Source organism: Pseudomonas sp. BLCC-B112 (genome assembly GCF_028550695.1).
GTDB lineage: Bacteria > Pseudomonadota > Gammaproteobacteria > Pseudomonadales > Pseudomonadaceae > Aquipseudomonas > Aquipseudomonas danubii.
Genome location: NZ_JAQQGK010000005.1, coordinates 1 through 55,085, shown reverse-complemented (window position 1 = coordinate 55,085; position 55,085 = coordinate 1). Strand labels below are relative to the sequence as shown.

At 62.0% G+C, this 55,085-nt stretch carries 53 protein-coding genes and 3 pseudogenes (1 of these 56 running past the window's edge); 17 read left to right on the top strand and 39 right to left on the bottom strand.

The annotated features are described in order from the left end of the window. Positions 1-684, top strand: partial view of a response regulator transcription factor gene (locus PQT43_RS14150; RefSeq protein ID WP_110595489.1) — the 3' portion only. The gene continues 105 nt to the left of window position 1, outside the view; only the last 684 of its 789 coding nucleotides appear in the window; the start codon falls outside the window, past its left edge; it ends in the stop codon at positions 682-684. A gap of 56 nt (positions 685-740) precedes the next feature. On the opposite strand, the gene PQT43_RS14145 is transcribed toward PQT43_RS14150, so the two are convergent. Genes PQT43_RS14145 through cpaB form a run of 8 tightly spaced genes read right to left on the bottom strand, consistent with a single transcriptional unit; the run spans position 741 to position 8,207 of the window. Continuing rightward, complete coding sequence (locus PQT43_RS14145) at positions 741-1,007, bottom strand: DUF3613 domain-containing protein (protein WP_102881936.1); 267 nt, start codon at positions 1,005-1,007, stop codon at positions 741-743. A gap of 1 nt (position 1,008) precedes the next feature. Continuing rightward, positions 1,009-1,743, bottom strand: a complete 735-nt coding sequence (locus PQT43_RS14140; protein WP_267269320.1) for a tetratricopeptide repeat protein — start codon at positions 1,741-1,743, stop codon at positions 1,009-1,011. A gap of 10 nt (positions 1,744-1,753) precedes the next feature. Then, entirely contained in the window at positions 1,754-2,638 is an 885-nt protein-coding gene (locus PQT43_RS14135) for a type II secretion system F family protein (RefSeq protein WP_102863012.1), read from the bottom strand. A 1-nt stretch (position 2,639) separates the two neighbouring features. Next, positions 2,640-3,521, bottom strand: a complete 882-nt coding sequence (locus tag PQT43_RS14130) for a type II secretion system F family protein (RefSeq protein WP_272754173.1) — start codon at positions 3,519-3,521, stop codon at positions 2,640-2,642. A gap of 16 nt (positions 3,522-3,537) precedes the next feature. After that, on the bottom strand, positions 3,538-4,818 hold the full coding sequence (locus PQT43_RS14125; protein WP_272754172.1) for a CpaF family protein: 1,281 nt from the start codon (positions 4,816-4,818) through the stop codon (positions 3,538-3,540). Continuing rightward, positions 4,815-6,002, bottom strand: coding sequence for an AAA family ATPase (locus tag PQT43_RS14120; protein WP_102881934.1), 1,188 nt, complete (start codon positions 6,000-6,002; stop codon positions 4,815-4,817). Before PQT43_RS14120 ends, PQT43_RS14125 begins: the two co-directional genes overlap by 4 nt. After that, the gene (locus tag PQT43_RS14115) at positions 5,999-7,252 is read right to left on the bottom strand and encodes a type II and III secretion system protein family protein (RefSeq protein ID WP_272754171.1); all 1,254 of its coding nucleotides are present in this window, start codon (positions 7,250-7,252) and stop codon (positions 5,999-6,001) included. Before PQT43_RS14115 ends, PQT43_RS14120 begins: the two co-directional genes overlap by 4 nt. Positions 7,253-7,271: 19 nt before the next feature. After that, complete coding sequence (gene cpaB, locus PQT43_RS14110) at positions 7,272-8,207, bottom strand: Flp pilus assembly protein CpaB (protein WP_102881932.1); 936 nt, start codon at positions 8,205-8,207, stop codon at positions 7,272-7,274. Positions 8,208-8,536: 329 nt separating this feature from the next. Between cpaB and PQT43_RS14105 the strand changes: the two genes are divergently transcribed. Beyond that, positions 8,537-8,743: a Flp family type IVb pilin gene (locus PQT43_RS14105; protein ID WP_253084201.1), complete on the top strand. Its 207-nt coding sequence runs from the start codon at positions 8,537-8,539 to the stop codon at positions 8,741-8,743. A gap of 187 nt (positions 8,744-8,930) precedes the next feature. Further along, positions 8,931-9,344, top strand: coding sequence for a response regulator (locus tag PQT43_RS14100; RefSeq protein WP_272754170.1), 414 nt, complete (start codon positions 8,931-8,933; stop codon positions 9,342-9,344). 74 nt (positions 9,345-9,418) lie between these two features. On the opposite strand, the gene PQT43_RS14095 is transcribed toward PQT43_RS14100, so the two are convergent. Both PQT43_RS14095 and PQT43_RS14090 read right to left on the bottom strand, forming a co-directional pair. After that, the gene (locus PQT43_RS14095; RefSeq protein ID WP_272754169.1) at positions 9,419-11,095 is read right to left on the bottom strand and encodes a ShlB/FhaC/HecB family hemolysin secretion/activation protein; all 1,677 of its coding nucleotides are present in this window, start codon (positions 11,093-11,095) and stop codon (positions 9,419-9,421) included. Positions 11,096-11,287: 192 nt separating this feature from the next. Further along, complete coding sequence (locus tag PQT43_RS14090; RefSeq protein ID WP_272754168.1) at positions 11,288-12,787, bottom strand: collagen-like triple helix repeat-containing protein; 1,500 nt, start codon at positions 12,785-12,787, stop codon at positions 11,288-11,290. 420 nt (positions 12,788-13,207) lie between these two features. Between PQT43_RS14090 and PQT43_RS14085 the strand changes: the two genes are divergently transcribed. After that, on the top strand, positions 13,208-13,657 hold the full coding sequence (locus PQT43_RS14085; protein ID WP_102863022.1) for a DMT family transporter: 450 nt from the start codon (positions 13,208-13,210) through the stop codon (positions 13,655-13,657). Positions 13,658-13,664: 7 nt separating this feature from the next. Here PQT43_RS14085 and PQT43_RS14080 read toward each other — a convergent pair whose 3' ends face one another. After that, positions 13,665-14,519, bottom strand: coding sequence for a MaoC family dehydratase (locus tag PQT43_RS14080; RefSeq protein WP_272754167.1), 855 nt, complete (start codon positions 14,517-14,519; stop codon positions 13,665-13,667). Positions 14,520-14,521: 2 nt separating this feature from the next. Next, a complete protein-coding gene (locus PQT43_RS14075; RefSeq protein ID WP_267269325.1) occupies positions 14,522-15,874 on the bottom strand; it encodes a 3-oxoacyl-ACP reductase in 1,353 nt (450 codons plus the stop codon). 133 nt (positions 15,875-16,007) lie between these two features. On the opposite strand from PQT43_RS14075, the gene PQT43_RS14070 reads away from it, so the two are divergent. Then, positions 16,008-17,285, top strand: coding sequence for an acetyl-CoA C-acetyltransferase (locus tag PQT43_RS14070; RefSeq protein WP_267269326.1), 1,278 nt, complete (start codon positions 16,008-16,010; stop codon positions 17,283-17,285). Between the two features lie 84 nt (positions 17,286-17,369). On the opposite strand, the pseudogene PQT43_RS31430 reads toward PQT43_RS14070, so the two are convergent. Together PQT43_RS31430 and PQT43_RS31425 are read right to left on the bottom strand one after the other, a co-directional pair. Further along, positions 17,370-17,966 (bottom strand): annotated as a pseudogene (locus PQT43_RS31430) (methyl-accepting chemotaxis protein); the annotation flags it as partial. A 261-nt stretch (positions 17,967-18,227) separates the two neighbouring features. Then, a pseudogene (locus PQT43_RS31425) lies at positions 18,228-19,160 on the bottom strand (cache domain-containing protein); the annotation flags it as partial. A gap of 612 nt (positions 19,161-19,772) precedes the next feature. On the opposite strand from PQT43_RS31425, the gene PQT43_RS14060 reads away from it, so the two are divergent. Continuing rightward, on the top strand, positions 19,773-20,669 hold the full coding sequence (locus PQT43_RS14060) for a PA4780 family RIO1-like protein kinase (RefSeq protein ID WP_102863027.1): 897 nt from the start codon (positions 19,773-19,775) through the stop codon (positions 20,667-20,669). A gap of 279 nt (positions 20,670-20,948) precedes the next feature. Here PQT43_RS14060 and cueR read toward each other — a convergent pair whose 3' ends face one another. The 3 genes from cueR to PQT43_RS14045 form a co-directional block, all read right to left on the bottom strand. Next, positions 20,949-21,353 (bottom strand): Cu(I)-responsive transcriptional regulator, encoded by a 405-nt coding sequence (gene cueR, locus PQT43_RS14055; RefSeq protein ID WP_060837378.1) that lies wholly within the window; start codon positions 21,351-21,353, stop codon positions 20,949-20,951. Continuing rightward, positions 21,350-23,746, bottom strand: a complete 2,397-nt coding sequence (locus PQT43_RS14050) for a heavy metal translocating P-type ATPase (RefSeq protein ID WP_170001544.1) — start codon at positions 23,744-23,746, stop codon at positions 21,350-21,352. The genes cueR and PQT43_RS14050 overlap by 4 nt, the downstream gene beginning before the upstream one ends. Positions 23,747-23,897: 151 nt before the next feature. After that, positions 23,898-24,281 carry a hypothetical protein gene (locus PQT43_RS14045; RefSeq protein ID WP_102863029.1) on the bottom strand — a complete coding sequence of 128 codons (384 nt, stop codon included), beginning with the start codon at positions 24,279-24,281 and terminating at the stop codon, positions 23,898-23,900. Positions 24,282-24,426: 145 nt separating this feature from the next. On the opposite strand from PQT43_RS14045, the gene PQT43_RS14040 reads away from it, so the two are divergent. Both PQT43_RS14040 and PQT43_RS14035 read left to right on the top strand, forming a co-directional pair. Next, the gene (locus PQT43_RS14040; protein WP_102863030.1) at positions 24,427-24,624 is read left to right on the top strand and encodes a heavy-metal-associated domain-containing protein; all 198 of its coding nucleotides are present in this window, start codon (positions 24,427-24,429) and stop codon (positions 24,622-24,624) included. 92 nt (positions 24,625-24,716) lie between these two features. Then, on the top strand, positions 24,717-25,913 hold the full coding sequence (locus PQT43_RS14035) for a multidrug effflux MFS transporter (protein ID WP_102863031.1): 1,197 nt from the start codon (positions 24,717-24,719) through the stop codon (positions 25,911-25,913). 1 nt (position 25,914) lies between these two features. On the opposite strand, the gene PQT43_RS14030 is transcribed toward PQT43_RS14035, so the two are convergent. The 3 genes from PQT43_RS14030 to PQT43_RS14020 form a co-directional block, all read right to left on the bottom strand. After that, on the bottom strand, positions 25,915-26,091 hold the full coding sequence (locus PQT43_RS14030) for a hypothetical protein (protein ID WP_272754166.1): 177 nt from the start codon (positions 26,089-26,091) through the stop codon (positions 25,915-25,917). Positions 26,092-26,235: 144 nt separating this feature from the next. Then, complete coding sequence (locus tag PQT43_RS14025; protein ID WP_272754164.1) at positions 26,236-27,249, bottom strand: zinc-binding alcohol dehydrogenase family protein; 1,014 nt, start codon at positions 27,247-27,249, stop codon at positions 26,236-26,238. A 30-nt stretch (positions 27,250-27,279) separates the two neighbouring features. Continuing rightward, positions 27,280-27,573 (bottom strand): putative quinol monooxygenase, encoded by a 294-nt coding sequence (locus PQT43_RS14020; RefSeq protein WP_102881919.1) that lies wholly within the window; start codon positions 27,571-27,573, stop codon positions 27,280-27,282. 118 nt (positions 27,574-27,691) lie between these two features. On the opposite strand from PQT43_RS14020, the gene PQT43_RS14015 reads away from it, so the two are divergent. Beyond that, positions 27,692-28,600, top strand: a complete 909-nt coding sequence (locus PQT43_RS14015; protein WP_102863034.1) for a LysR family transcriptional regulator — start codon at positions 27,692-27,694, stop codon at positions 28,598-28,600. Positions 28,601-28,736: 136 nt separating this feature from the next. Then, positions 28,737-30,113, top strand: coding sequence for an MFS transporter (locus PQT43_RS14010; RefSeq protein ID WP_102881918.1), 1,377 nt, complete (start codon positions 28,737-28,739; stop codon positions 30,111-30,113). Positions 30,114-30,174: 61 nt separating this feature from the next. Here the strand turns inward: PQT43_RS14010 and PQT43_RS14005 are convergent, their stop codons facing one another. The 10 genes from PQT43_RS14005 to PQT43_RS13960 form a co-directional block, all read right to left on the bottom strand. Further along, a complete protein-coding gene (locus tag PQT43_RS14005; RefSeq protein ID WP_102881917.1) occupies positions 30,175-31,128 on the bottom strand; it encodes an adenosine deaminase in 954 nt (317 codons plus the stop codon). Positions 31,129-31,307: 179 nt separating this feature from the next. Beyond that, entirely contained in the window at positions 31,308-32,273 is a 966-nt protein-coding gene (locus PQT43_RS14000; protein WP_272754163.1) for a 2-oxoglutarate and iron-dependent oxygenase domain-containing protein, read from the bottom strand. Between the two features lie 65 nt (positions 32,274-32,338). Next, entirely contained in the window at positions 32,339-33,421 is a 1,083-nt protein-coding gene (locus PQT43_RS13995; RefSeq protein WP_272754162.1) for a BMP family ABC transporter substrate-binding protein, read from the bottom strand. Positions 33,422-33,740: 319 nt separating this feature from the next. Next, positions 33,741-34,814: an ArsO family NAD(P)H-dependent flavin-containing monooxygenase gene (locus PQT43_RS13990; RefSeq protein WP_272754161.1), complete on the bottom strand. Its 1,074-nt coding sequence runs from the start codon at positions 34,812-34,814 to the stop codon at positions 33,741-33,743. A 29-nt stretch (positions 34,815-34,843) separates the two neighbouring features. Further along, positions 34,844-35,266, bottom strand: a complete 423-nt coding sequence (arsC, locus tag PQT43_RS13985) for an arsenate reductase (glutaredoxin) (RefSeq protein ID WP_272754160.1) — start codon at positions 35,264-35,266, stop codon at positions 34,844-34,846. A 20-nt stretch (positions 35,267-35,286) separates the two neighbouring features. Further along, positions 35,287-36,000: an arsenical resistance protein ArsH gene (arsH, locus tag PQT43_RS13980; RefSeq protein ID WP_272754159.1), complete on the bottom strand. Its 714-nt coding sequence runs from the start codon at positions 35,998-36,000 to the stop codon at positions 35,287-35,289. A gap of 49 nt (positions 36,001-36,049) precedes the next feature. Next, the gene (locus PQT43_RS13975) at positions 36,050-36,520 is read right to left on the bottom strand and encodes an arsenate reductase ArsC (RefSeq protein ID WP_272754158.1); all 471 of its coding nucleotides are present in this window, start codon (positions 36,518-36,520) and stop codon (positions 36,050-36,052) included. Between the two features lie 16 nt (positions 36,521-36,536). Beyond that, entirely contained in the window at positions 36,537-37,820 is a 1,284-nt protein-coding gene (locus PQT43_RS13970) for an arsenic transporter (RefSeq protein ID WP_272754157.1), read from the bottom strand. Positions 37,821-37,844: 24 nt separating this feature from the next. Further along, positions 37,845-38,201 (bottom strand): metalloregulator ArsR/SmtB family transcription factor, encoded by a 357-nt coding sequence (locus PQT43_RS13965; RefSeq protein WP_272754156.1) that lies wholly within the window; start codon positions 38,199-38,201, stop codon positions 37,845-37,847. Further along, a complete protein-coding gene (locus tag PQT43_RS13960; protein WP_272754155.1) occupies positions 38,198-38,620 on the bottom strand; it encodes an arsenate reductase ArsC in 423 nt (140 codons plus the stop codon). The genes PQT43_RS13965 and PQT43_RS13960 overlap by 4 nt, the downstream gene beginning before the upstream one ends. Positions 38,621-38,749: 129 nt before the next feature. On the opposite strand from PQT43_RS13960, the gene arsN2 reads away from it, so the two are divergent. The 4 genes and pseudogenes from arsN2 to PQT43_RS13935 form a co-directional block, all read left to right on the top strand. Beyond that, entirely contained in the window at positions 38,750-39,211 is a 462-nt protein-coding gene (arsN2, locus tag PQT43_RS13955) for an arsenic resistance N-acetyltransferase ArsN2 (RefSeq protein WP_272754154.1), read from the top strand. A gap of 182 nt (positions 39,212-39,393) precedes the next feature. Continuing rightward, a complete protein-coding gene (locus PQT43_RS13950) occupies positions 39,394-39,741 on the top strand; it encodes an ArsR/SmtB family transcription factor (RefSeq protein ID WP_272754153.1) in 348 nt (115 codons plus the stop codon). Positions 39,742-39,777: 36 nt separating this feature from the next. Then, a complete protein-coding gene (locus tag PQT43_RS13945) occupies positions 39,778-40,860 on the top strand; it encodes a flavin-containing monooxygenase (RefSeq protein WP_272754152.1) in 1,083 nt (360 codons plus the stop codon). A gap of 193 nt (positions 40,861-41,053) precedes the next feature. Then, a pseudogene (locus PQT43_RS13935) lies at positions 41,054-41,200 on the top strand (calcium:proton antiporter); the annotation flags it as partial. Here PQT43_RS13935 and PQT43_RS13930 read toward each other — a convergent pair. From PQT43_RS13930 to PQT43_RS13920, 3 genes are all read right to left on the bottom strand, one after another. Beyond that, positions 41,197-42,204 (bottom strand): formylglycine-generating enzyme family protein, encoded by a 1,008-nt coding sequence (locus PQT43_RS13930; RefSeq protein ID WP_253084191.1) that lies wholly within the window; start codon positions 42,202-42,204, stop codon positions 41,197-41,199. The pseudogene PQT43_RS13935 and the gene PQT43_RS13930 overlap by 4 nt on opposite strands. Positions 42,205-42,315: 111 nt before the next feature. Then, complete coding sequence (locus PQT43_RS13925) at positions 42,316-43,674, bottom strand: 8-oxoguanine deaminase (RefSeq protein ID WP_253084190.1); 1,359 nt, start codon at positions 43,672-43,674, stop codon at positions 42,316-42,318. Between the two features lie 204 nt (positions 43,675-43,878). Then, entirely contained in the window at positions 43,879-44,562 is a 684-nt protein-coding gene (locus tag PQT43_RS13920; RefSeq protein WP_102863041.1) for an SDR family oxidoreductase, read from the bottom strand. A 185-nt stretch (positions 44,563-44,747) separates the two neighbouring features. On the opposite strand from PQT43_RS13920, the gene PQT43_RS13915 reads away from it, so the two are divergent. Beyond that, positions 44,748-45,185 (top strand): hypothetical protein, encoded by a 438-nt coding sequence (locus PQT43_RS13915; protein ID WP_110595509.1) that lies wholly within the window; start codon positions 44,748-44,750, stop codon positions 45,183-45,185. On the opposite strand, the gene PQT43_RS13910 is transcribed toward PQT43_RS13915, so the two are convergent. The 6 genes from PQT43_RS13910 to PQT43_RS13885 all read right to left on the bottom strand — a co-directional run bounded on the left by PQT43_RS13910 (position 45,182) and on the right by PQT43_RS13885 (position 51,876). Further along, a complete protein-coding gene (locus tag PQT43_RS13910) occupies positions 45,182-46,108 on the bottom strand; it encodes an ABC transporter permease (protein ID WP_267269333.1) in 927 nt (308 codons plus the stop codon). The genes PQT43_RS13915 and PQT43_RS13910 overlap by 4 nt on opposite strands. Next, positions 46,108-47,214, bottom strand: coding sequence for an ABC transporter permease (locus tag PQT43_RS13905; RefSeq protein WP_267269334.1), 1,107 nt, complete (start codon positions 47,212-47,214; stop codon positions 46,108-46,110). Before PQT43_RS13905 ends, PQT43_RS13910 begins: the two co-directional genes overlap by 1 nt. An 11-nt stretch (positions 47,215-47,225) precedes the next feature. Continuing rightward, the gene (locus tag PQT43_RS13900; RefSeq protein ID WP_272754151.1) at positions 47,226-48,791 is read right to left on the bottom strand and encodes an ABC transporter ATP-binding protein; all 1,566 of its coding nucleotides are present in this window, start codon (positions 48,789-48,791) and stop codon (positions 47,226-47,228) included. Between the two features lie 531 nt (positions 48,792-49,322). After that, positions 49,323-49,904 (bottom strand): IMPACT family protein, encoded by a 582-nt coding sequence (locus PQT43_RS13895; RefSeq protein ID WP_102881906.1) that lies wholly within the window; start codon positions 49,902-49,904, stop codon positions 49,323-49,325. Between the two features lie 5 nt (positions 49,905-49,909). Next, positions 49,910-50,578, bottom strand: coding sequence for a TetR/AcrR family transcriptional regulator (locus PQT43_RS13890; RefSeq protein ID WP_102863047.1), 669 nt, complete (start codon positions 50,576-50,578; stop codon positions 49,910-49,912). Positions 50,579-50,955: 377 nt separating this feature from the next. Then, on the bottom strand, positions 50,956-51,876 hold the full coding sequence (locus PQT43_RS13885) for a LysR family transcriptional regulator (RefSeq protein ID WP_102863048.1): 921 nt from the start codon (positions 51,874-51,876) through the stop codon (positions 50,956-50,958). 124 nt (positions 51,877-52,000) lie between these two features. Here PQT43_RS13885 and PQT43_RS13880 point away from each other — a divergent pair, with 124 nt between their 5' ends. Continuing rightward, the gene (locus tag PQT43_RS13880; RefSeq protein ID WP_102881904.1) at positions 52,001-53,350 is read left to right on the top strand and encodes an aspartate aminotransferase family protein; all 1,350 of its coding nucleotides are present in this window, start codon (positions 52,001-52,003) and stop codon (positions 53,348-53,350) included. Positions 53,351-53,424: 74 nt separating this feature from the next. Beyond that, the gene (locus PQT43_RS13875; protein ID WP_102863050.1) at positions 53,425-54,918 is read left to right on the top strand and encodes a CoA-acylating methylmalonate-semialdehyde dehydrogenase; all 1,494 of its coding nucleotides are present in this window, start codon (positions 53,425-53,427) and stop codon (positions 54,916-54,918) included. The last annotated feature ends 167 nt before the right edge of the window (positions 54,919-55,085 follow it).

Sequence of the window (55,085 nt, the reverse complement as noted above, 5' to 3'; positions counted from 1 at the left end):
CCTTGCGAGTCCAGCCTCCAGGCGATGGAGTGCTTCAACAAGGACCCGGAAATCTCCCTGGTGCTCTGCGATCTGCACATGCCCGATATGGACGGCATCCAGCTGGTGCAGGAACTGCAGCGCCTGGCCGGCAAGCATCGGGTGTTCGAAGCCATCATGCTCACCGGGCAGGCGGACAAACAGGACGTGATCAAGGCCCTGCGCGCCGGCATTGCCGATTACTACCAGAAACCCATCGACCTGGACGAACTTCTCGAAGGCCTGCAGCGTCAGGAAGTCGCCTTGCAGGAGCGGCAGAAGAACCTGCACCTGGGGCACCTGAACCAGAAGCTGCAGTTTCTTTCGGAGTCCATAGACGATCTCTACCAGGACCTGGACAAGGTCCGGCGTACACCCGCCGCTAGTCGCAGCGAGGAGTCTCAGGGCGACAGCGCAGACGCGGATGCCATCGAGATTCCGGCCATCTTCAACCAGCTGTCGCCACGACAACTGGACGTGGCGCGACTGGTGGGCAAGGGGCAGACCAACTACCAGATCGCCTGTGAACTGGGGATCACCGAAAACACCGTAAAACTCTACGTTTCCCAGGTCCTGCGGCTGACCCACATGCACAACCGCACGCAACTGGCCCTGGCCTTGTCACCGAGCAATTCGGGGCTGCGCCAGCGGGTCACCGCACACTGATAACGAGCAGTGCATGGCGGCGGTGATGAGCTCACCGCCGCTCGATTGCCTCCTGGCTACTTGGTTTCCACCTTGCCACCGGCATCCGGGTCGTACAGGTCCGGAATTTCGTAGTGGTATTTTTTCAACCAGCGTTGCAACGCCAGCTCACGTTCCGTGGGGGTCGCCGACTGTGGCTGCGGCGAGGCGGCCAGGTTGCGGCTTTGCAACAGCAGCCAGCCTTCGGTCTCCTGCTGCTGGGGCGAGGCGGGGCCTGCATCGATGGCTTGGGCAGCCAGAGGCATCGTCAGCAGGGCGGTGCAGCAGAGCATGGGCAGTTTCATTTCAGCGCTCCTTGGACGGCGTGGCCTCGGGCTGCAGGGTCGTGGAACCCTTCGCCACCTGGGGCACGGAGGCCGTGGTTGTCGCGGGTTTCCCCAGCGCCTCGGCGCGGGCCTGGGCCTGGGAAAATTGCTGGGGATTCAGGTTGGCCTGGCTGACCACTTCGGCGGCCTGCTTCCAGTTGTCCTGATAAAGCAACAGGGTCACCAGGTTGATGGCCGCCAGCGGCTCGGACTGCTTGAGCTCGATGGCGGTGAGGAATTCGAAGCGTGCATCTTCGATGCGCAACTGGTTGAGGTAGACGACCCCCAGGTCGTTGCGGATTTTTTCATTGGTCGGTGCCAGTCGCGCCGCCCTTTGCAGGTGAGCCTGAGCCTGGCCGTTGTCCCCCCGGGCCGCCGCCAATTGGCCCAGGCCATGCTCGCCCTCGGCGGCTAGGCAGGAGCCCAGCAGGCTGCGGTACAGCGGCTCGGCCTCATCACGGCCCAGCAGGCGGTAGACCCGGGCCTTGCGCACCCGCACTTCGGCGAGGTTGTCCGGCAGGTTCTGCAGGTTGGCCAGGCTGGCGTGCAGCTTGCCGTCGTTGGCCATCTCATCGGCGAGGTTCACCGCCAGCTCCTGCTCTGAGCTGAGCTTGGCGCAACTGGCGGATTGGGTCAGGGCTGCCCACGGCACCTGGCCGTTGCTGGCGCATCCGCCAAGCAGCAACAAACTGGTGGCGACAATCATGGCTTTCATCAAATTCCCTCTAGGCAGCAAAGGCCCGGGCGATGGCGGTGAAGCCCGGCCCGGCCAGCACGATCAACAAGGCGGGGAAGAGAAACAGCATCATCACCACCGACATTTTGGCCGACATTTTCGATATGTATTCCTGCAGGCGAGTCAGGCGCCGGTCGTCGAGCAACTGCTTGAGGGCCTGCAGGGATTTCATCGCCCCGCCGCCTTGCAGTACCAGTTGCTGGAGAATCACACAGGTGTCGGTGAATTCGTCCACCGCCAGCAGGGTCGCGGTCTGGCTGAGCTCCTGGCCCAGCTCCAGGCCCGAATCGACCCGTGCCAGGATCAGGCGCAACTCGTGGGTCAGTTCCGGCAGCAGCTTCCCGGCTTCGTTGCTCAGGACCCGCAGGGCCTGTTCCACGGCCATGCCCGACTCGAACAGAATGCGCAGCAAGGGAATGAAGGTCGAAATCTCCAGGGCGATCTGCTTCTGCCGGCGGTGAGCGGCGTAGGCCAGGGCGCGCTTGGGCAGCAGATAACCGGCCCCGGCCGCCAGCATCGGTACCAGCCATTTGCTTTGCGCGTTGGGGAATGCCACTTCCTGGACAAAGATCACCAGGCACACCGCCAGCACCGGGGTCGCGATCTGGCTGGCGGCGAACAGCGAGCGCTGGCTGGCGCGACGCCAGCCCAGACGGTTGAGCAGGGTCTGGGTCTCGCTGTCCATGCTGACGGCGCGCTGGCCGAAGCGGCTGTCGCCCAACTGTCGCAGCCAACTGCCCAGGCGGTTGTCACGAGTCAGGTTGCCTTGCAGGCGCTGGGCAACCTGGCGCTCGCGCCGGCGTTGCTCCAGCACGCCGTTGCCAAGCAGCAGCAAGGCACCTAAAAACAGCATCGCAGCGGCCAGCAGAAGCATTTCAGATACTCCTCAACATGCGCCACAGGGCCAGGCAGCCGAAGATCTGCAAGCACACGGCAGTGATCAGCATTTTCTGTCCGGAAGGGTCGTGCCACATGCCCAGCATGTAGCCCGGGTTGGTGAGCATGAAGTAGCCCACCAGCAGCAGCGGCAGGGTTCCCAGGACCCAGGCGGTCATGCGGGTTTCGCCGGTCATCGCGCTCAGTTGTCGGGCCCCTTGTTCCCGCTCGCGAATCAGCTTGATCAGGTTTTCCAGGAGCTCGCTGGCGTTGCCGCCATATCGGTGATTGACCTTAAGGCCCAGGGCGAACATGCGTAACTCGTCCTGTTCGTAGAACTCGGCGAAATCGTTGACCGCGTCCGGCAGATTGACCCCCAGTTGCACGTTGCGCTGGATACGCCCCATGGCTTGTTTCAGCGGATCGTTACTGGCCTCGATGGCTCCCAGCACGGCGTCTGCCAGGGTGCGTCCGGACTTCAGGCTGCGCACGCTGTGATCCAGCAAGGGCGGCAGTTGCTCGATCATGCGTTTGAGCCGGCGCTGGTACAGCCAGGCGATATACAGCCGCAACAGCAGCGGTGGGCCGAAGAGGCAGCCCAGCAGTCCGAGCCAGTCCCCCAGCAGGTAGCCCAACAACATCAGCACAGCCCACACCGCCAGCCACAGGCCCAGGCGCTCACTGCGCTGGCCCAGGCCGGCGCGGGCAAAGGCGCGCTCCAGGCCGATCCATGGACTGCGTTGCGGGCTCAGCTCGGGTTGCCCTTCGGCCAGCCGGTTGAGCACTCGCTCACGCTCGGTCTTGCGCACACCGTGGTAGAACAGCCAGCCGGAAAGCCCCAGCAGAATCAGGCAGATCAAGGTAAGCAGCAGGCCGATCATGGGCTACCTCGCCGGTTCAATTGACGCTCAGCCCGCTCTCGCGGCGCAGTTTGTCCCCCGCCGGGTGCAGCGCCTCGCGCAGGAAACCGAAGCCAAAGCCGCTGCGGCGATCCAGGCGGAACAGGGTGTTGGTGACATAGATGTCATCGCGAATGCCCACCACCTCCACCACTTCGCTGACGCAGCGCCGGCCATCGGGCAGGCGGGTCAACTGGATCACCACATCCAGGGCTGCGCAGATCATCTGCCGCAAGGTGCGCTCGGCGATCTGGCGACCGGTCAGGCCCACCAGGGTCTCCAGGCGCAACAGGGCATCCTGAGCGTTGTTGGCGTGTACCGTACTCATGGAACCATCGTGGCCGGTGTTCATCGCGGTCAGTACATCCAGTACTTCCACGCCGCGGATCTCACCGAGGATGATCCGATCCGGGCGCATCCGCAGGGCGTTGCGTATCAGGTCGCTGGCCTTGACCTCGCCATGGCCTTCGGCATTGGGCGGGCGGGTTTCCAGACGCACCACATGGGGGTGCCCCAGTTGCAGTTCGGCCACGTCTTCGATGGTCACCAGCCGTTCGTGGGGATTGATCAACTGGCTGAGGATGTTCAGCAGGGTGGTCTTGCCGGTACCGGTGCCGCCGCTGATCAGGATGTTGCAGCGTTTGCCCACGGCCTCCTGGAGGAACTCGAAGATCGCCAGGTCGATGGTCTGCATGGCGATCAGGTCGCTGCTCTTGAGCATGTCCTTGCGAAATTTACGAATCGACAGGCAGGGGCCGTCCAGGGCGATGGGAGGAATGATGGCGTTGACCCGGCTGCCGTCCGGCAGGCGCGCATCGACCATCGGCGAGGACTCGTCGAGGCGTCGGCCCAAGGGGGCAAGGATCCGTTGCATGACCCGCTCAACATGGTGGGCGTCGATGAAACGCAGGTCGCTCTGGTGCAGCACGCCGTCGCGCTCGACGAATACCCGGTGCGGGCCGTTGACCAGGATCTCGGTCACCGCCGGATCGCGCAGCAGCACTTCCAGGGGGCCGAAGCCGGTCAGCTCATCGACGATTTCCTCCGCCAGCCGTTCCATTTCATAGCGGGAAATCGCCAGGTGCATGCGCGCGATGTACTCCGCCACTTTGTCGGTGATGAACTGCGAGAGGTTCTGCCGGGAGCTTTCCAGCAGGTTTTTCCCCGAGTCTTCGATGGCATCGATGATGTAGCGATGCAGCACCAGCTTCAGGCCTTCGTGATCGCTATTGCCCGGTGCCGGACGAGCCGGGGCGCCAAAGAGTTTTTCGCCGCTCATCTGCCCCCCATGATTCTGTTGAGCCAGCCGGCCTTGGGCTTGGTCAGGCCTTCGGAGCGCTTGGCCAGGCGTTCGCCCAAGGTGCGAATGCTTTGGGTCAGGCTCTCCCGGGGGGCCATTTCAAACAGGGTGACTCCCTGGTTCTTGGCGTTCAGGCGCACCTCCGGGTTGTAGGCCAGCACCGCGATCACTTCCAGGCCGAAAGTCTTGCCCAGGGTTTCGGAATCCGGAGTGACGGCGCGCAGGTAGCGGTCCACCAGCAAGCGTGCGTGCTCCAGTTTCATGCCCTTTTCGCGCCAGTGATTGAGGACCGCCAGGTTGCGCCGGCAGTCGAGGACATTCTGGTCGGTGCACCAGATCAGCTTGTCGCAATGACTGACGAAGGTCCGCAGAGCCTCGCTGTCGGGCTGGCCAACGAGGTTCACCACGATGTGCTGGAAGTGCTGGCGCAAGGCGCTGAGCAACATGTACAGCTCGGCTGCGCTGGTGTGTTCCAGGGGCTCGTCGTGACTGGCGTAGGCGAGGATGCGCAAGCCGGCTTCAGTGCTGGTGAAGGCGCTGTCGATCAGGGTGGTATCCAGGCGCCGCAGGTGGCGCAGGGCATCGCCGAAGTGGAACGAACTTTCCAGCCCCAACAGTGCCAGGCTGTCGCCACGGGGCAGGCCGAGGTCCAGCAGCAGAGTCTGCTGGCCACTCTTTTGCACCACCAGGGCCAGGTGCCCGGACAGGAGTGCGCCGTCGCTATCGGCTTGCGCGCCGTAGAGCACGGTCAGGCCGCCCATCTGGGTGTTGGGCGTCACTGCCGGCAGGCGTTTGCTCAAACGTCGGACCAGACCGGCAACTTCGCTGGAACGCGAGCCGTAGGCGACGAAGTCCCGGGCGCCGGCACGCATGGCGTTGAGGACCAACTGGTTGTCCATGCCATCGCCGAGGGCGACGATCGCCAGCATCGGCTTGGCTTCCAGGGCCCCTTCGATCAGTGCGGCCTGGGCCACCACATGCTCGCGGTCGAGGCCGACGAACACCAGGTTGGCGAAAGTCACGTCCACCAGCGCCAGCAACTCGTCGAGGCTGCCATCGGCCCCTACCACCTGGCCCAGGGGCGCCAGGGCGCCTTGCAGCCATTCAAGATCGGTGCTGTTGCGGGTGATGGCCAGGAACGTCTGGCTCATGTTCTGGCTCATTGCGATAGCCCGCTGCGCTTGTCGAAGTTGCCGTTCTCGAGGAAGAACATGCGATAGAAGTTCGGGTCGTAGCTGCGCAGGCGTTCACCGGGCAAGGCCGGCAGCTTGGCATCGGCGGCCAGGGGCTGGACCAGATGCGGAGTGACCACCATCAGCAGCTCGCGCTCTTCGCGATTGATCGTCGAGTCGCGGAAAAAGGCCCCCAGTACCGGGATGTCCCCCAACCCGGGAAACTTGCTCACCAGGGAACTGTTGCGGGTGCTGATCAGGCCGCTGATGACGAAGCTCTCGCCATCGGCCAGGGAGATGCTGGTGTCCGTGCGTCGTACGATCAGCGCCGGTACCACGGTCCCGGCGATGGTCACGCCGTTGCTGTAGTCCAGCTCACTGACCTCCGGCGCCACTTTCAGCGAAATGCGACCGCTGTCGACAATGGTGGGGGTCAGGGTCAGGCGGATACCGAATTCCTTGTATTCGATGGTTACGCTGTTGCTACCGGTGCTGGGCACCGGAATAGGGATTTCGCCACCGGCCAGGAAGCTTGCGCTCTGGCCGCTGAGGGCCACCAGGGAGGGCCGGGCCAGGGTGTAGGCGAAGCCGCTGCCTTCCAGGGCGTTGATCAGGGTCAGCACCCGGCCGTTGCCGAAGCCGATGTTGAAGGTGCCGTTGTCCAGAGGGATGTTGGTCCGCCGGCCACCGAAGGTCGGGGTGACGCTGCCGGCGGTGCCGGTGGTGACGGGAGCGGTGCCAGGGGAGCCGAACAGGAAGTTGTTTCCGCGGCCGAAGATCGAGGCACTGGCCTCCTTGAGCTTGGTGCGGCTGACCTCGACGAAGCGGATGTCGGTCTGTACCTGGCTGGGCAGCAACGGATCGTCGCTGATTGGCAGGCGGCTGGCGGTCATGTCGGCAGTGGCCCGGCCGCGGACGAACACCATGCTCTGGCGTGGAGTGCTGGAGCAGGAGGTCCAGACCATCAGGCTGGTGGCGCCGGGAGCCATGCCGGTGAGCAGAAAGGCCTTGTTGCCGTTGGCGTGGACATCGGCAACTTTCGGATCGCCTACCGCCAAGCGAGTGATGACCACCGGGGACTGCAGCTCCTGTTGCAAACCTTCGCCGACTTCCAGCACGGCCGGCAACGGCGCCAGGCTCGAGCAGCCCGACATTGGCGCGGCCATGGCCGGGTTCCAGAGCCATTGGCCCAGACTCAGCGTCAGCAGTGTGGTGAACAGCGGCATGGAACGACTGCGCATGTCATGCATCCTTGCTCGATCAGGGGGTTTGTTGAGAGACCTGGTTGCCCCGGATGACCTCCACCGCCGAGCGTGGTCCGCCACCTTGGGCGAGCGGGCTACGGGGAGCTTTGCCGAGGGCCAGTTGAGTGAACTGGAACAGGTTGCTGTTGGCTGCATCGAGGTGGCCGATGGCGTCCTCGTTGCCGGCCCAGTAGTGGGCCAGGCGCTGCTCATCGCTGCTGCGCACGGCCAGTCGCAGCACGCCGACCTGGGTGGCGAGCATCAACCGGCTCAGGAGCTGCTCGGGTACGGCCAGAACCACCGTGCGGGCGGCGATCCGGCGCTGGTCCTGCTTGAGCTTCTCCTCGCGGGTCACCGCTGGGGCGGCGGGCTGTCCGTCATTGGTCAGCCCCAGTTGCTCGCCCACTGCCAATACCCGCATGGCGGGCACGGCGATCTGTGCCGATTGCTGTGGATTGGTCGTGTCCTGACGCAGGAACAACAGCACGTCGACATAGTCCCCGGGGCTCAGTTGCCCGGCGGCGCCGATGACTTCATCCACCGCTACCGCCAGGGCTCGCTCATCGCTGCGAATCATTCGTGCCAGGGTGCCACCGGTCTCGAAGCTCTGGGCGTTGAGCCAGGTGCCGGCACTCAGTTGTCGCCAGGGCGTACGGCCCACCGCCTGGTCAATGGCACTGAGGCTGCCGGCAGGCGCGGTGCGCAGTTTTTCCAGCGCCAGATCCGCGGCGGTGAGCGGAACGAAAGGTGGCACATCGCGCACCAGTACCACCACGGGTTGGCGGGTCTGGTCTTCGGCATTGCTGGTGACTTGTTCGACGACGCGGGGGGCCACCGGTTGAGCCGGTGGTGCCGGTTCGGGTTGACGGCTGAGGACCAGGCCCCAGTAACCGAAAAACACCGCACCCAGCAGCAGAAGTCCAGCCAGACCCATGGTGACGCGACTGTTCATGAAGGCTCTCCCTATCCTGCTGCACTACCAGCCCGTGACTCAAAACGAGTTAATTTCGCAATCAGGCAGCTATGAACATGCAACTATTTCGCTATGTGAAGGTAGTAGAGCTAGGACGAAATGCCATTAAGTCGTCGAAAAATAGCTAACAAAAGTATGAGTTGATTCAATGGGGCGAGTTTTTTGGCGCCAACCATCCGATTAATACTTTGTGATTAATCAGTTCTTACAGTTGCTGGGCCGGGCTTTGTTGACAATGCTCAGGTGGCACCGGGGAATTTTGCCCAGTGCTGTTCCAGTGGCGCCGTCTGGCGCAAAGGAGAGCTAGGATGATTCTTCAATATTTGTTGCTCAGGGCGCGCCTGTTTTTTGACCGCACCGAAGGCGCATCCGCGATCGAGTACGCGATTGTCGTAGCGATGGTTGCAGTGGTGGTCGTAGCGTTCGTTACCCCTCTGGGTGATCGTGTACTGGCCATCTTCAACAACATCCTGACCAGCCTTGGAGGCACCACCGTCACCCGGCCTACCCCTTGACCATCGAAATGGCCCAGATGAGCAGCCGCTGGGCAGCGCTTTCGACAGACCTTCAAGCTACCCCCGGTTCCGTGCAGGCCTTCGGTTTTCTAGAACCGAAGGCCTGCTAGCGGTTGCGTCACTGGTGGCCTGATGTTCGATGGCTGCGTTCAACCACGGGCGTGACGCTCACTCCAGGGTACTGTCCATGACCTCCCCTCAACCCACACGTCAGCAATTGTTGCTGGTGGACGACGAAGAAGATGCGCTGATGGAACTCGCCGAGCTGCTGGAGGGCGACGGCTTTTGCTGCTTTACCGCCACCTCGGTGAAATGTGCTCTGGAACACCTCACCCAGCATCCGGATATTGCTCTGGTGATCACGGACCTGCGCATGCCGGAAGAGGGTGGCCTGTCGCTGATCAAGCGTCTGCGCGAGCACACCTCGCGCCAGCACTTGCCGGTGATCGTCATGTCGGGGCATGCCGACATGGATGACGTCAGTGACCTGTTGCGTCTGCAGGTCCTGGATCTGTTCCGCAAGCCGATCTATTACGTGCGCCTGTTGGAAACCCTCAATAATCTGTTTCCCCAACCCCGGCTGCATATCGTCGGTCCCTGACCTTCAAGCGTGCTCGGTCTTTTTTACCGGCAAAAAAAGACCTGCTGGGGAGCAGGTCAAAATCACCCAACTGTTCAGAGTTGATAGCTGAAACTCAAGGTATAGCGCGGACGGCGGTTGTAGGTGTCCAGGGCTTCATCGGACATGGGTTTGGCGGCCTCCAGGGCGATGTTGTAGTGCTTGGTGTCGCCGAAGCGCAGACCCACAGCCGCCGATGACAGGTTGCTGCCCTTGACCGGCAACTGGTTGAACCAGGTCTTGGAGCGGTCCAGCACGACATAGGGTTGCAGTACCCGGACCCAAGGCCCCTCGCGACGGAAGCTGTAGTTCACCTCATAAGCCACACCCCAACCCTTGTCACCGGTGGCCTGGTCATCGGGATAACCCCGCGCGAAGTTCTGTCCGCCAAAACTGGCCCGTTCACTGTCTGGCAGATTGTCATCGCTCCAGTACAGGGCTGCGGAAAGCACCCCCTGCCAATTGTCGAAGAAACGGTCGCTCTGTACTCCCGCCACACGCAGGCGGAAGAAATCCAGATCGTAGAGTGCGTTGTTGGTCTTGGCTCCCATGCTGTCCAGGCCCTGGTAGAGACCGGCGCTGAGGATTCGCAGTTGGCGCGGATCGGATTTGCTCCAGTCGCTCTCCAGCGCCAGGGCGCGGATATCGGTTTTCTCTTCCAGGGGCAGGGGGGCGTTGTTCAGCCGATAGCGGGTCTTGTCGTTCACTGCATACAGGCGTGTACCGGCGGTGAGCATCTCATTGGGCGAGGCGATGAAGGGGTGGCTGACGCCGATGGAGAAACGGTCGTTTGCGCGATGGGACTCAAGCTCCAGGCCATTGCCCAATTGCACGTTGCTTCGCGGATCACTGCGGTAGCGCGCACCGTAGAGGTTCAACTGCGTGCCCTCGGAACCCAGCAACTGGCTGTAGTCCAGGCGGTAGTAGTGTTCCTTGTCCTTGCCCGGGGGAAACAGTCCGCTGAGGCTCAGCTGTTCGCCCCAGGCCGTTTGCGAGCTGCTGGTAATACCCACCAGGGCCTGCAGACCTTTGCGATTGTCGTCGGTGCTGTTGAGGGTGGTGCTGATGGATTTGCGGCTGGCCACGGCGACCAATTGGGTCGCACCGTCGGTGGTTCCCGGTGGTGGCACCACCGCTTGCAGGGTCACGCCCGGTACCCGGCTCATCAGAGTGGTATAGCGCTCGAAGGTCTTGCGGGTCAGCGGGCGTTCGGCCTTTAGCTTGCTCACCAGCTTGTCCAGATAGGCGGACACCGGGCCGATGTCGCCCTGTAGCTGGTAGTCCCTGATATAGCCCTCCACCAGCACCACCCGCAGGACACCCTGGTTGAAGTTCTGCTGCGGCATGAAGGCGTAGGACAGCAGGTAGCCGTCGTTCTGGTAGCGTCGGGTGATCTCTCGGGTGGCTTCGATCAATTGAGCGAAGCTGGTTTCATGGCCGATCAATGGCTGGTAGATCGCCGCCAACTGCTCAAGAGGGTAGACCGTGCCACCCTCGATCTGGACCTGACGCACCGTAACCTTGGTGCCCATCATCAGCGGCTGCTGCCCTTGGGGGGCGACGGGTTGCTCAGGCGTCTGCAACTGCGGTGTAGCCGGGCGGTAGGCGTCCACTGGCAGGTTGGGTTGGGGCAGGTTGGTAATGCTGTCGTTACTGTTGAGAAAACGGGGAAGGGAGTCGGCGTAAGCGGAGGTACAGCATCCAATCAACAACAAACTGGCCAACGTGCGCATAGGACACTCCATGGTCAAGCCGCAGCGATGCTAAAAGTCCTCATTCCATGCACCATTCAAGGTCTGAGCCCTGATCAGGTGCTGGAGGGTGATGCTCTGGATAAACAAAAAGGCGAGAGATTCATCTGAACCTCTCGCCCTCAACCAAGCGTAGGCGCTGTAGGTGAGGCCGTCGAATCGGCCAGGTGCAAATTATTTCTTGCCGCCCAGGGCGCCGGTCAAACCACCCAGCACACCACCCAGGCCACCGTTGAGACCTGCTCCTGCAGAAGCGCTGCCGTTGGCGCTGGCTCCGACGCCGATCCCGGCCCCACCGAGCAGACCGCCGCTGGGGGCAGTGCCACCGTTGACCAGACCGCCGACCGAGGCCACGGTGCTGCCCACTGCGCCGAGGGTGCCGCCCAGGGCGCCGCCGACCTGATTGCCGCCTATGCCACCGGCAACAGTGGTACCCACATTGCTCACAGCCCCGCCCGCTTGGCCCAGCAGACCGCTGACCGCGCCACCCAGGCCGCTGGCTGCGCCTACTTGCTGGGTCAGGCCAGTGACGGAGCTGGTGATCGGATTCAACGCCGAACCCAGGTTTACGCCGACACTGGCCAGGGGCGCGGTGACCACCAGGTTGGGAGTGCCAGGGCCGCCCAGGGCTCCGCCCACCGAGGCGATCAGGCCGCCCACTGCACCGCCGGCGGCACTCCCTGCGCTGACAGCGCCATTGGTGTTGCCGGTATTGATGCCGTTGCCGAGATTGGCCACTGCACCGCCTACGACTTCCAGCATGCCGGTGCCGCCCAGGCCAGTACCGCCACCGTTGCTGCCACCGCTTCCGGTGCCGCTCCCGGACTTGCCGACGTAGCCTCCTGCGCTGTTTACCGCGCCGCTGGCGTTGCTCAGGGCATTGCCCAACAGATCGGTCACAGGGTTGCCATCACCGCTATCGCTGACCTTCTCGCCGGTATCATCCACAGCATCGCTCACGCCTTTGATCAGTCCCTTGACTGGTGCGCCCAGGCCGGTGGTGCTGCCCACCTTGTCGGTCAGGCCTTCTGCCATGCTCACTACCGGTACCAGTACCCTGTCACCCACGCCATCGGTCAGGGTGCCGACCGGCCCGCTGCTGGTGACGGTACTCAAGGTGTTGCCCAGCATGGTTACCCGGGTGCCGACACCGCTGAGTACCGGGGCCACCCTGGTCACCACGCCACCGACGACCGGAACGCTTTGGGTGGTCGTCGCCAGTTGCCCGCTGAGATCCTTGACTCCGGTGCCCACATCGCCGACCACGTTGCCGACGGTGGCCGTGGTCTTGCTCAGGGCCTTGGGATCGCTGCCCAGTTTGCCAAGGCCATCGGTCAAGCCCTCACCAACGCTGTCCACCACATTGCCGGTAGTGCTGACGGCACTGCGGGCCAGGCCGCCGACCACTGGAACCGTTGCCAGAGAGTCGCCCAGGGCGCTGATGCCGTCGCCGACACCGCTCACGGTAGTACCCACGTCGGACGCCACGTCGGCGGTCACCAGGGTGCTGGGCGTGCCACCGGTTCCGCCATCGGTGCTGCCACCACCTGAGCTGGCAGGAGAACTGCTCGAACCACTCTTATGACCACCACCGCCGCCGCTGCAGCCCGCCAGGCTGAGGGTCAGGATCATCGCAAGTGCTGTACACGCTTTCCATCCGAATTGAGTTTTCATGAGAGGTATCCCTTGCACCTATTACAACGTTCGTTGTTTTCGATAGCTCTCCAGTTCTATTGCTGGAGATACCTTCGTCCGTTGTCTACATGAAAGGCGCGAGAGACTTTTTGAACAATTATGAACTTGGTATTAATGAGTTTTATTCTTGGTTTTCTACTGCTTTAAAAGTGACTAGTTTGAAAGTATTGTTTGTGAATTTTGTGTTTTATAAGTTGTTATTAATCAATATCTTGTATCTCTGTCTGGGGCGACTGCTCGTGAGCTCTAAACGAAAGTTATATATATACAATTAATGGGTTCTATTTTGTTTTCTGCTCAAGAGAACGGCAGTTTTCTAAGATTCTGTTAATGGGTGTCGAGGACTTTCAAATCTGCGCTGGCCTATACTGCGCGGCCGAATTGCTGTTGGAGCCTGTGATGCCTAGTCCAATCTGGTGGCTGTTGTGCCTGCCGTTTTTCGCAGGGGCCTTTCTGGCCCTGCAAGCCGGAATCAATGGTCAGTTGGCCAAGCAGGTCGGCGGTGTGCTGGCCGCAGCACTGATTTCCTTTTTTGTCGGTACTGCAGCCTTGTTGATCCTGGTGTTGATGCAGCGTGAGATGCCCTCGTTGAGTGCCCTCAAGGGCCTGACCTGGTGGCACTGGTGTGGCGGCCTGCTGGGGGTCTTTTTCATCACCACCGCAGCTTTTGCCGGGCCACGGATCGGCGCCTTGCTGTTCATGGCTCTGGTGCTGGCGGGTCAGTTGAGCATGGCCCTGGCCCTGGACCACTTTGGTTGGGTGGGCTTTCGCGAGGCGCCGGTGAGCCTTGGCAAGATTGCCGGATTGCTGCTGATCGTCGCCGGTGTAGTGCTTATTCGCCGGGGGTGATGACGTCTCAGGCGATGGGCTGCCAGCGACCCTGCATATGTTGCAGATCGCCATTGCCCAGTAGCTGGAGTTCGCCACTGGACCCTGCAGCGCTGGCCAGCAAGCGGACGGTTCCGGGCAGCAGCACGGGCTTGATGAAATGCACCGACACTTCGATATTCGCGGTCGGCAGGTGCTCGCTCAGTGCTGCCAGGGTCATGGCTTTGTTCCACAGACCGTGGGCTATGGCCTGGGGAAAGCCAAACAGGCGGGCACTCCAGGCACTGAGGTGGATAGGGTTGTAGTCACCAGAGACCCTGGCATAGCGCCGGCCGATATTGCTTTCGGCCTGCCAGCGGCTCACCTCGTTCAGGCCTTCGCCCAATGGTGGGAGCGGCGCGGCAGGTTCTCCGGGCAACTTGACTGTGCGACAGAGCATCTGGCTTTCGGCTTCCCAGAGCGGCCCCAGCAGATCGTCCACGGTGGTCACCAGATCGAACACCGCCCCTTTTGCGTGAGGTTGCAGGTTGTCTACCCGGACACCGATGCGCACGCTGCTGACGTTGCCCATGGGGCGCAACACTCGAATCCGGTTGGCCAGATGGACCAGCCCCAGCAACGGGAAGGGGAAGTTCTGGGCGGTCAGCAGCTGCATTTGCAGGGCGAAGGCCAGCACATGGGGATAGGTAGCGGGAAGCAGGCCGTTGTCGGCAAAACCGCAGACCTTGCGATAGGCCGCCAGCCGTTTGGGCTCCAGGCTGATCCAGCAGCGCAGGCCATCTTCGGGCAACTCGGTGCCATTGCTCCGCCGTCTCAGCGCCGCCTTGAGAAACAGCGGCGGCAAGAGCGCAGGCAGGTTCAGTTCATGCCAGTGCGTTGTCATCTTCAGGCTCCCAGGACACTTTGGCCACACACCCGCAAGGCTTGCCCGCTGACCGCGCCACTGCCCGGCTGGCCGAGCCAGGCCACGGCCTCGGCGACGTCCTGAGGCAGGCCGCCCTGGCCCAGGGAACTCATGCGGCGTCCGGCTTCGCGCAAGGCGAAGGGCACCTTGGCGGTCATCTGGGTCTCGATGAAGCCTGGCGCCACGGCGTTGATGCTGATGTCCCGGGCCTTGAGCAGCGGTGCCCAGGCCTGGGCCAGGCCGATCAGCCCGGCCTTGCTGGCGGCGTAGTTGGTCTGCCCGCGGTTGCCGGCAATGCCGCTGATGGAGGCCAACAGGATCACGCGTCCGTGATCGTGCAGCCGGCCGCTGTCGAGCAGGGCCTGGGTCAATACCTGCGGGGCGTTGAGGTTCACCGCCAGCACGGCGTCCCAGAACTCCGCGGTCATGTTGGCCAGGGTCTTGTCCCGGGTGATCCCGGCGTTGTGCACCAGAATGTCGATGCCCTCGGGCAGTTGTTCGAGCAACTGGGCCGGGGCGTCCTCGGCGCAGATATCCAGGCCGATGGCGCGTGCGCCGAGACGGGCCGCCAGAGCGTCCAGGTCGGCCTTGGCCTGGGGCACATCCAGCAACAGCACCTGGGCCCCGTCCCGGGCCAGGGTTTCGGCGATGGCCGCGCCAATGCCCCGGGCCGCGCCGGTGACCAGAGCCTTGCGCCCGGCCAGCGGCCGGCTCCAGTCCTGGACCTGACTGGCGCAGGGCTGCAAGTGGATCACCTGCCCGGAAACATAGGCGCTCTTGGGCGAGAGAAAAAAACGCAGGGCGCCTTCCAACTGCTCTTCGGCGCCCTCGGCCACGTACAGCAGTTGCAGGGTGGCGCCGTTGCGCAGCTCCTTGGCCAGGGAGCGACTGAAGCCTTCCAGGGCACGCTGGGCGCTGGCGGCAAAGGGCTCTGCCAGGGTGTGCGGAGCACGTCCGAGGATCAGCAGATGGGCGCTGGACTCAAGGCTGCGCAGCAGCGGCTGGAAGAACTCCCGCAGTTGCTTGAGTTGATCGGTATGCCGCAGTTCGCTGGCATCGAAGACCACGGCCTTGAGCTTGGGCCCATGGCCGGGAATCCAGGGCGTGGCCAGGGTCGGATCGGTGCCGTAGCTGTAGACCGAATCGGTCAGGCGCGGTGCCAGGGCGCTCACCTGTTGGGCCATGGCGCCGCCACCGATCAACAGAGCGCCTTCGATGGGCCGCAGGCGGCCGGCCTGCCAGCGCTCCAGACGTACCGGTGACGGCAGGCCAAGGGCCCCGACCAGGCGCTGGCCGATGGTCGAATTGGCGAAGTCGATATAACGGTCGGACATGGAACGCACTCCGCAGGCTGGGGTTCAAAGTGTGGACCACGAATGGCCCCGAGTCGTTCGATCTGCGAGAAGCCTCCTACGCTAGTGGGAGAGGTACTCACCGAAGTCGCACTCATAGAATAGGGAGCTTTCCATGACACAGCTGCGTCGCGTCGCGATTATCGGCGGTAACCGCATTCCCTTCGCCCGCTCCAATGGCCCGTATGCCACGGCCAGCAACCAGGCCATGCTCACGGCCGCCCTGGAGGGCCTGATCGAGCGTTACCAGCTCCACGGCCTGCGCCTTGGCGAAGTGGCGGCGGGGGCGGTGCTCAAGCATTCGCGGGATTTCAACCTGACCCGGGAGTGCGTACTGGGTTCGCGGCTATCGCCCACGACACCGGCTTACGACATCCAGCAAGCCTGTGGCACCGGCCTGGAAGCGGCCTTGCTGGTGGCCAACAAGATTGCCCTGGGGCAGATCGACTGCGGCATCGCCGGTGGCGTCGACACCACCTCGGATGCGCCGATCGGGGTCAACGAGGGGCTGCGGCAGATCCTGTTGCAGGCCAATCGGGCCAAGACTACCGGCGACAAGCTGAAGATCCTGCTGCAGTTGCGGCCCCATCACCTCAAGCCGGAACTGCCGCGCAACGGTGAGCCGCGCACCGGCCTGTCCATGGGCGAACACTGCGAACAGATGGCCAAGACCTGGGACATTCCCCGTGGCGAGCAGGACCAACTGGCCCTGGAGAGCCACCAGAAGATGGCCGCCGCCTATGCCGAAGGCTGGCATGACGACCTGCTCAGCCCCTTCCTCGGCCTGACCCGGGACAACAACCTGCGCCCGGACCTGACCCTGGAAAAACTCGCCAGCCTCAAGCCCGCCTTCGATCGCAGTGCCGCGGGCACCCTCACCGCCGGCAATTCCACGCCTCTGACCGATGGCGCCTCCCTTGTGTTGCTGGGCAGTGAGCAATGGGCCCAGGAGCGCGGCCTGCCGATCCTCGCCTACCTGCGCGACGGCGAGGCTGGCGCGGTGGATTTCGTCAAAGGAGCCGAAGGCCTGCTGATGGCCCCGGTGTATGCCGTGCCGCGCTTGCTGGCGCGCAACGGGCTGAGCCTGCAGGACTTTGATTATTACGAGATCCACGAAGCCTTTGCCGCCCAGGTGCTGTGCACCCTCAAGGCCTGGGAAGACGCGGATTACTGCAAGACCCGCCTGGGCCTCGACGCGCCTCTGGGCCGCATCGATCGCGCCCGGCTTAACGTCAAAGGCAGCTCCTTGGCGGCGGGGCACCCGTTTGCCGCCACCGGCGGGCGCATTGTCGCCAACCTGGCGAAGTTGCTGAGTGTGGCGGGGCAGGGGCGCGGGCTGATTTCGATCTGTGCCGCGGGTGGGCAGGGTGTGACGGCGATCATCGAACGCTGAGGTTCGTGGCATTCGCTGGCAAGCCGGTTCCTACAGAGAAGTGCCTCCAAATCCGTAGGAGCCGGCTTGCCGGCGAAAGGGGACTCAAGTCTTGAAGCGCCGCACCAGGCTGTCCAGCTCATTGGACAGCCCCGCCAAGTTCTGGGAGTCCAGGCGTGCCGCGTTGGCCAGTTCCGCCACCCGTTGCGCATCGCCATGGATCTGGCTGATGTGCCGGTTGATGTCTTCCGCCACTTGATGCTGCTCCTCGGCGGCGGTGGCGATCTGAGTGTTCATGTCGCGGATCACGTCCACCGACTCGCGGATCTGTCCGAAGCTGTTGCGCGCGAGGCCTATGCGGTTCACCGACTGTTGGGACACTTCCAGGCTGGCGTGCATCTGCTGGGTCACGGCGCTGGTGCGCTTGGCCAGGTTGCCCAGCAGCCCGTCGATCTCGGCGGTGGAATCGGCGGTGCGCTTGGCCAGGGCGCGGACTTCGTCGGCCACCACGGCAAAACCGCGCCCCTGCTCTCCGGCCCGGGCGGCCTCGATGGCGGCGTTGAGGGCCAGCAGGTTGGTCTGTTCGGCGATGGAGCGGATGGTGCCGAGGATCGACTGGATGTCGTTGCTGTCGCGTTCCAGTTGCTGCATCGATTGCGCCGACTGCTCGATCTCCTGGCTCAGGCGGTCGACGCTGTGCACCGCGTCGTCGATCTGCTGCTGGCCTTCCTGGGCCTGACGCTGGCCGCTGTCTGCCGATTCGGCGGCCTGGCTGCAGGAGCGAGCCACTTCGTTGGCCGTGGCTACCATTTCGTGGAAGGCCGTGGACACCATGTCCACCGCTTCGCGCTGGCGTCCGGCGGCTTCGGCCATGTCGTTGGAAACTTGGGTCGAGGAATGGGAGGTGGCGAGAATCTTCTGTGCCGCCTGGCCGATGTGCTGGATCAGGCTGCGGATCGCCGCGAGGAACTGGTTGAACCAGTTGGCCAGTTGCGCGGTTTCATCGCTGCCACGGATATTCAGGTTGCGGGTCAGGTCGCCTTCACCCTGGGCGATGCCTTCCAGGCCGCTGGCGACACTGCGGATCGGCCGCACGATGAGGCTGGCGAAGCTGGCTCCGAATACCGCGAACAACACGGCCAGGACCCCGGCGATCACGGCGATGATCCAGGTCAGCTGGGTGGCCGAGCCCATGACTTCGTTCTGCTTGATCAGGCCGATGAAGGTCCAGCCCAGTTGTTCGGAAGGCCAGACGTTGGCCATGTAGTGTTCGCCGCCCAGTTCCACTTGCACCAGGCCCTTGCCGGTCTTGGCCAGTTGCGCGTAACCCTCGCCGAGGCTGTCCAGGGCCTTGAAGTTATGCTCCGGCTGCTTGGGGTCCACCAGCACCGTGCCGTTGTTTTCCATCAGCATCAGGTAGCCAGACTCGCCCAGCTTGATCTGCTTGACGATTTCGGTGAGCTGCTTGAGCGACACGTCGACCGCGACCACGCCGCCTTGGGGGCCCAACTGGTTGGCCAGGGAGCGCACGGTGCTGACCAGCACCGCATCGTCCGGGGCCCAGTAGTACGCATCGGTGCGCAGGGTCTTGCCCGGGCTGGCCAGCGCGGCCTTGTACCAGGGGCGTACGCGAGGGTCGTAGTTGGCCAGCTTCAGGTCGGCGGGCCAGGAGACGTAACCGCCGTTGCTCACGCCATAGGACACATAGGCATAGGCGGGGTGGCTGGCGGCCATGGCGGCGAACAGTTCGAAGATGCGTTTGTCCTGCTCGCCTTCTGGAATCTTGGCGGCATCGGCGCTCATCCAGGTCTTGAGGTCGCCGCCGGCCTGGGTCAGCAAGGGTTGGGCTGCCAGGTAGTCGATGTTCTGGCTGATGCCTTCGAAGAACAGCTGCATGGCATTGGCCACTTGGCGGATCTCGCGGCCGCTGCCGTCGACAAAGGTGTTTTGCGCTTCGCTGCGCAGGTTGATCACCACCAGCGTGGCCACCAGCACCACGGGCAGGCAGGCAATGGCGGCGAAGGCCCAGGTGAGTTTCTGTTTGATGTTCATCCGCGCTCCAGATTTTCTTGTATGACCACGAAGTGCAGGCGACTCGCGGATTATTGGCAGCTTGAAAGATGGCGCTGATTGCAGTCCCTGAGGCAGAAGTCGAGCAGGCAGCGATCGAACCTTGGCCGGCGGCTGACGTCTTTATTGGATTGTCGGACAAAATCCCTTTGTCTCTGATGACTTCGGCTGGGATGGCGGAAAATTGAGTCGCGCAGAGAAAAAACCTCCTTGAAGACGCCAAGGGCGTGCGACGGATGGCGGCAATCTCTCAAGCCATGGCGGACGTTGTTCGCTGGCCACTCGGCTATGATCTTCGGCGGCAGCGCTTCAGGGATCTGGCACATTGAGTGCATTGCTGTCGTCCGGCGCTCGGCAGCCCTTTCCCGTGGTGGGAGGATTGCCGTATAACGAGTGACTTTCGCGTGTTTGGTAACAAGGGACCCCCAATAAAAGCTGATGAAGACTCCAAAACGCATTGAACCCCTGATCGAAGACGGTCTGGTAGACGAGGTGCTGCGCCCACTCATGAGTGGTAAAGAGGCAGCTGTGTATGTGGTGCGCTGCGGCAACGAGCTACGTTGCGCCAAGGTCTACAAGGAGGCGAATAAACGCAGTTTCCGTCAGGCGGCGGAATATCAGGAGGGGCGCAAGGTTCGCAACAGCCGACAGGCGCGGGCCATGGCCAAGGGCTCCAAGTTCGGTCGCAAGGAAACCGAGGACGCCTGGCAGAACGCCGAAGTGGCGGCCTTGTTCCGTCTGGCCAATGCCGGGGTGCGGGTGCCCAAGCCGTTCGACTTTCTCGAAGGCGTGTTGCTGATGGAGCTGGTGGCCGACGAGTACGGCGACGCGGCGCCGCGGCTCAACGATGTGGTGCTGGAACCGGACCAGGCTCGTGAATATCACGCCTTCCTGATTTCCCAGATCGTGCTGATGTTGTGTACCGGGCTGGTGCACGGTGACCTGTCCGAGTTCAACGTGCTGCTGACGCCGGATGGTCCGGTGATCATCGACCTGCCCCAGGCGGTGGACGCGGCAGGCAACAACCACGCGTTCAGCATGCTGGAGCGGGACGTGGGCAACATGGCGTCCTACTTCGGGCGTTTTGCCCCGGAGCTCAAGCACACCCGTTATGCCAAGGAAATGTGGGCTTTGTACGAGGCTGGCACCTTGCATCCGGGCAGTGTGCTGACCGGCGAGTTCGACGACCCCGAAGAACTGGCGGATGTTGGCAGCGTGATCCGCGAGATTGAAGCGGCACGTCTCGACGAGGAGCGCCGGCAGGCAGTGCGGGCGGCGGACGATGCGCCGCCAGGCAAATCCGAAGAACCACCGCCTCCGCCCTGGATGCAGTGATGGAATAAAAAAATCCGGCCTTGGCCGGATTTTTTATGCCTGCAAACTACCTGGCACCTTGGCACCTTGGCACCTTGGCACCTTGGCACCTTGGCACCTTGGCACCCTGGCACCCTGGCACCCTGTAGCCGCTGCCGCAGGCTGCGCACGGCCCGAAGGGACGCGAGGATCTTGAGGGCGCTGAAATTTTGCAAGGGGTCGCCAAGCAAGGCCCTGCGGGCCTTTTCGCAGCCTCGCCAGGGCTCGGCAGCGGCTACAGAGATCGCTTCTTGCAAATACTCAGGACCCGCAACAACTGCCCGAAGCCAGTTCCTTGAGGATCGGGCAGTCCGGGCGATGGTCGCCGTGGCAGTGCTCCACCAGGTCCTGCAGGGTGTCGCGCAGCCCGGCCAGTTCGCGGATCTTCTGGTTGAGCTCATCGATGTGCTGGCGCGCCAGGGCCTTTACATCGGCGCTGGCTCGCTGCCGGTCCTGCCACAGGGTCAGCAGCTTGCCCACTTCTTCCAGGGAAAAGCCCAGATCGCGAGAGCGCTTGATGAAGGCCAGGCTGTGCAGGTCTTCGTCGCCGTACAGGCGATAGCCGCTGTCGCTGCGATGGGCCGGCTTGAGCAGGCCGATGGACTCGTAGTAACGGATCATCTTGGCGCTCAGGCCGCTCTTGCGCGCCGCTTGGCCGATGTTCATTCGGCGTTCTCCAGGTCTTTGGGTTTCCAGGTTTTCAACAGTAGCGCATTGCTCACCACGCTGACGCTGGACAGGGCCATGGCCGCCCCGGCCAGCACCGGGTTGAGCAGGCCGAAGGCCGCCAGGGGAATGCCGATCAGGTTGTAGACGAAGGCCCAGAACAGGTTCTGGCGGATTTTCGCGTAGGTCTTGCGGCTGATCTCCAGGGCGGCGGGGATCAGTCGTGGATCGCCGCGCATCAGGGTGATGCCGGCCGCGTGCATGGCCACGTCGGTGCCGCCGCCCATGGCAATGCCGATGTCGGCCGCCGCCAGGGCCGGGGCGTCGTTGATGCCGTCGCCGACCATGGCCACCACGCCGGTCTTTTTCAGTGCCGTCACCGTGGCGGCCTTGTCCGCCGGCAGTACTTCGGCGTGCACATCGTCAATGCCCAGGGCGTCGGCCACGACCTTGGCGCTGCCACGGTTGTCGCCGGTCAGCAGGTGGCTGCTGATATGCCGCGCGCGCAGTTGCTGCACCGCCTGCAAGGCGCCGGGCTTGAGGGTGTCGCCAAAGGCGAACAGGCCCAGTACCCGGGATTGCGGGCTCTGCTCGATCAGCCAGGACAGGGTCCGGCCCTCGTGTTCCCAGTCTTTGGCTGCCTGGGCCAGGCTGCCCGGGGTCAGGCCGCTTTCTTCCAGCAGGCGGCGGTTGCCCAGGGCCAGTTGGCGGCCGTCCAGGGTGCCGGCGATGCCGCGTCCGGTCAGGGACTGGCTGGCGCTGACATCGGCCACCGGCAGTTGGCGTTCCTGGCACAGGTCCAGCACCGCCTTGGCCAGGGGATGCTCACTGCCGCGCTGCAGGGCACCGGCCAGTTGCAGCACGCTGTTGTCGTCGCCTTCCAGGGCCTGCATATGGGCGATGCGTGGCGTACCGGAAGTCAGGGTGCCGGTCTTGTCGAAAACCACCGAGCTGACTTCATGGGCTCGTTCCAGGGCTTCGGCATCCTTGATCAGGATGCCGTGGCGGGCGGCCACGCCGGTGCCGGCCATGATCGCGGTGGGGGTGGCCAGGCCCAGGGCGCAAGGACAGGCGATCACCAGCACGGCGACGGCGTTGATCACTGCGGTTTCCAGGGGCGCGCCATACAGCCACCAGCCCACCAGGGTGATCAGCGCCAGCACCAGCACGGTGGGCACGAACACCTGGCTGACCTTGTCCACCAGCTTCTGGATCGGTGCCTTGCCGGCCTGGGCGTCTTCCACCAGGCGAATGATCCGTGCCAGCACGGTTTCCGCGCCGAGGGCCAGGGTGCGTACCAGCAGGCGGCCTTCGCCGTTGATGGCGCCGCCGGTGACTTTATCCCCGGGCTGCTTGGGCACCGGCAGGCTTTCACCGCTGATCAGCGCTTCGTCGGCATGGCTCTGGCCTTCGATGACTTCGCCGTCCACCGGAAAGCGCTCGCCGGGTTTGACCAGCACCAGGTCGTTCAGGCGCAGGGCGCTGATGGCGACTTCCTGCTCGCGCCCATCGATGACCTGGATTGCCCGCTCGGGGCGCAGGGCTTCCAGGGCGCGGATGGCGCTGGCGGTCTGGCGCTTGGCGCGGCTTTCCAGGTACTTGCCCAGCAGCACCAGGGCGATCACCACCGCCGAGGCTTCGAAGTACAGGTGCGGCATGCTGCCGGCGGCGGCCGTGGCCCATTCATACAGGCTCAGGCCATAGCCGGCGCTGGTGCCCAGGGCCACCAGCAGGTCCATGTTGCCGCTGCCGGCGCGCACGGCTTTCCAGGCGGCGACATAAAAGCGTGCGCCGAAGATGAACTGGACCGGAGTGGCCAGGGCGAACTGGGCCCAGGCCGGGAGCATCCAGTGCAGGCCAAAGGGTTGCACCAGCATCGGCAGCACCAGGGGCAGGGCCAGGAGGATCGCCAGGACCAGGCTCCAGCGTTCGCGGCGCAGGTTCTGCTGCTGGTCGTTGCCGTGCTTGTGCTCGGCCTGCCACAGGCTGGCTGAGTAGCCGGCCTGGGTCACGGCGTTGATCAACTGCGTCGGATCGACCTGGCCCAGCAGTTCGACGTGGGCGCGCTCGGTGGCCAGGTTGACGCTGGCGCTGCGCACGCCTTGAACCTTGTTCAAGGCGCGTTCTACACGTCCGGCACAGGTGGCGCACGTCATGCCGCCGATGGTCAATTCAATGGACTGCACCGGCACGCTGTAACCGGCATTTTCCACCGCTTCCAGCAGGGCCGGCAGACTGTCCCCGGGGGCTTCGATCCGGGCCTGTTCCGTGGCGAGGTTGACGCTGACCGCGCGTATACCGGCGACCTTGGCCAAGGCACGCTCCACACGACCGGCGCAACTGGCGCAGGTCATGCCGGCAATCGGCAGGTCGAAGGTGGTTGATTCAGGCATGGCTGACACTCCCTGTAAATGTTGCCCACAGGATCAACCTTGCCATGCAGGCAAGGTCAAGCGGGCATTGCCAGGGTGCTTCATTTTGTCCCAGGGGGGAGCAGGAGCACGCCTTGCGCTGCAGGACGCAAGGCGTGTGGAGGGCGCAGCGTCAGTAGTCCAGGGCGGTGGGCTTGAGGTACATGCCCGAGGCGTTGCTGGCGATGCGGAACTTCAGCACGTCGCCGGCCCGCACGCTGATGTCCTGGGAACCCGGGGCGAGCAGGCCAGGGTTGCAGCCCGGCGCCTGGCCCGGCAGCAGTTTCAGGCGCAGGGACACTTTGCCCGGCGGCAGGTTGAAGGAGGCGCTCTGTTCCTGGAACAGCCGACCGGCGAGCTGGTCCTGGATGTACAGGCCGATCTCGCAGGAGGTGGCGACTTCCAGCCGCTCCCGGGAAATGATCAGTACGCCGTAGTCTTCTCCGGCGGCCAGTGCCGGTGGCGTTGCCGCCAACAGACCAAGGAGGCCGACGAGGCTGAAAGTTGACCAGCGCATGGCTGAATCTCCTGCTGTGATGTCATAAGACGTGCAGCTTGGCGGAGCGCGGCGCCGATTTCCAGCCCGGCAGTTCAATCCGGAACTTGACCTTGCCACGGTGGCAAGGACAAGACTGCGTGCATCCCAATACAGGAGAAGCGTGATGCAAGTATTCAATGTTCAAGGCATGTCCTGCGGCCACTGCGTGCGGGCCATCACTCAGGCGCTGCAGAGCAAGGACCCGGCGGCCACCGTGCGGGTGGATCTGGCGGCCAAGGAAGTGGGGGTCGAGAGTCGCCTGTCCAGCGAAGAGGTGATCAATCTGATCAGCGAGGAAGGCTACGCCGTCCAGGTTGCTTGAGTCTTTTTAATCGTTAGCGACCTATCGGAATGTTCAAGGCGTCCAAGCGCGGCTAGACTGTGCGACCGCTGACCAACGCTCGCTTGGATGCCATGAACCTGCGCACAATCCTGATTCTCGGCGCCTTGAGCGCTTTTGGCCCTCTGGCCATCGACTTTTATCTGCCGGCCTTTCCCTCGATGGCCCTGGCTTTCGGCACCGATGAAAAACACGTCCAGCTGACCCTGGCCGCCTATTTCCTTGGACTGTCCATTGGGCAACTGGCCTATGGTCCTGTGGCCGACCGTTTTGGTCGGCGCCTGCCGTTGCTGGTGGGAGTGGGACTGTTCACCCTGGCCTCACTGGCCTGCGCTTATGCGCCCAACCTGGAGTGGCTGATTGGCGCGCGCTTCGTCCAGGCCCTGGGCGGTTGCGCCGGGATGGTGATATCCCGCGCGGTGGTCAGCGACAAGTGCGATGCCGTGGGTTCGGCCAAGGTGTTCTCCCAGTTGATGCTGGTGATGGGCCTGGCGCCGATCCTGGCACCGATGCTCGGCGGCCTGCTGGTCAATCTCTACGGTTGGCAATCGATCTTCATCATGCTCACGGTGTTCAGCGCCCTGTCGGGATTGGCGGTGGCCCTGGGGCTGCCGGAGAGCATGCCGGCCACGCGCCCGCGCCTACCGTTGTCCGGAGCGTTGCGCCAGTACGGCCTGTTGCTGGCGGACCGGGTCTTTCTCGGTCACGCCCTGACCGGCGGCATCGCCATCGCCGGGATGTTTTCCTATATCGCCGGCTCGCCCTTTGTCTTTATTAAGCTCTACGGCGTGCCGGCGGAGCATTTCGGCTGGTTCTTCGGGATCAATGCCGGCGGTTTTATCCTGGTGGCGCAGATCAATGCGCGGCTGTTGGCCAAGCGTGGTCCGGCCTTCCTGCTGGCCCGTACCGTGTGGATCTACCTGGCGGCCGGGTTGACCTTGCTGGCAGTCAGCGCCCTGCATACGAGTGAGCTCTGGCCGCTGTTGCTGCCCTTGTTCGTGTGCATCGCCAGCCTCGGATGCATCATTCCCAACGCGGCGGCCTGTGCAATGAACGGCCAGGGCGCGCGGGCCGGCAGCGCCTCGGCGATGCTCGGTTGCCTGCAGTTCAGCGTCGCTGCGGGCGCTGCCTATCTGGTGGGCGTGTTGCACGATGGCAGTGCCATGCCGATGGCCATGGTCATCAGCCTGTGTGGTGTTCTGGCGGTGAGCATGGCGGTCATGACCCGGCGTTTGCAGAATGCCCGGGCCTTGAAAGCCGCCGAGCTCTGAGTCAGCCGACGGCGCGCTGACTCTGGGGAATCGGGTGAGGGGCTTGCAGGCGGGCTTGCAGGGTCTGGGTGAAAGCCCGGGCCTCGGCTTCACTGCGGAACGTCACCGCGTGCTGGTCGAGACTGACCTGCCATTGGGAGCCTTGAGGGTTTGCCAATTCTTTTATCAGGATCTTCATTGCTGACCTCCTAACGGTAAAAGAGTGCGATGCAAGGGCTGCCAGTGTAGACCCGAATACGGTCACAAATATGACCGAAATCAACTCTCGGACTGACGGCGGCCATCGGGCTTTTGTGCGCGATGGCCGCCGTGCGTTCAGCCCTTAGAAACCCTCCAGGACGATCTTGCCCTTGGCCGTGCCGCTCTCCAGCAAGGCGTGGGCGCGGCGCAGGTTGGCCGCGTTGATCTGGCCGAAATGCTCGCCCACCGTGGTCTTCAGGGTGCCGGCGTCGATCAGCTCGGCGACCTTGTTGAGCAGCACGTGCTGTTCCTGCATGTCGGCGGTCTCGAACAGCGAGCGGGTGTACATGAACTCCCAGTGCAGGGACAGGCTCTTGCGCTTGAGCTTGGTCACGTCGAGGCTTTTCGGGTCGTCGATCAAGGCCAGTTTGCCCTGGGGCACCAGGGCTTCCACCAACTCATCAAGGTGGGTGTCGGTCTGGGTCAGGCTGGCGACGTGGGTCACCTGATTGATGCCGATGCGCTTGAGCTCGGCGCTCAGTGGCTGACGGTGATCCACCACGCCGTGCGCGCCCAGCTCGCGGACCCAGGCTTGGGTCTGCTCCCGGGAGGCGCTGCCGACCACCTTGAGGCCGGTCAGTTGCCGGGCCAGTTGGGTGAGGATCGAACCGACCCCGCCGGCTGCGCCGACAATCAGCAGGCTCTGGCCCTGGTCGCTGCGGTCCTGGCTGATTTGCAGGCGTTCGAACAGCAGTTCCCAGGCCGTGATCGCGGTCAGCGGCAGGGCCGCGGCTTCGGCAAAGCCCAGGCTCTTGGGCATATGGCCGACGATGCGTTCATCCACGGTGTGCAGCTCGCTGTTGCCTCCGGCCCGGGCGATGGAGCCAGCGTAGAACACCCGGTCGCCGACCTTGAACAGGCTGACCTCGCTGCCCACGGCCTTGACCACGCCGGCCACGTCCCAGCCCAGCACCTTGGCGGCGCCGCCTTCGGGCTGGACATTCTGGCGGACCTTGGTGTCCACCGGGTTGACCGAGATGGCCTTGACCTCCACCAGCAGGTCGCGGGGACCGGCGACCGGCTCCGGCAGCTCGATGTCTTGCAGGGACTTGGGGTCGTCGATCGGCAGGGATGTGTAGTAGGCGATGGCTTTCATGGTGAATTCCTGTTGAGTGCAGAGTGAGGGTCAGACGATCAGTTGCAGGCGCTTGAGTTCGAAGTGCTCGATCGCCTCGCGGGTCTGGTTGAGGAAATGCTGGAAGTGCGGGGTGTTGTTGTGAAACTCCAGGGCGGCCTCATCGTCCCAGCGTTCCAGAACGTAGAAGGTGCCCGGCTGTTCGGCGTCCTGATGCAATTGGTAGTACTGGCAGCCGGTCTCGGCACGGCTGGGGTGTACCAGGGCACTGAGTTCGTGCTTGAGGACGTTGTGCTGGTCAGGCTTGGCGATCAGGGTCGCGATGGCGGTAAAGGCTTGGGACATGGTGTTTACCTTTGGGCTGTCAGGTGATGGGCAGATAATTGGCTATTTCTCCTGAAGATAAAACCGGCTAAAAGAGCAGTCTCTTTCAATATTTTTTTGATAATCCAGGGGTAGATCCATGCTGCGATTCGATGACCTGCAACTGTTCGTGCGGGCCGCGGACCTGGGCAGCCTGTCGGCGGCGGCCCGGGTCATGGACCTGTCGCCGGCGGTGGCCAGCGCCGCCCTCAAGCGCATCGAAGAACACTTGGGCGCGCGTTTGCTGGCCCGTTCCACCCGCAGCCTGCGTCTGACGGCCGAGGGCGAGGGCTTTCTTGAATACGCTCGCGCCGCCTTGAGCAACCTGGATGAAGGGCGGCGCTTGCTGGCCAGCGGACAGGATCAGGTCAGCGGCGTGTTGCAGCTTTCCGCGCCCTCTGACTTTGGTCGCAACCTGCTGCTGCCCTGGCTCGACGAGTTCCAGCGCGAGCATCCCAAGCTCAGCGTGCGCCTGCTGCTGGGGGACCGGATTGCCGATCTGTTCCGCCAGCCGGTGGACATTGCCCTGCGCTATGGCGAGCCGGAGGACTCCAGTCTGGTGGCACTGCCGATAGCCCCGGACAATCTCCGGGTCCTGTGTGCGGCCCCCAGCTACCTGGCCCGGCACGGCGAGCCGCGCCAGCTGGAGCAACTGGCCCAGCACAACTGCCTGCTGTACATGCTCGACAGCCGGGCCCATGACCTTTGGAGTTTTTATGACGGCAAGCGCGAGGTGAGCCTGACCGTCAGCGGCGACCGCCTGAGTGACGATGCCGATGTAGTGCGGCGCTGGGCGGTGGCCGGCGAAGGGATTGCCTACAAGTCCTGGCTGGATGTGGCCGCCGACGTGCTGGCCGGCCGCTTGCAGGTGCTGTTGCCGGAGTTGCGTTGCGAAGGCGCGTCGCTGAACCTTTTGTGCACCCATCGCGCGCACTTGAGCAAACCGGTCAAGCTGCTGCGGGACATGCTCCAGGAGCGCTGCGCCCAGATCAGCGCCCGCCGCCCGTAAGAGCCGGGTTGCCGGCGAACCCAGGTGCCGCGCCCTCGGCGTCGCTGCCGGACGCGAACAGGTCGCCCTCAGCCATCACCCCCCGCTTCGATCCCGCACACTCGACGGGTCGTGCATTCAATCGGGGGAACAGGGCATGGGCATACAGGGATACAGCGCCGCAGAGCGCCTGGAGCGCTTACCTATCAGCGGTTATCACCGGGTGATCTTCATCATCATTGCCCTGGCGTTTTTCTTCGACTCCATGGATTTGGCGATGATGACCTTCCTGCTGGGGTCGATCAAAACCGAGTTCGGCCTGAGCTCGGCCCAGGCTGGCCTGCTGGCCAGCTCCAGCTTCTTCGGCATGGTGCTCGGCGCCTCGCTGTCGGGCATGCTCGCTGACCGCTTCGGGCGCAAGCCGGTGTTCCAATGGAGCATCGTGCTCTGGGGCGTGGCCAGTTACCTGTGTTCCACCGCCCAGAGCGTGGACAGCCTGACCCTGTTCCGGGTGCTGCTGGGCATCGGCATGGGCATGGAGTTTCCCATCGCCCAATCGATGCTCTCGGAGATGATTCCGGCGCAACGACGCGGGCGCTACATCGCTTTGATGGACGGCTTCTGGCCCTTGGGTTTTGTGGCGGCCGGTGCGCTGTCGTACTTCCTCCTGCCGCTGATCGGCTGGCGCGACATCTTCCTGGTGCTGGCGATTCCGGCAGTGTTCGTGCTGGTGATCCGCTTCTTCATTCCCGAGTCGCCGCGCTGGCTGGAGCAGGCTGGGCGCCATGCCGAGGCCGACCGGGTGCTGCTGGGCATCGAGGACAAGGTGCGGGCTGCCCTGGGTGGCGCCCCGTTGCCGGAACCGGTGCGCCTGCCACGCATCGACAGTGCGCCGGGGCATTTTTTCTCCGCGCTGAAACAGATCTGGTCGCCCCTGTATCGGCAACGCACGATGATGATCTGGAGCCTGTGGTTCTTCGCATTGCTGGGGTTCTACGGGCTGACGTCCTGGCTCAGTGCCTTGCTGCAACAGTCCGGTTTTGCCGTGACCCAGTCGGTGTACTACACGGTGCTGATTTCCCTGGGCGGGATTCCCGGGTTCCTCATGGCCGCCTGGCTGGTGGAGCGCTGGGGGCGCAAGCCGGTGTGCATCGTCACCTTGCTCGGCGGCGGGATCATGGCCTTCTTCTACGGCCAGAGCGCGGTGTTTGGCGGCAACGTCAGCCTGTTGATCGGCACCGGCCTGCTGATGCAGTTCTTCCTGTTCGGCATGTGGGCGGTGCTCTACACCTACACGCCCGAGCTGTACCCGACGTCTGCCCGGGCCACGGGTTCGGGCTTTGCTTCGGCCGTTGGCCGGATCGGTTCGCTGCTGGGGCCGTTGGTGACCGGGCTGGTGTTTCCCATCACCGGGCAGGGCGGGGTGTTTGCCTTGGGGGCGGCGTGCTTTGTGGTGGCGGCGGGAGTGGTCTGGCTGTTCGGGATGGAGACCCGGGGCAAGACGCTGGAGGCGTTGAGCGAGGCGGGCGCTTGAGTTGCGCCGGCCAGCCGGCTCCTACACGAACCTGTAGGAGCCGGCTGGCCGGCGAAGACCGTTACGGCTTGACCAGCCGCGCATCCAGGCTGTTCTGCGCCAGGCGCTGGGCCTGGTCCTGGGTCATGCCCAGGTCGGTGTACAAGGCGTGGAAGTTCTCGGTGACGTAGCCGCCGAAGTACGCCGGGTCATCGGAGTTGACCGTGACTTTCACCCCGCGCTCGAGCATTTGCAGGATGTTGTGCTGGGACATGTGGTCGAACACGCAGAGCTTGGTGTTGGACAGCGGGCACACGGTCAGCGGGATCTGTTCGTCGATGATGCGCTGCATCAGCCGCTCGTCTTCGAAGGCGCGCACGCCGTGGTCGATGCGCTGGATCTTCAACAGGTCCAGGGCTTGCCAGATGTACTCGGGCGGGCCTTCCTCGCCGGCATGGGCGACGGTCAGGAAGCCTTCGCTGCGCGCGCGGTCGAAGACCCGCTGGAACTTGCTCGGCGGATGACCCATTTCCGAACTGTCCAGGCCCACGGCGACAAAGGCGTCGCGGAACGGCAGCGCCTGGTCGAGGGTTTTCTGTGCCTCTTCTTCGCTCAAGTGGCGCAGGAAACTGAGGATCAGCCCACTGGTGATACCCAGTTGCTGTTCGCCGTCCTTCAGCGCGGCGGCGATGCCGTTGAGCACCACTTCGAACGGGATGCCACGGTCGGTGTGGGTCTGCGGATCGAAGAACGGCTCGGTGTGAATCACGTTCTGCTCTTTGCAGCGCAGCAGGTAGGCCCAGGTCAGGTCGTAGAAGTCCTGTGAGGTGCGCAGCACATCGGCGCCCTGGTAATACAGGTCGAGGAACTCCTGCAGGTTGTTGAAGGCGTAGGCCTTGCGCAGGGTTTCGACGTCGCTCCAGGGCAGGGCGATCTTGTTGCGTTCGGCCAGGGCGAACAGCAGTTCCGGCTCCAGGGAGCCTTCCAGGTGCAGGTGCAACTCGGCCTTGGGCAAGGCGTTCAGCCAGTCATACATGGTGTTGTCTCATCAGGTGCAGGCGGGCGCTGCGAAGTGTGATGCGCTGCCGGAGCCGTGCCCTTCTCTGGGGAACTGGCGGCGGTTGCGGCGATCGCCAGGTTTTCACCGGGCCCGAAAAAGCCGCCATTCTACATCTGGCGGCGCGATTGTTCGGCAAAACCTGACCGAGTGGGCGATCAGGCCTGCTCCAGCTCCCGGCGATAGGCGTAGGTATCGGCAAAACGCGAGAGCAGGAATTCGGCGCAGGTGGTCAGCGGATACTGGGCCGGATGCTCCGCGTCCTGGCAGCCGGGCAGGCATTCGATGCGGGTGTCCGGGTGCGGTTCGGCGAAGAACGGCATCGAGTAGCGGTCCACCCCCAGCGGGCTGATGACCCGGTGCGGAGTCGACAGGTAACGATCGTTGCTCCAGCGCGCCATCATGTCGCCGAGGTTGACCACGAAGGTGCCTGCAATGGGCGGCGCGTCGATCCATTGCCCCTGAACGTTGCGTACCTGCAAGCCACCGGCCGCGTCCTGGTAGAGCAGGGTGATGCAGCCATAGTCGGTGTGGGCGCCGGCGCCTTGCTGCTCGGTGCTGCTGGCGGTGTGGCGCGGCGGATAGTGGATCAGCCGCAGCACGCTGACCGGGTCCTGGAAGCGGCGGTCGAAGAAGTCGCGTTCGATGCCCAGGGCCAGGGTCATGGCCCGCAGCAGGGTCTGGGCCAGGGCCTGCATGTCCTGGTAGTGCTGCTCCATCAGGTCTTTCCAGCCGGGCAGGTCCGGGTGGCGGTTGGGGCCGCGCAGGGGCTTGTCCGCCACTACCTCGGGATGCTCGGCGGGCAGATGCAGGCCCATGTCGAAGGTTTCCTTGAGATCGCTGGGCTTGCCCGGGTCCAGCTGCTCGGTGGCGATGGCGCCGTAGCCGCGATGGTGGCGGCTCTGGGTGATGTCGATCTTGAGTTTCTCGGCGCTGGGCAAGGCGAAGAAGTGCTTGGCCATGGCCAGCAATTGCTCGATGCGTTGTGCGCTGATCGGGTGGCCCTTGATGTAGAAGAAGCCCCATTCGCGACAGGCGTGGTCGATCTGTTTGGCGACACTGTCCCAGCCTGGCTGGGCCTCCTGATACAGCGGGCTGATATCGATGATCGGCAGTTGATGCATGAAAAGGCTCCCATCCTGTTGGCGGTCCGTCGTCGCTGGCGGGTGCTCCGGCAGCGACGACCAGCTTATTTGGGGAGGTCTGCCTTCAGGCCTTCGACGTAGTAGTTCATCGAGGCCAGTTCGGCATTGCTGGCGCTGACCCCCGCAGGGATTTTTTCTGTCCCGCCCTGGTCCTTGATCGGGCCGGTGAACGGGTGGAACTGGCCACTCTTGATGCTGGCGATGATCTGCTCGGCCTCGGCTTTCACCGGGGCCGGCAGCAGGTCGCTGAGGGGCAGCTCAACCGTACCTTCTTTCAGGCCGCCCCAGTAGTCCTGAGATGTCCAGCTGTGGTCCAGCACCCCTTGGGTGGCCTGGATGTAATGGGGGGCCCAGTTGTTGACGATGGAAGTCAGCACCGCCTTGGGGCCGAAGTGGGCCATGTCCGAGGCGTAGCCCACCGCATACACGCCACGGCGCTCTGCGGCCTGGATCGGCGCTGGGCTGTCGGTGTGCTGGAAGATCACGTCGGCGCCCTGGTCGATCAGGGCGTTGGCGGCGTCGGCTTCCTTGCCCGGGTCGAACCAGGAGTTGACCCACACCACCTTGATCTCGGTGCCCGGGTTGTACTTGTTCAGGGCTAGCTGGATGGCGTTGATGTCGCGGATCACTTCCGGGATCGGGAAGGAGGCGACGTAGCCGATCTTCTTGCTCTTGGTCATCTTCGCCGCGAGGAAGCCGCCGACATAACGGCCCTCGTAAGTGCGTGCCAGGTAGCTGCCGAGGTTCTTGTCCTGCTTGTAGCCGGTGGCGTGTTCGAAGGTCACCTTGGGGAACTGCTTGGCGACTTTCAGGGTGGGGTTCATGTAGCCGAAGGAGGTGGTGAAGATCAGGTCGTAATGATCCTTGGCCATGTTGCGGATCACCCGCTCGGCGTCGGCGCCTTCGGCCACGTTCTCGACGTAGTTGGTCTTGATCTGCTCGCCGAATTTTTCCGCCAGTGCCTTGCGTCCTTGTTCATGCTGATAGGTCCAGCCGTGGTCGCCGATGGGACCGATGTAGACGAAGCCGACCTTCAGCGGATCGGCAGCGCTGGCGGCGAGACTGGCACTCAGGCCGACAGCGGCGGCCAGGGCGCAGAGCAGATTGTGCAACGGGCGTGTATGCATGAATTGGAGCTCCATCTTGTTGTGGGGGAGGACTGGGTCGGCAAGCGCTGGAGGGCAATGCAAATAGCTGACCAACAGGACAACAAAGAGGGCGGTTGCGCCGGCGAGGCGGTTTCTACGGGGGCTTTGGAGGCGTTTTTCGCTGGCAGGCCAACTCCTGCGGGAGCGGGATGTCGGAGCCGGCTTGCCAGCCAAGCGCTGTTGAGGAACTAACCCGGTGCGTGGCGCCTGAGCCTGGTGCAGATCGGGTTTATCGTCATCGCCTCCTCCAGCTTGAAGTCACATCACATAAAGTGCGCTCGGTGTGAGTGAGGCGTCATCAGGCTGTGCCGGTGAGATAGCTTTCCACTTGCTTGACCACATCTCGTGCAGTGCGGGTGACTCCGATCAATGTAGCGCTGGCGAGCCCCGTCCAATCGCCGTAACCCACCAGCCACAGATTAGGTGAAGCGACACTCCGGTTTTCATTCACGGTGACTTTACCGTCATCGCCAACGATACCCAGGTTGCTCAAGTGGTCGAGTGCTGGAGAAAAACCAGTACACCAGATGACGGCGTCGATCGTCGTCTCGACTCCCGATGGCCACACAACCCCCGTTGAAGTGAAATGCGTAAATGGCCTTACCGCGTTCAGCACACCGCGTTCGCGAGCTTCCTTCACAGGTGGCACCATGACGATGTCGCCCAGACCTCCTTCGGGCTGTTGAGGCTGTACGCCGTCCTGTTGCGCCTTCAAACGAGCGCTGGCTCGTTCAAACAGGACACGGCCATCGACCGCATCTGGAAGAAACTTGGGGACTTGTTGAGTCACCCAGGTGGTGTGAGCCACCTTCGAAACTTCGGCGTAAATCTGGGCCCCCGAATTGCCACCGCCGACCACCAAAACGGTCTTCCCCTCGAACTCACTCGGCTCAACGTAATGGGCAGAATGGATTTGCTGTCCCTTGAACAGCTCCTGTCCTGGATAGGTTGGAATAACCGGGTGGCTCCACGTACCTGTTGCACTGATGACCGCTTTGGCATCCCAGGCTCTGCCCTCGGAGACAACCCGTAATCCGTCTTCGATTTTCTCGACACGGTTTACCCGCGTGGATCGGATGATGGGAAAGTCATATCGACGCTCGTACAGAGTTAGATAATCGATAACATCGTCCCGCCCAGGAGTCCCCTCGGATACTGCTGGCATGGGCCAGCCGGCAATTGAGCTCCAAGCAGACGGCGAGAATAGTCGGAGAGAATCCCACCCATGCCGCCAGGCCCCTCCCGGTGCTAACTCGGCGTCGAGTAATACATAGGAAAGGCCTGTACGCCTCAAGAAATAGGCTACGGTGAGTGCGGATTGGCCACCGCCAATGACCACTACATCAAATGTCGAGTTTTGATTCACCACCATCCCCCCAGGCCCATCTGCTTTACATCGGTTTAAACCCTGCGGCCATTCTCATCAATGACGACTTGTCCGTCTTCTTTAACGAAGCTGCCGCGCTGCTCTTGTGGTAGAAGGTCGAGGACTGCCTCTGACGGACGACACAAGCGTGTGCCCAAGGGCGTCACGACGATGGGGCGATTGATCAGGATGGGGTGAGCCATCATGGCATCGATGAGCTGATCATCAGTAAGTGACGTATCGCCCAGTCCCAACTCCTCGTAAGGAGTGCCTTTGATGCGAAGCAGGGCCCGCACCTCAATACCCATATCCTTGATCAACCTGACAAGCGTGGTGCGGTCAGGTGGGGTCTGTAGGTACTCGATAACAGTCGGCTCTTCTGCGCTGTTGCGGATCAGCTCCAAGGTGTTGCGAGAGGTGCCACATTGCGGGTTGTGATAGATCGTGATCTGGCTCATACAGTTTCCTCGCACTGACGTTAGATGGAGCGCTGGTTGACGCGTTTGGAAAGCTCTTCGGCGGACTCTTTACGCTCGGAGTACCGATCAACCAAGTAGTCCTGGCGATCCCGCAACAGCAGCGTGAACTTCATTAGCTCCTCCATCACGTCCACCAGTCGGTCGTAGTACGAGGACGGCTTCATACGACCTGCCTCGTCGAACTCGGTAAATGCCTTGGCCACCGAAGATTGGTTTGGGATGGTGAACATCCGCATCCATCGGCCCAGTACGCGCAGCTGATTGACCACGTTGAAAGATTGCGAGCCGCCGCAGACCTGCATGACTGCAAGGGTTTTGCCTTGCGTAGGTCGAACAGCACCAATAGCAAGCGGAATCCAGTCGATCTGGGCCTTAAAAACGGCGCTCATGGAGCCGTGCCGCTCAGGAGAACACCACACCTGTCCTTCAGACCATTGCATGAGTTCGCGCAGCTCTACGACCTTGGGATGTGTATCCGGAGCATCGTCCGGCAGAGGCAAACCCGAGGGATCGAAGATTTTGGTTTCGGCGCCAAACTCCTCCAACAAGCGGGCTGCTTCCTGAGTCACCAACCGGCTGAAAGAGCGCTCTCGTGTCGACCCATACAGAAGCAAAATTCGAGGCTTATGGAGTGACGGCGTACGCAGCTCCAGTTGCTCCAGCGAGGGCATGTCGATCAGATCGGCATGTACGTTCGGCAATGTGTCTTGCATATAAACTCCTACACGGCGGCGCAAGGTAGCGCACAGCCTCGTTTAATCTTCAAAGCGAACCGATACGGTTCAGTTCAGCTTTGAGCTGGTCAGCGCTCATGGTCTTGAGTGGCAACTCAAGAAACGCGCTCACGCGTTCGCGAATTTTGGCGAGGGTGTTTTCAAAGGCAGCCGTAATCTCGGTTTCTGATCCGGTGGCTTCGGACGGATCTGCCAAACCCCAATGCGCCTTCAGGGCGGGCCCAAAAAAGATCGGGCATGCTTCACCCGCAGCCCGATCACAGACCGTAACAACGATGTCGGGAGGTGAGCCTTCAAAAGCATCCGAAGCCTTACTGCTCAAGCCCGCTGTGGAAATACCAGCGGCCTCCAGAGTTTGCAGTGCTCGCTGATTCACTCGACCACTGGGAAAGCTGCCGGAGCTGACCGCTTCTACGCCTTCAGGCGCCAAATGATTGAACAGCGCCTCAGAAAGAATGCTGCGGCAGCTGTTGTGGGTGCACATGAACAAGACTTTCATTGGAAGATTCCTTGATTCAGAAACTCAGGCGTAATGCGAGGGCGCACAGGGTGGCGACAAGGATGGGCAAGGTCAGCACGATCCCTGTCTTGAAGTAGTAACTCCAGCTGATCTTGATGTCCTTCTTAGCCAGTACGTGAAGCCACAACAGCGTGGCCAGGCTCCCAATTGGAGTGATCTTCGGCCCCAAGTCGCAGCCGATGATATTGGCGTACACCATGGCTTGCTGGACGACGCCATCGACTTCGGCGGCATGAATCGACAAGGCACCGACCAGGACGGTCGGCATGTTGTTCATGATGGAAGACAAAAATGCCGTCAGCAGGCCGGTTCCAAGCGAGGCACCCCAGATGCCGTACCCGGCGAAGACGTTGAGGATCTGTGCGATGTTGTCCGTCAGGCCTGCGTTCTTCAGGCCATAGACGACCAGATACATACCCAAAGAAAAAATCACCACTTGCCAGGGAGCGCCCTTGAGCACCTTGCCAGTGTCAATGGCATGGCCACGAGCCGCGATGATATAGAGGACCAATGCACAAACCGCCGCGATAGCACTGATTGGCACCCCCAATGGCTCTATAACAAAGAAGCCGATCAATAGCAGTGCCAACACCCACCAACCGGCTATGAAGGTGGCACGGTCAATGATCGCTTCACTCGGGCTACCCAGTTGATTGAGGTCATAGGTCTTGGGAAGATCCCTGCGAAAGAACCACAGCAGCATGGCCAATGTCGCCGCCACGCTGACGATGTTTACCGGCACCATGATCGAAGCATATTCGTTGAAACCGATATCGAAGAAGTCGGCAGAAACGATATTGACCAGGTTGGAAACCACCAGTGGCAAGCTCGCCGTATCGGCGATAAAACCGGCAGCCATGACGAATGCCAGGGTGGCGGCGGGAGAAAAACGCAACGCCAGCAACATCGCGATCACGATGGGTGTGAGGATCAGCGCAGCTCCATCATTGGCGAACAGAGCCGACACCGCCGCGCCCAGCAGTACGATAAATGCGAACAGCTTGCGAGTGCTCCCGCCTCCCCATCGGGCCACATGCAGCGCAGCCCACTTGAAAAAACCAGCTTCATCAAGCAGCAAACTAATGATGATGACCGCGATGAACGTCCCGGTAGCGTTCCAGACGATGTTCCAGACCTCTGGTATGTCGGCAAGAGTAACGACGCCTGCCAGCAGCGCCACGATGGCACCCAGCATCGCACTCCAGCCTACCCCAAGCCCCTTGGGTTGCCAGATGACCAGGACGATGGTGGCGATAAAGATCAATACGGCAATCAGCATTTCATTAATCCGGTTGGGCGTGAATCAGCTACACACGGCTTGGTTGATCGGGCGGTCGTTCATGCCGCAGAGGCGCTGAGCTTCGGTTTCCAGCCATTGCTGATTGGCGTCTACCACTTCCTTCAAAACCGCAGTCACCCACGTGGGCAAATCAGGATTCAGTCGGTAGTACACCCATTGGCCTTGGCGACGATCCAACAGCAAACCGGCAGAGCGCAGCAGTGCCAAATGACGAGAAATCTTTGGCTGACTCAGGTCGAGTGCTGCCGTTAGCTCGCAAACACACAGCTCACCTTCACTCACGACAAGCAGCGAAATTTTTGCTCGGGTGTCATCTGCCAGGCACTTGAATAGGGTGGTGGGGGTCATCGGTTCTGTCATAGATCCTCCTGGTGTTTGGTCTTGACCAAAACGAAGAGCTTGATGCGCTCGTGGATGTCGTGGAGCGTATGGCGAAATGCGCCAGGATCATCGCTAGTCACGGGGTCAGGAAAGTCCCAGGCAATGACTTCACCTGCACTGGGCATTGGTAGGCACTCGCTTGCGGATTTATCACAAAGAGTGATTACGTAATCGAATCGATCAGCTTGAAACTCGCTGATGGACTTACTACGCAGGCCCTTTGCATCGACTCCTACTGCCTCCAATGCCTTAATCGTGCGCGGATCAACCTCAGACGGTTCGGATCCCGCGCTGAAGGCCTCAAGGCGTGGATCGGTATGCCGCAGCAAAGCCTCTGCAAGCTGGGAGCGGGCGGAATTGGCTACGCACACGAAAAGCACTTTGATAGAAGGACTCATGTTTGAACTCGATGCATATGGAAAATCGAATATACGCTTTGGCGAATATTCGGTAAAGCGAATGTAATGACGGCTGCTTCGACTTGAGCCTTAACAGCCCATGCAACGCGGTACAAAGGAGATGGAAGGATGGAGTGGGAGATGATGATCCAGGCAACGGAAATAGCCGGCGGGCAATGGCAGCGGTTTCGAGATGCACTGAGGTCTGCTGACCTTCCATCAGAAGATATTGATCTTCCGGGCCGAACTTTTTTCGAGTTCACACGGGATGGCACAACTGTCGGATGGGGAGGATTCGAAACGTATGGCACAGACGGGTTACTGCGATCCCTGGTTGTAGAGCCGGCATACAGATCGAAAGGGGTCGGTGCCGCGGTGCTTCGGGTCATTGAAGCAATAGCTGCCGAGCAGGGAATCACTCGATTGCATTTGCTGACAACAACGGCATCAGGCTTTTTTGAGCAGCAGGGCTATGCAGTAAATCAACGAGGCTCAGCGCCTTCTCTGATTTCTCAGACGGAGCAATTCAAGGGGCTTTGCCCTCGTTCGGCGTGCTACATGTGCAAGGCGTTGCCAGTTGACAATGATTGATAGTCTGCCAGCCCAATAGAGTGGCAGAAGAAGGTTGGCTGACCGTCTCACTGAGACGTTTGGCATCTTGACTGAGGAAACACTGGTTAGCAGATAGGCACGGTTTTCTGATGTTCTGGCGGGCAGTGCTCATTGTTGATCTGTTCTTTACATGTGCGCGTACATGCACATATAGTTCCTGCATGACCACATCACTGACCCGAAACCAGGCCATCGAGGCCGCCATCGAATCGCTGGATGGCGCATTTTTCAAGGCCTTGTGTGAGCCACCGCGAATCGCTGTGCTGAAGCGCGTAATGCTGCTTGCCCGCGCTGATATCACAGAAATTGCGGCTGAGTTGCCCCAAGAGCGTTCGGTTGTATCTCGCCATCTTCAGGTGCTGCTAGAAGCGGGGATTGTTCGAGCCACTAAGGTAGGGCGCCAGGTGTTCTATGAAGTGGACGGCCCAGCCATTATCCAGCGTCTAGAGGTCATCCTTCTCCACACCAAAAAAATCGCTCCACTGTGCTGTCCAGGCAGGTTGGACTGAGTTTTGTTGTCTTAATACGTGCATGAGTGTGCATATATGAACGTAAAAAATCAGACGTTGGATGTTGTTGTCATTGGTGCTGGTCAAGCAGGGCTGGCTAGCGGTTGGCACCTGAAACAGCATGGCCTCAATTTTCGTATTTTTGATGAGCAGCCGCAGCCTGGGGGAAACTGGCGCAATTACTACGACAGTCTTGAGTTGTTCTCGCCAGCAGCATATTCCTCTCTCCCAGGGCTTCCTTTCCCTGGAGCAGCAGGTCACTACCCTACTCGGGATGAAGTAGTGGGTTACCTGAAACGGTATGCCGACTTCTTCCGGTTACCTATTCTCCAGGGGATCAGAGTTGCGAACGTAGATCAGGAAGACCAAGGATTTCGGATTACTACCGCAAGCGGACAATGCTTTTGGGCGAGAGCGGTGGTCGTTGCCTCAGGAGCCTTCAGCCTTCCCTACGTACCCGATATCCCAGGGCTCAAAAACTTCAGCGGCACTCAACTTCACAGTGCTCATTATCGAAATGCAGAAGCATTTAGCGGGCAACGCATCGTCGTAGTGGGCGCTGCGAACTCCGCTGTACAAATCGCCTACGATTTATCCAAAGTCGCAACAGTGACCTTGGCTACGCGAGAGGCGATTAGATTTGCGCCACAACGGATATTAGGAGCAGATTTTCACACCTGGCTGAAATGGACAGGGCTAGAGAAAACTAAGTGGCTAAACGATCAAAGTACGCCTGTACTGGACGACGGCACGTACAGAAAGGCTCTGAAGTCCGGATACTTCAATCAAGCAGCCATGTTCGCCCACGTCACTTCAACAGGTGTTATTTGGGCCGACGGTCAGCATGAAACCGTTGATAGCCTCATTTTTGCCACCGGCTTTCGTCCGAACCTGCCATTTCTTCAAGGCCTTCCAGTAATGGACGAGGGACGAGTGGTGCAACGCGACGGGCGAGCCGTTCATGTCCCAGGCTTGTACTTTGTAGGCTTGCCCAAACAACGCAACTTCGCTTCTGCAACCCTACGGGGCGTGGGGCCTGATGCCGGACACATACTTCCGCATTTGCTAGAGCGAGTTCGTGATTTGGAGCCTGCCCCTACGTGCTTAATGCACAACTGAGCCGCTAGCATCTGAAAAAACAGAGTCTGTCGCCACTGAAAACCCCAGAAAGCAACCAGCCACCTATCAATCGACTCAGGCGGGTGTTGGCTTCAGGCGTCGCACAGATTCTTGCTTGGCGTTCGACCTATTACCTGCCTGCAGTTCTTGCGACACCCATTACCAAAGAAACGGGGGGCAATGGATCTGAGTCTTGACTCCGGTGCAGCCCCTCATGGTGTTGATCACCCTGATCGTCTGCGCGATCAACCTCAACGACGGTGAAACCAATGCCATAGAAGGCATGACTCACTTCGTCCTGTTTGCCACCTTCATCATGCTGTCGCTGCTGGGCCTTTAAAGCGGCTGAGCTGACTGGATGGCGCAGCGAAAGCTGACACCGGGGGCATTCCAGGCCGCCAGTGCCCCCCAACGCCAACGGCGCACGGTGCTGGCCGAAGGAGAAAAGGTCGGGTCGTTGGCAAACTTGTTGTTGGCGCCGCGTTGCGCCCGATATATGCCTGTTTCAGGCCCTTGCGGGTTCTCCACGGGAGACTCGCGATAGTAGTGTTTATCGTACCAATCGTTGACCCATTCACTGGCGTTGCCGGTGAGGTTGTAGAGGCCCAGCGGATTGGGCACAAACCTGTCCACGGCAAAGGTTTCGTTGTCGTCAGGGGCCGGGAAGTTGCGGCCGTAATCCAGATTGCCGTTGTCGGTGGCGAACATCACCGGCTGGCCGCGGTTGCGCGCCGCATATTCCCATTGCGCCTCGGTCGGCAGATCGACGCGATAGCCGCTGAGGTCTGCCAGCCAGCCACAGTAATCCTTGGCCTCTTGCCATGATCGAGAGGCCGGGGCGGGCAGGTTTTCAAGGTAGAGGTGCTTCATGTCTTCGCGTTTACGAAGTTCAGCGTCGAATGGCGGCTTGCCTTGGGCCAGGAAGAACAGATCGAAATCGCCCAAGGTGGTTTGCAGCGAGGACAGGTAATAGCTGCTCAATTTGACCGGGTGAACGAAATCGTCATCGACGTCGAGACTGATCCGCTCCATTTTTGCCGGGTCCACGCCGCAGGGCCATTGGCACAAGGCAAGTGGGTCGAAGCCATGGGGCCAACCGAAATCGCCCATCTGGAATTCGCCCCCTTCAATCAACACCATGTTGTCCAGCGAGCGGATCACTGTGTTGAGTACGGCCTCGCGGTTTTGTGGGGACAGATTCGGGTATTTGCGGCTGATGGTCGAAGCAATTTCTGCCACTTTTTCAGGGGACAGCACTTTGCTGGGCGGGCCAGCAACCTCCTGTTTCTCGCAGCCTGAAATCAGCAGCGCGACGCAGAGCGCCAGTCCGTACTTTTGTTTCACGTAATGTCCCTATAGCGGTTCGTTCGAGGGCGGAAACTAACATGTTTCCTCGATCCGATTCCGCTTAAGGCGCAGGCGAGGGATCGGGTCCCTCGCCGTTGGACTCAACGATCAGCTACCAGCGATCAACTGCCGGGCCGCCTGGCTGTGATCGGCGATCAGGTTTTTCAGGTCCAGCCCTTCGACCTGGCCATCAATCACCCGCCACTTGCCACCAATCATGACCCGGTCCGCTCGATCCGCGCCGCACAACAGCAGCGCCGAAACCGGATCATGGCTACCCGAGAAACGCAGCTCATCAAGCTTGAACAACGCCAGGTCCGCCTGCTTGCCCACCGCCAGTTCGCCGATGTCGGTGCGGCCCAACAGGCTTGCCGAACCCTGGGTCGCCCAGCCCAATACCCGCTCCGGGGTGATCTTCTCGGCGCCGTAGCGCAGACGCTGGATGTACAGCGCCTGACGGGCTTCGAGGATCATGTTCGAGGCATCATTGGATGCCGAGCCATCCACGCCCAAGCCAAGCGGCGCCCCCGCATCGGTCAGTTCGATACTGGGGCAGATGCCGGAGGCCAGGCGCATGTTCGAACTCGGACAATGGCAGATGCCGGTGCCGGCAGCGCCCAGGCGGGCGATTTCATCCGGGTTGAAGTGGATGCCGTGGGCCAGCCAGGTACGCGGACCGAGCCAGCCGACGCTGTCCAGGTAATCCACGGTGCGCAGGCCGAAGCGCTGCAGGCAGAAGTCTTCTTCGTCGAGGGTCTCGGCGAGGTGAGTGTGCAGGCGCACATCGAGTCCGTTGGCCAGTTCGGCGCTGGCCGACATGATTTCCGGGGTCACCGAGAACGGCGAGCACGGCGCCAGGGCAATCTGGATTTGCGCGCCGTCGCCACGCTCGTGGTACTGGTGAATCAGGCGCTGACTGTCGTCGAGAATCACCTGGCCTTCCTGCACGGTCTGTTGCGGTGGCAGGCCGCCGTCCTTTTCGCCAAGGCTCATGGAACCGCGGGTGAGCATGGCGCGCATGCCCAGTTCACGCACGCTTTCGACTTGTACGTCGATGGCGTTTTCCAGACCGTCCGGGAACAGGTAGTGATGGTCGGCGGCGGTGGTGCAACCGGAAAGCAGCAGTTCGGCCAGCGCCACTTTGGTGGCCAGGGCGAGTTTTTCCGGGGTCAGCCGCGCCCAGACCGGGTACAGGGTCTTGAGCCAGGGGAACAGCGGCTGGTTGACCACCGGCGCCCAGGCCCGGGTCAGGGTTTGGTAGAAGTGATGGTGGGTGTTGATCAGGCCCGGCAGCAACACGTGCTCGCGGGCATCGAAGACCTGTTGGCAAGGGCTCGCAGGCTGTTGGCCCAGGCCCAGGACTTCGACGATCAGACCGTCTTGCACGACCAGGCCGCCACGGGCGTCGAGGGCATTGCCGGTGAAGATGGCCAGGGGATTTTTTAACCAGGTACGGGTCGCAGGCATGGTGGCCGGCTCCTCTGAAAGTGGGTTCAGGTTAGCCAGCTCAGTGTTGCCCTGTCTGCTGATCCAGGGTCGCCGCAAGGGGCGAGGTGCGCAGTCTAGCGAAAGATTTGCCGGGGGACAAAACTTGCGGTTTGCCCCCCGTTGCAGAGCCTTGGCCGCGCTGTGCAAGCGCTGCCAGGGGCATCGGTTACAGAGGTTGCGGGCTTACCAGGGGATGGTTTCGCCCTTGTAGTTGACGAAGTGATGGCCGCCCTTGCCGGTGTAGGCGTTGATCTGGGCGATCAGCCCACGGGTGCTGGTTTGCACGTCGATGTCGGCGCCTTCGCCGCCCATGTCGGTCTTTACCCAGCCCGGGTGCAGCGAGAGCACGGTCAGCTTCTGTTGCAACTGAGTCACGAAACTGTTGGTCATGGAATTCAGCGCCGCCTTGCTGGCCTTGTACAGCGCCAGCTCCGGAGCGTCCGGCATGGTCACGCTGCCTAGCACCGAACTCATGAACGCCAGCACGCCGCTGTCCTTGCGGATCTGCCCGACAAAGCGCTGGGCCAGGTTGATCGGCGCCACCGCGTTGGTGAAGAACAGCTGGCCGACTTCGGCCAGGGTCGCGTGGCCCGGCAGTTGGTTGTCCGGGCCCTTGACCCCGGCATTGACGAACAGCAGGTCGAACACCTGGTCCTTGAGTTTCTGGCTCAGGGCGATCACCGCTTGCTGATCGTCCATGTCCAGTTGTTCGATCTGCACCTTGCCCAGGGCCTGCAGGGCCTCGGCCTTGTGCGGGTTGCGCACGGTGGCGGTGACTTGCCAGCCGTCTTCCAGCAGGCGTTGTACCAGGCCGAGGCCAAGGCCCCGGGAGGCGCCGATGATCAGTGCGGTTTTTGCCGTGGACATGATGAGGTTCCTTGATAAATGAGGATCACGGATTCAATGGACAGGCTTGTCCCAGCCGCAGTTGCAGCTCGTGGCGCAACTGGCCCAGTTCTCCGATGCACATGCATGGGGCTCGAAAGGGCTTGACCCTTGAGCATACTCCAGGCTTTAGCCTGCGCGCTCCTTGAGTTGATGGAGCACTTCCTATGTGGACGACCGAACACTACCGAAAATTGGTCCGCGCCAGCGGCTGGTACGACTTGCTGGTGACGCTGGCCTTTGTCACCCCCTGGAGTTTCATGGCCCTGCACGAGTTGCTGCAGGGCGCGGTCCAGGCCTTCAATCTGCCCGGTAGCCTGCCTCCGTTCGAGCCGATGCACCTGCTGATGGCCAACCTCATGGGGTCGATTGTCTGCGTATGGTCGGTGCTGCGGATTCGTGATCCGCAGCAGGCGTTTGGTCGTTATGACGCGGTGGGGCGCCTCCTGTTTGCCACCTGGCTGGGGTACGCCCTGATGCACGGCGCCACGGCATTGATCGCGGTGTTCCTGGTTTTCGAACTGGCCTGGTGCGTGGCGCAGTTGCTGCCGGTCAAAGGCGACGTTGGCAAGCTGGCTCCAGCCGGGCGTGCGCCGGTCATTTAATGCCCCGCCTGCCACGGCTGCCCCAGGGAAACCGGTGCGTACAAACGGGTGCGCAAGGCGTCGCGCGATAGCAGCACCAGCACCAGGATGGTGGCGGCATACGGCAGCATCGCCAGCAGGTTGGAGGGTATCGCCAGCCCCAGGCCCTGGGCCACCAGATGCAGGATGCTCGCCAGGCCGAACAGGTAGGCGCCGAGCAACAGTCGCCACACGCGCCAACTGGCGAACACCACCAGGGCCAGGGCAATCCAGCCGCGGCCGGCGCTCATGTTCTCGGCCCACATCGGGGTGTAGGCCAGGGACAGGTAGGCCCCGGCCAACCCGGCCATGGCACCGCCGAACAGCACCGCGAGCGTGCGCACCCGCAGCACCGGCAGGCCCATGGCGCTGGCGGCGTCGGGGTTTTCGCCGACGGCCTGGATGATCAGGCCAACCCGGCTCTTGAGGATCACCCAGGCCACCAGGGCGAACAGCGCGAAAGACAAGTACACCAGCAGATCCTGGGCAAACAGCATGCGGCCGATCAGCGGGATGTCGCTGAACAATGGCAGCGCCAGCGGTTCGAACCCGGCCAGTGGCTTGCCGACCCAGGCCGCACCGACAAAACTCGACAGGCCGACCCCGAAGATGGTCAACGCCAGCCCGGTAGCCACCTGATTGGCGTTGAACGCCAGGGCCACCAGGGCAAACAGCGCCGAGAGCAGCATTCCCGCCGCCATTGCCAGCAGCACGCCAAGCCACAAATGGCCGCTGTTGAGGGCGACGATAAAACCTATCACCGCGCCGAACAGCATCATGCCTTCCTGGCCGAGGTTGAGGACGCCGCTCTTTTCACAGATCAGTTCCCCCAGGGCCACCAGCAGCAAGGGCGTGCCGCAGCGCACCATGGCGTAGAGAATATTGCTCAGCAGATCGATATCCATTACAGGGCTCCGGCGGTTGCGCTGAGGGGCGTGTCGCGGCGTGCCCAGCGCAGGTTCAGGCGCGGCCGATAGAGAATCAGTACGTCACAGGCCAGGAGGAAGAACAGCATCATGCCCTGGAACAACTGGGTAATGGCCTGGGGCAGGTTGAGGCTCATCTGCGCGCTTTCGCCACCGATGTACAGCAGGGCCATGAGCAGGCTGGAGAACAGGATGCCGATGGGGTTCAAGCGTCCAAGAAAGGCCACGGTGATCGCCGCATAGCCGTAGCCGGGGGAGACTTGCGGCACCAGTTGGCCGATGGGGCCGGTGACTTCACAGACCCCGGCCAGCCCTGCCAGGGCGCCGCTGATCAATAGCGCCAGCCAGATCAGGCGCTGCTGGCGAAAGCCGACGAAATCCGCGGCGCGCGTGTCCAGCCCGAGGACCTTGATCTGGAAACCGACGAAGCTTTTCTGCAGCAGTACCCAGACTGCCACCAGGGCCAGCAGGGCGAAATACACCCCGGCGTGGACCCGACCGTCTTCCATCAACTGTGGCAAGCGGCTGGCGTCGCCGAACATCGCCGACTCGGGGAAGTTGAACCCGGCGGGGTCCTTCAATGGGCCGTGTACGCAATACAGCAACAGGTTCAGGGCGATGTAGTTGAGCATGATGCTGGTAAGGATTTCGTTGGCGTTGAAACGCGTGCGCAACCAGGCGGTGAGCCCGGCCCAGGCGGCTCCGGCCAGGGTGCCGGCAAGCAGGATCAGTACCAGCGCCCAGCGACTTTGCAACTCGATGAGGTTGACCGCCAGGGCACTGCCGGCCAGGGCCCCGAGCAGCAATTGGCCTTCAGCGCCGATGTTCCAGATGCGGGCCCGGTAGGCCACTGCCAGGCCCAGGGCGCAGAGCAGGATCGGCAGCGCCTTGACCAGCAGTTCCGAGACGCCGTACAGGTCGCTGACCGGGGCGATCAGCAGGGTGTGCAAGGTCAGCAGCGGGTCATGCCCCAGGGCCATGAACAGCAGGGCACCACAGCTCAGGGTCAGCAGCGCGGCCAGAAGAGGGGAACACCAGAGCATCAGGCGCGACTGGCGGCCGCGAGGTTCGAGTGAAAGCAGCATGGACGACTCCGTTAAACCGCCGGGGCGGGGGTGTAGGGGACGGCTTCGAAGTGGCCGGCCATCCAGGCGCCGACTTCGACCAATGAGGTGTCGGCGCAGGCTTTGGGCGTCGAGAGACGACCGCCGCAGAGGGCAGCAATGCGATCGCTGATCTGCAGCAGTTCATCCAGGTCTTCGGAGATCACCAGGATCGCCGCGCCGGCATCGCGCAGGGCGATCAGTGCCCGGTGAATGGTGGCAGCGGCACCCACGTCGACGCCCCAGGTCGGGTGCGCGGCGATCAGCAAGCGCGGTTGCTGGAGGATCTCGCGGCCGAGGATGAATTTCTGCAGATTGCCGCCGGACAGGCTGCGGGCCGGGCTCTGGGCATCACCGGTCTTGACCCCGAAGCGCTGGATGATTTTCTCGGCCAAGGCGCGGACCTTGGCTCTTTGAATCAGGCCATTGCGGACCAGTCCCTGTTGAAAGGCGCTGAGCAGCGCATTGTCTTCCAGGTTCAGTTCCGGCACGGCACCTTGCCCCAGGCGTTCGGCGGGGACGAAGGCCAGCCCCTTTCGGCGTCTTGCATCGGGGTAGAGATGGCCGACGGCCTGGCCGGCCAGGCAGATGCGTTGGGCCTCACCGGGAGCCAGGCGTTGCTCGCCGCTGAGCAGGGCCAGCAGTTCGTCCTGGCCATTGCCGGCGACCCCGGCGATGCCGACGATTTCGCCACTGCGCAGGCTCAGGTCGATGGCCTTGAGGGAGCAGCCGAAGGGATCGGGGTTGTGCCAGCTCAACTCGCGGATCTGCAGGAATTCGGCGCCGCCGCTGACCTTGGGGTAGTCGGCGAGCAGGGCCGCCGTGTCACCCACCATCAGTTGCGCCAGTTCCTGGTTCGAGCATTCGGCCGGCCGACAGTGGCCGGCCACCCGGCCGCCCCGCAGTACTGTGGCGCTGTGGCACAGCGCGCGGACTTCGGCGAGCTTGTGGCTGATGAACAGGATGCTGCAGCCCTCGGCCGCCAGCCGGCGCAGGGTGATGAACAGTTCTTCGGCCTCTTGCGGGGTCAGCACTGAGGTGGGTTCGTCGAGGATCAACAGGCGGATGTCCTGCATCAGGCAGCGCACGATCTCCACTCGCTGGCGCTCGCCGATGGACAGGCTGTGCACCAGGCGCTGGGGTTCCAGGGCCATGCCGTAGCGCTGGGACACTTCGCGGATCTTGCCTTCCAGCTGGCCCGGCGTGCCGGCCGCCGAACCCATGGCCAGGGCGATGTTTTGCGCGACGCTGAGGGTTTCGAACAATGAGAAATGCTGGAACACCATGCCGATTCCCAGGCCGCGAGCCTGGGCCGGGCTGCTGATGAGCTGACGCTGGCCTTGCCAGATCAACTCCCCCGAGTCGGCCTGGATCACCCCGTAGATGATCTTCATCAAGGTGCTTTTGCCGGCGCCGTTCTCGCCGAGCAGGGCCTGGATTTCACCTGGGGCGATGCTCAGGTCGATGGCGTCGTTGGCCAGGCAACCGGGATAGCGCTTGCTGATCTGGCGCAGTTGCAGGCGCGGAGTTTGTGCGATGGGCACAGCGGAATTTGGCATGACGGGCTCAGGGGATTGGAGTTGTTGCTGTGGATAAAGCAATTTCCTGGCCAGTAGGTCAGGAAAGCTCAGGCGCCGCCCTGGAGTGCCCCTTGAACTGTCGGAGGAGGCGGATACCGGGCACCACTTCGGGGCAAAGTGTTTGAAAGGGCTCTGTTTTTGTCCGCGGCAAACTGAGCAAAAAATGACCAGTGGCCTGCAGGCCCTGTGCAGTCAGCGGCTGGAGCAGCCTTGCACGGGTTATCCACAGCTTGCTCCACAGTATTTGTGTGCAAGCCTGGAACTTGGGCATAAGCCCGGCAGCCTTGCCTTCCAACCGCGATAAACCACTCTAACTTGCTGTTTTACGTTGCAAAAAAGTCCACTGGAGGAACTTTGGGCAAAAAATGAACAAAGCCCGCAAAGCCACGTTACAGAAGGGTTACAGCGCTATGTGCTCAGGTTATCCACAGTCGGGTGCACAGCAGATGTGGGCAACTGCGGGAGGCTCTGCCGGGTTATGCACAAGGTGCTCGGGCCGGGTTGGTGCGCTCAGCGCTGCAAGAGGATGCGTCCGCGGCTGAGGTCGGCCAACTGCTGTTGCAGGGTATCGATCTGCTCTTCGCCCAGGGCCAGTTGCAACTCCACGCCATGGGCGGTGAAGTCTTCCTGGACCAGTAGTCCGCCCAGCTCGGCGATCCGCAACTTGACCAGGGCCAGCTCGCTGAAACTGCAGGCGCAGCGCAGCGGTATGCGGTTGACCAGGGCGATGCGTTCGGCGCCTTGCAGGCATTTGTTGGCACCGCCGCCGTAGGCCCGGGCCAGGCCACCAGTGCCCAGCTGGATGCCGCCGTACCAGCGGATCACCAGCACGGCTACCTGATCGCAATCCTGGGCCTCGATGGCCGCGAGGATCGGTCGTCCGGCGGTGCCGCCAGGTTCGCCGTCGTCGTTGCTGCGGTACTGATCGGCCAGCTTCCATGCCCAGCAATTGTGGGAGGCGTTGAGGTCACTGTATTGCTGGATGAAGGCTTGGGCCTCGACCGCGCTGGTGATGGGCGCGGCAAAGGTGATGAAGCGGCTTTTGCGAATCTCTTCGCGGTACTCGCAAAGGCCGGCCAGGGTAAAGGGCATGAGCGTCAGTCTTTCTGGGCGGGAGTCAGGCCACAGCCTTTGAGGATGATACGGATCAGGTTGGTGCCGGCCTCTTCGAAATCTTGCTTGGTCAGGCGGCTGCGGCCGGTGACGCGGCAGATCTGGGTGGCGAAGTCGGCGTAGTGCTGGGTGCTGCCCCAGAGCAGGAAGATCAGGTGCACCGGGTCAACCGGGTCCATCTTGCCGGCGTCGATCCAGGCCTGGAACACATTGGCCCGGCCTTGGAACCAGGCGCGGTAGTCCTGGCTGAAGTATTCGCTCAGGCATTCGCCGCCACTGATGATTTCCATGGCGAAGATCCGCGAGGCCTGTGGCTGGCGACGGGAAAATTCCATCTTGGCGCGGATGTAGCGGGTCAGGGCCTCCGCCGGGTCATCCTCGGCGGTGAGGGTGTTGAAGGTGCTGTCCCAGAGTTCGAGGATGTTGCTCAGCACCGCGATGTACAGCCCCAGCTTGTTGGTGAAGTAGTAGTGCAGGTTGGCTTTGGGCAGGCCGGCCTTCTGCGCGATGGTGTTCATGCTGGTGCCTTTGAAGCCGTGACGGGCGAACTCGTCCTCGGCGGCCTGGATGATGGCCTCTTCATTCTTCTGCCGAATGCGGCTGGCGGGTTTGCCTGGGTGAGGAGTGCTGTGGGCGGGGACTTCAAAGGTCATGGAGGTTTCCGAGCAAGTCTGTGGGTGCAACCTGTGCGTTGATAGCGCACCCAGGTTGATCAGACAAGCCTTGGCGCGACAAAAGCTTCAGCGGGCCTTCAGGCTGTGTTTTTCCGGCGCCGGATTTATGTCGTTTGGCAGGCTTTTACCTTCCGGCAGCAGGCGCATCAGCAGGGCTGCCAGGGGGGGCGGCGGTCGTTGAGTCCGTGGATCAGTTCACGGCTGCGGGAAGCATCTGGCTGCAGGGCGTGGAGCTCGGGCTGAAGGTTCTAGGTGCCGAGGTCTTTGCAAAAAAGCGGTCCAGGTGTTCAGGCCATTTTGTCTGGTTGTCGATGCGGCCTTGCGAGTACGGGGCTTTGCGCGGGCTTTGCCGGTTTTCAGCGGGTCGCCGCCAGGCTCTCCAGGAAGCTTTCCAGCACCAGGTGGGGGCGCCGGCCCTTGCGTGTGACCGATGCCAGGCTCAGGTCATAGAAGCGCGACTTGGGCTTAAGCGCGCGCAACCGGCCCTGCTGCACCCAGAGGGTGGCGTAGTGGTCAGGGAGGTAGCCGATATAGCGTCCGGTGAGGATCAGGAAGGCCATGCCTTCGCGGTCGGATGCGCTGGCGGTGCAGTTCAATGCTTGATAGTGGGCCTGGATTTCCGCGGGCAGGCGGAAGGTCGGGGCAATGGCGTCCTGGTCATTGAGACGCTGATCGTCCAGTTGCTTGTCGTCCACGTAGAACAGGGGATGGCCCACCGCGCAGTACAGCAACGAACGTTCGTCATACAGCGGCTGATACTCCAATCCAGACAGGGCGCTGGCCTGGGGCACCACGCCGACGTGCAGGCGACCGTCGAGTACCCCTTGCTCGACTTCGTTGGGGGCGATCATGCGGATCTGGATCTGCACGTCCGGGCCGCGCTCCTTCAATTGCGCCAGGGCGTGGGTGATGCGCATGTGGGGCAGGGTCACCAGGTTGTCGGTGAGGCCGATGATCAACTCGCCCCGCAGGTGGCGGTGCAGGCCGTTGACCTCGGTGCGGAAGCTCTCCAGGGCGCTGAGCAGTTGCAGGCTCGACTGATAGACCTCGCGGCCTTCTTCGGTGAGGGAAAAGCCGGCGCGTCCGCGTTGGCACAGGCGCAGGCCGACCCGTTGCTCCAGATCACTCATCTGTTGGCTGATGGCCGAGCGGCCAATGCCGAGCACGGTCTCTGCGGCGGAGAAACCACCGCATTCTACAACGCTGCGAAAGATCCGCAGCAGGCGGATATCAAAGTCGCTGACTTGCGCCAGCGGGTCGGCGCGACGGCTGCTCATAGTTTAGTGGATGCCAGACTGAAGGTTATTAAAGTTGGATTTCACCGACTTTATAGCCGTGGCAACTTAGTCGCAACAACGCTTTTATTCCTACGCCGCTTCATTGCCTTGCGAGGTTTTGCTCATGAACATGCCGGAAACCGCGATTCCATCTTTGGCCAGTCAGCTCAAGCTTGACGCTCACTGGATGCCCTACACCGCCAATCGCAACTTCCAACGCGACCCGCGCCTGATCGTCGGCGCCGAAGGCAGCTGGCTGGTGGATGACAAGGGCCGCAAGGTCTATGACTCGCTGTCCGGTCTGTGGACCTGCGGCGCCGGTCACTCGCGCAAAGAGATCCAGGAAGCGGTATCCAAGCAACTGGGCACCCTGGATTACTCCCCAGGCTTCCAATACGGTCACCCGCTGTCGTTTCAACTGGCGGAAAAAATCACCGACCTGACTCCGGGCAACCTGAACCACGTGTTCTTCACCGACTCCGGCTCCGAGTGCGCTGATACCGCAGTGAAGATGGTGCGTGCCTACTGGCGCCTGAAAGGCCAGTCGACCAAGACCAAGATGATCGGCCGTGCCCGTGGCTATCACGGTGTGAACATCGCCGGCACCAGCCTGGGCGGGGTCAACGGCAACCGTAAACTGTTCGGCCAGGCAATGATGGATGTGGACCACCTGCCGCACACTCTGCTGGCCAGTAACGCGTTTTCCCGTGGCATGCCGGAGCAGGGCGGTATTGCCCTGGCCGATGAGCTGCTGAAGCTGATCGAACTGCACGATGCTTCCAATATCGCTGCGGTCTTCGTCGAGCCGATGGCTGGCTCGGCTGGCGTACTGGTGCCGCCACAGGGTTATCTCAAGCGTCTGCGGGAAATCTGTGATCAGCACAACATCCTGCTGGTGTTCGACGAAGTGATCACAGGCTTCGGTCGTACGGGTGCGATGTTTGGCGCCGACAGCTTCGGCGTAACCCCGGATCTGATGTGTGTGGCCAAGCAGGTCACCAACGGCGCCATTCCGATGGGCGCGGTGATTGCCAGCTCCGAGATCTATCAGACCTTCATGAACCAGGCGACGCCTGAGTACGCAGTGGAATTCCCCCACGGCTACACCTATTCGGCGCACCCGGTGGCGTGCGCTGCGGGTCTGGCGGCACTGGATCTGCTGCAGAAGGAAAACCTGGTGCAGAGCGTGGCTGAAGTTGCTCCGCATTTCGAGAATGCGCTGCACGGCATCAAGGGCGCGAAGAACGTGATCGACATCCGTAACTTCGGCCTGGCCGGTGCGATCCAGATCGCGCACAGGGACGGTGATGCGATCGTGCGTCCGTTCGAGGCCGGCATGGCTCTGTGGAAAGCAGGTTTCTACGTGCGCTTCGGCGGCGACACCCTGCAGTTTGGCCCAACCTTCAATAGCAAGCCGCAAGACCTCGATCGTCTGTTCGATGCGGTTGGCGAAGTGCTGAACAAGCTCGACTGATTCGATCCTTCTTATATAGAGGCAGGCATGAAGCGTTTCGTGCCTGCGCCTTCCCCCTTTTCAGGAGTCCCCGCATGAGTTTGATTCAACACCTGATCCACGGCGAACTGGTCAGCGACAACGGTCGTAGCAGCGACGTATTCAACCCTTCCACTGGCAAGGCGATTCATAAAGTGCCGTTGGCCAGCCGTGAAACCATCCAGCAAGCCATTGACTCTGCCAAATCCGCGTTCCCGGCCTGGCGTAATACGCCACCGGCCAAGCGCGCCCAGGTGATGTTTCGCTTCAAACAACTGCTGGAGCAGAACGAGGCTCGCATTGCCCAGCTGATCAGTGAAGAACACGGCAAGACGCTGGAGGACGCGGCTGGTGAATTGAAGCGCGGTATCGAGAACGTCGAATATGCCTGTGCCGCGCCGGAAATCCTCAAGGGCGAATACAGTCGTAATGTCGGCCCGAACATCGATGCCTGGTCCGACTTCCAGCCGTTGGGCGTGGTGGCCGGTATCACCCCGTTCAACTTCCCGGCCATGGTTCCGCTGTGGATGTACCCGCTGGCGATCGTTTGCGGTAACTGCTTTATCCTCAAACCGTCCGAACGCGATCCAAGCTCCACCCTGTTGATTGCCGAGCTGCTGCATGAGGCCGGTCTGCCCAAGGGCGTGCTGAACGTGGTGCATGGTGACAAGGCTGCGGTGGATGCGCTGATCGAGGCGCCGGAAGTCAAGGCGCTGAGTTTTGTAGGGTCGACTCCCATTGCCGAGTACATCTATGCCGAAGGCACCAAGCGCGGCAAGCGGGTTCAGGCATTGGGCGGGGCGAAGAACCATGCGGTGCTGATGCCTGATGCCGATCTGGATAACGCCGTCAGTGCTTTGATGGGCGCAGCCTATGGTTCCTGTGGCGAGCGTTGCATGGCGATTTCGGTAGCTGTGTGCGTGGGTGATCAAGTGGCGGATGCTCTTGTGACCAAGTTGGTTCCGCAGATCAAGGCGCTGAAGATTGGTGCCGGCACTTCCTGTGGCCTGGACATGGGGCCGCTGGTGACTGCCCAGGCTCGCGATAAGGTCAGTGGTTATGTAGAGGAGGGCGTCGCTGCCGGTGCGCAACTGGTGGTGGATGGCCGTGGCCTGAGCGTTGCCGGTCATGAAGAGGGCTTCTTCCTGGGTGGCTGCCTGTTCGATCGCGTCACACCTGAGATGCGCATCTATAAAGAAGAGATCTTTGGTCCGGTGCTGTGCATCGTTCGGGTCAATAGCCTGGAAGAGGCTATGCAACTGATCAACGACCATGAGTATGGTAACGGTACCTGCATCTTTACCCGTGACGGTGAAGCGGCGCGTCTGTTCTGTGACGAGATTGAAGTGGGCATGGTGGGCGTCAACGTACCGCTGCCAGTGCCAGTGGCTTATCACAGCTTTGGTGGCTGGAAGCGTTCGCTGTTCGGCGACCTGCATGCTTATGGTCCTGATGGCGTGCGTTTCTATACCCGCCGCAAGGCTATTACCCAGCGTTGGCCGCAACGTGCCAGTCATGAAGCGTCGCAGTTCGCCTTCCCTAGCTTGTAAGCGTAAGGAGCGAGACAACAAAGGCCGGCCCTGATGGGCCGGCCTTTGCTTTTATGGGCTTTTCTGATCGATATGACAGATTTATGAAAATAAGTGTTGACGGCAGATTCTACAGGTCTATAATTCGCCCCACTTCCGGCGCAGTCGAAACGGAAAACTCCTTGAGA

Excerpts from the sequence above, each read along its gene's own strand:
- PQT43_RS14030 (WP_272754166.1), bottom strand. The coding sequence starts at position 26,091 with ATGAAGATCCTGATAAAAGAATTGGCAAACCCTCAAGGCTCCCAATGG.
- PQT43_RS13880 (WP_102881904.1), top strand. The coding sequence starts at position 52,001 with ATGAACATGCCGGAAACCGCGATTCCATCTTTGGCCAGTCAGCTCAAG.
- PQT43_RS14145 (WP_102881936.1), bottom strand. The coding sequence starts at position 1,007 with ATGAAACTGCCCATGCTCTGCTGCACCGCCCTGCTGACGATGCCTCTG.
- cueR (WP_060837378.1), bottom strand. The coding sequence starts at position 21,353 with ATGAACATCGGCCAAGCGGCGCGCAAGAGCGGCCTGAGCGCCAAGATG.
- PQT43_RS14020 (WP_102881919.1), bottom strand. The coding sequence starts at position 27,573 with ATGTCCCAAGCCTTTACCGCCATCGCGACCCTGATCGCCAAGCCTGAC.
- arsH (WP_272754159.1), bottom strand. The coding sequence starts at position 36,000 with ATGCAAGACACATTGCCGAACGTACATGCCGATCTGATCGACATGCCC.
- PQT43_RS14125 (WP_272754172.1), bottom strand. The coding sequence starts at position 4,818 with ATGAGCGGCGAAAAACTCTTTGGCGCCCCGGCTCGTCCGGCACCGGGC.
- PQT43_RS14080 (WP_272754167.1), bottom strand. The coding sequence starts at position 14,519 with ATGACAACGCACTGGCATGAACTGAACCTGCCTGCGCTCTTGCCGCCG.
- PQT43_RS14075 (WP_267269325.1), bottom strand. The coding sequence starts at position 15,874 with ATGTCCGACCGTTATATCGACTTCGCCAATTCGACCATCGGCCAGCGC.
- PQT43_RS13875 (WP_102863050.1), top strand. The coding sequence starts at position 53,425 with ATGAGTTTGATTCAACACCTGATCCACGGCGAACTGGTCAGCGACAAC.
- PQT43_RS13905 (WP_267269334.1), bottom strand. The coding sequence starts at position 47,214 with ATGCTGCTTTCACTCGAACCTCGCGGCCGCCAGTCGCGCCTGATGCTC.
- PQT43_RS14120 (WP_102881934.1), bottom strand. The coding sequence starts at position 6,002 with ATGAGCCAGAACATGAGCCAGACGTTCCTGGCCATCACCCGCAACAGC.
- PQT43_RS13895 (WP_102881906.1), bottom strand. The coding sequence starts at position 49,904 with ATGCCCTTTACCCTGGCCGGCCTTTGCGAGTACCGCGAAGAGATTCGC.
- PQT43_RS13950 (WP_272754153.1), top strand. The coding sequence starts at position 39,394 with ATGACCACATCACTGACCCGAAACCAGGCCATCGAGGCCGCCATCGAA.
- PQT43_RS13890 (WP_102863047.1), bottom strand. The coding sequence starts at position 50,578 with ATGACCTTTGAAGTCCCCGCCCACAGCACTCCTCACCCAGGCAAACCC.
- PQT43_RS14060 (WP_102863027.1), top strand. The coding sequence starts at position 19,773 with ATGAAGACTCCAAAACGCATTGAACCCCTGATCGAAGACGGTCTGGTA.
- PQT43_RS13995 (WP_272754162.1), bottom strand. The coding sequence starts at position 33,421 with ATGCATACACGCCCGTTGCACAATCTGCTCTGCGCCCTGGCCGCCGCT.
- PQT43_RS13975 (WP_272754158.1), bottom strand. The coding sequence starts at position 36,520 with ATGAAAGTCTTGTTCATGTGCACCCACAACAGCTGCCGCAGCATTCTT.
- PQT43_RS13885 (WP_102863048.1), bottom strand. The coding sequence starts at position 51,876 with ATGAGCAGCCGTCGCGCCGACCCGCTGGCGCAAGTCAGCGACTTTGAT.
- PQT43_RS14040 (WP_102863030.1), top strand. The coding sequence starts at position 24,427 with ATGCAAGTATTCAATGTTCAAGGCATGTCCTGCGGCCACTGCGTGCGG.
- PQT43_RS14140 (WP_267269320.1), bottom strand. The coding sequence starts at position 1,743 with ATGAAAGCCATGATTGTCGCCACCAGTTTGTTGCTGCTTGGCGGATGC.
- PQT43_RS13910 (WP_267269333.1), bottom strand. The coding sequence starts at position 46,108 with ATGGATATCGATCTGCTGAGCAATATTCTCTACGCCATGGTGCGCTGC.
- PQT43_RS14135 (WP_102863012.1), bottom strand. The coding sequence starts at position 2,638 with ATGCTTCTGCTGGCCGCTGCGATGCTGTTTTTAGGTGCCTTGCTGCTG.
- PQT43_RS13960 (WP_272754155.1), bottom strand. The coding sequence starts at position 38,620 with ATGAGTCCTTCTATCAAAGTGCTTTTCGTGTGCGTAGCCAATTCCGCC.
- PQT43_RS13925 (WP_253084190.1), bottom strand. The coding sequence starts at position 43,674 with ATGCCTGCGACCCGTACCTGGTTAAAAAATCCCCTGGCCATCTTCACC.
- PQT43_RS14000 (WP_272754163.1), bottom strand. The coding sequence starts at position 32,273 with ATGCATCAACTGCCGATCATCGATATCAGCCCGCTGTATCAGGAGGCC.
- PQT43_RS13990 (WP_272754161.1), bottom strand. The coding sequence starts at position 34,814 with ATGGTGGTGAATCAAAACTCGACATTTGATGTAGTGGTCATTGGCGGT.
- PQT43_RS14095 (WP_272754169.1), bottom strand. The coding sequence starts at position 11,095 with ATGCGCACGTTGGCCAGTTTGTTGTTGATTGGATGCTGTACCTCCGCT.
- PQT43_RS14105 (WP_253084201.1), top strand. The coding sequence starts at position 8,537 with ATGATTCTTCAATATTTGTTGCTCAGGGCGCGCCTGTTTTTTGACCGC.
- arsN2 (WP_272754154.1), top strand. The coding sequence starts at position 38,750 with ATGGAGTGGGAGATGATGATCCAGGCAACGGAAATAGCCGGCGGGCAA.
- PQT43_RS14045 (WP_102863029.1), bottom strand. The coding sequence starts at position 24,281 with ATGCGCTGGTCAACTTTCAGCCTCGTCGGCCTCCTTGGTCTGTTGGCG.
- PQT43_RS14115 (WP_272754171.1), bottom strand. The coding sequence starts at position 7,252 with ATGCGCAGTCGTTCCATGCCGCTGTTCACCACACTGCTGACGCTGAGT.
- PQT43_RS13920 (WP_102863041.1), bottom strand. The coding sequence starts at position 44,562 with ATGTCCACGGCAAAAACCGCACTGATCATCGGCGCCTCCCGGGGCCTT.
- PQT43_RS14050 (WP_170001544.1), bottom strand. The coding sequence starts at position 23,746 with ATGCCTGAATCAACCACCTTCGACCTGCCGATTGCCGGCATGACCTGC.
- PQT43_RS14130 (WP_272754173.1), bottom strand. The coding sequence starts at position 3,521 with ATGATCGGCCTGCTGCTTACCTTGATCTGCCTGATTCTGCTGGGGCTT.
- PQT43_RS14090 (WP_272754168.1), bottom strand. The coding sequence starts at position 12,787 with ATGAAAACTCAATTCGGATGGAAAGCGTGTACAGCACTTGCGATGATC.
- PQT43_RS14085 (WP_102863022.1), top strand. The coding sequence starts at position 13,208 with ATGCCTAGTCCAATCTGGTGGCTGTTGTGCCTGCCGTTTTTCGCAGGG.
- PQT43_RS13965 (WP_272754156.1), bottom strand. The coding sequence starts at position 38,201 with ATGACAGAACCGATGACCCCCACCACCCTATTCAAGTGCCTGGCAGAT.
- PQT43_RS14025 (WP_272754164.1), bottom strand. The coding sequence starts at position 27,249 with ATGAAAGCCATCGCCTACTACACATCCCTGCCGATCGACGACCCCAAG.
- PQT43_RS14070 (WP_267269326.1), top strand. The coding sequence starts at position 16,008 with ATGACACAGCTGCGTCGCGTCGCGATTATCGGCGGTAACCGCATTCCC.
- PQT43_RS14005 (WP_102881917.1), bottom strand. The coding sequence starts at position 31,128 with ATGTATGACTGGCTGAACGCCTTGCCCAAGGCCGAGTTGCACCTGCAC.
- PQT43_RS13915 (WP_110595509.1), top strand. The coding sequence starts at position 44,748 with ATGTGGACGACCGAACACTACCGAAAATTGGTCCGCGCCAGCGGCTGG.
- arsC (WP_272754160.1), bottom strand. The coding sequence starts at position 35,266 with ATGAGCCAGATCACGATCTATCACAACCCGCAATGTGGCACCTCTCGC.
- PQT43_RS14010 (WP_102881918.1), top strand. The coding sequence starts at position 28,737 with ATGGGCATACAGGGATACAGCGCCGCAGAGCGCCTGGAGCGCTTACCT.
- PQT43_RS13970 (WP_272754157.1), bottom strand. The coding sequence starts at position 37,820 with ATGCTGATTGCCGTATTGATCTTTATCGCCACCATCGTCCTGGTCATC.
- PQT43_RS13945 (WP_272754152.1), top strand. The coding sequence starts at position 39,778 with ATGAACGTAAAAAATCAGACGTTGGATGTTGTTGTCATTGGTGCTGGT.
- cpaB (WP_102881932.1), bottom strand. The coding sequence starts at position 8,207 with ATGAACAGTCGCGTCACCATGGGTCTGGCTGGACTTCTGCTGCTGGGT.
- PQT43_RS13900 (WP_272754151.1), bottom strand. The coding sequence starts at position 48,791 with ATGCCAAATTCCGCTGTGCCCATCGCACAAACTCCGCGCCTGCAACTG.
- PQT43_RS14035 (WP_102863031.1), top strand. The coding sequence starts at position 24,717 with ATGAACCTGCGCACAATCCTGATTCTCGGCGCCTTGAGCGCTTTTGGC.
- PQT43_RS14015 (WP_102863034.1), top strand. The coding sequence starts at position 27,692 with ATGCTGCGATTCGATGACCTGCAACTGTTCGTGCGGGCCGCGGACCTG.
- PQT43_RS14100 (WP_272754170.1), top strand. The coding sequence starts at position 8,931 with ATGACCTCCCCTCAACCCACACGTCAGCAATTGTTGCTGGTGGACGAC.